58 protein-coding genes and 1 tRNA gene (2 of these 59 only partly in view) are annotated in these 54,444 nt (G+C 71.0%); 31 read left to right on the forward strand and 28 right to left on the reverse strand.

Annotated features, from left to right (window positions below):
- From ACIBN2_RS10640 to ACIBN2_RS10665, 6 genes are all read left to right on the forward strand, one after another.
- On the forward strand, positions 1 to 314 hold the 3' portion of the coding sequence (locus ACIBN2_RS10640) for an ATP-binding protein (protein ID WP_399133871.1). 1,843 nt of this gene lie to the left of the window's left edge; only the last 314 of its 2,157 coding nucleotides appear in the window; its start codon lies off the left edge, out of view; it ends in the stop codon at positions 312 to 314.
- A gap of 62 nt (positions 315 to 376) precedes the next feature.
- Positions 377 to 811: a roadblock/LC7 domain-containing protein gene (locus tag ACIBN2_RS10645; protein ID WP_393868984.1), complete on the forward strand. Its 435-nt coding sequence runs from the start codon at positions 377 to 379 to the stop codon at positions 809 to 811.
- A 2-nt stretch (positions 812 to 813) separates the two neighbouring features.
- Positions 814 to 1,185, forward strand: coding sequence for a DUF742 domain-containing protein (locus ACIBN2_RS10650; protein ID WP_399133872.1), 372 nt, complete (start codon positions 814 to 816; stop codon positions 1,183 to 1,185).
- Positions 1,163 to 1,762 (forward strand): GTP-binding protein, encoded by a 600-nt coding sequence (locus tag ACIBN2_RS10655; protein WP_399133873.1) that lies wholly within the window; start codon positions 1,163 to 1,165, stop codon positions 1,760 to 1,762. The genes ACIBN2_RS10650 and ACIBN2_RS10655 overlap by 23 nt, the downstream gene beginning before the upstream one ends.
- 60 nt (positions 1,763 to 1,822) lie before the next feature.
- Positions 1,823 to 2,404 (forward strand): GAF domain-containing protein, encoded by a 582-nt coding sequence (locus tag ACIBN2_RS10660; RefSeq protein WP_399133874.1) that lies wholly within the window; start codon positions 1,823 to 1,825, stop codon positions 2,402 to 2,404.
- A 91-nt stretch (positions 2,405 to 2,495) separates the two neighbouring features.
- Positions 2,496 to 3,095, forward strand: a complete 600-nt coding sequence (locus tag ACIBN2_RS10665; RefSeq protein ID WP_399133875.1) for a TetR/AcrR family transcriptional regulator — start codon at positions 2,496 to 2,498, stop codon at positions 3,093 to 3,095.
- Positions 3,096 to 3,174: 79 nt separating this feature from the next.
- On the opposite strand, the gene ACIBN2_RS10670 is transcribed toward ACIBN2_RS10665, so the two are convergent.
- Entirely contained in the window at positions 3,175 to 3,378 is a 204-nt protein-coding gene (locus tag ACIBN2_RS10670) for a hypothetical protein (RefSeq protein ID WP_399133876.1), read from the reverse strand.
- Between the two features lie 217 nt (positions 3,379 to 3,595).
- On the opposite strand from ACIBN2_RS10670, the gene ACIBN2_RS10675 reads away from it, so the two are divergent.
- Positions 3,596 to 4,759 (forward strand): metallophosphoesterase family protein, encoded by a 1,164-nt coding sequence (locus ACIBN2_RS10675; RefSeq protein WP_399133877.1) that lies wholly within the window; start codon positions 3,596 to 3,598, stop codon positions 4,757 to 4,759.
- A gap of 21 nt (positions 4,760 to 4,780) precedes the next feature.
- On the opposite strand, the gene ACIBN2_RS10680 is transcribed toward ACIBN2_RS10675, so the two are convergent.
- Genes ACIBN2_RS10680 through ACIBN2_RS10695 form a run of 4 tightly spaced genes read right to left on the reverse strand, consistent with a single transcriptional unit; the run spans position 4,781 to position 7,337 of the window.
- Positions 4,781 to 5,122 carry a DUF1801 domain-containing protein gene (locus ACIBN2_RS10680; RefSeq protein WP_399133878.1) on the reverse strand — a complete coding sequence of 114 codons (342 nt, stop codon included), beginning with the start codon at positions 5,120 to 5,122 and terminating at the stop codon, positions 4,781 to 4,783.
- A gap of 60 nt (positions 5,123 to 5,182) precedes the next feature.
- Positions 5,183 to 5,782 carry a GPP34 family phosphoprotein gene (locus tag ACIBN2_RS10685; RefSeq protein WP_399133879.1) on the reverse strand — a complete coding sequence of 200 codons (600 nt, stop codon included), beginning with the start codon at positions 5,780 to 5,782 and terminating at the stop codon, positions 5,183 to 5,185.
- Between the two features lie 53 nt (positions 5,783 to 5,835).
- The gene (locus tag ACIBN2_RS10690; protein WP_399133880.1) at positions 5,836 to 7,038 is read right to left on the reverse strand and encodes a YbfB/YjiJ family MFS transporter; all 1,203 of its coding nucleotides are present in this window, start codon (positions 7,036 to 7,038) and stop codon (positions 5,836 to 5,838) included.
- Positions 7,035 to 7,337, reverse strand: a complete 303-nt coding sequence (locus tag ACIBN2_RS10695) for a muconolactone Delta-isomerase family protein (protein WP_399133881.1) — start codon at positions 7,335 to 7,337, stop codon at positions 7,035 to 7,037. Before ACIBN2_RS10695 ends, ACIBN2_RS10690 begins: the two co-directional genes overlap by 4 nt.
- A 111-nt stretch (positions 7,338 to 7,448) precedes the next feature.
- Here ACIBN2_RS10695 and ACIBN2_RS10700 point away from each other — a divergent pair, with 111 nt between their 5' ends.
- A complete protein-coding gene (locus ACIBN2_RS10700; RefSeq protein WP_399133882.1) occupies positions 7,449 to 8,390 on the forward strand; it encodes a LysR family transcriptional regulator in 942 nt (313 codons plus the stop codon).
- On the opposite strand, the gene ACIBN2_RS10705 is transcribed toward ACIBN2_RS10700, so the two are convergent.
- Both ACIBN2_RS10705 and ACIBN2_RS10710 read right to left on the reverse strand, forming a co-directional pair.
- On the reverse strand, positions 8,379 to 9,452 hold the full coding sequence (locus ACIBN2_RS10705; RefSeq protein WP_399133883.1) for a sensor histidine kinase: 1,074 nt from the start codon (positions 9,450 to 9,452) through the stop codon (positions 8,379 to 8,381). The genes ACIBN2_RS10700 and ACIBN2_RS10705 overlap by 12 nt on opposite strands.
- Positions 9,445 to 10,140, reverse strand: coding sequence for a response regulator transcription factor (locus tag ACIBN2_RS10710; RefSeq protein WP_399133884.1), 696 nt, complete (start codon positions 10,138 to 10,140; stop codon positions 9,445 to 9,447). The genes ACIBN2_RS10705 and ACIBN2_RS10710 overlap by 8 nt, the downstream gene beginning before the upstream one ends.
- Before the next feature lie 87 nt (positions 10,141 to 10,227).
- Between ACIBN2_RS10710 and ACIBN2_RS10715 the strand changes: the two genes are divergently transcribed.
- The 13 genes from ACIBN2_RS10715 to ACIBN2_RS10775 all read left to right on the forward strand — a co-directional run bounded on the left by ACIBN2_RS10715 (position 10,228) and on the right by ACIBN2_RS10775 (position 21,097).
- Positions 10,228 to 10,899, forward strand: a complete 672-nt coding sequence (locus ACIBN2_RS10715) for a M15 family metallopeptidase (RefSeq protein WP_399133885.1) — start codon at positions 10,228 to 10,230, stop codon at positions 10,897 to 10,899.
- A gap of 86 nt (positions 10,900 to 10,985) precedes the next feature.
- Complete coding sequence (locus ACIBN2_RS10720) at positions 10,986 to 11,972, forward strand: endonuclease/exonuclease/phosphatase family protein (protein WP_399133982.1); 987 nt, start codon at positions 10,986 to 10,988, stop codon at positions 11,970 to 11,972.
- Between the two features lie 173 nt (positions 11,973 to 12,145).
- A complete protein-coding gene (locus ACIBN2_RS10725; RefSeq protein WP_399133886.1) occupies positions 12,146 to 12,859 on the forward strand; it encodes an SDR family NAD(P)-dependent oxidoreductase in 714 nt (237 codons plus the stop codon).
- A gap of 32 nt (positions 12,860 to 12,891) precedes the next feature.
- On the forward strand, positions 12,892 to 13,263 hold the full coding sequence (locus ACIBN2_RS10730) for a YybH family protein (RefSeq protein WP_399133887.1): 372 nt from the start codon (positions 12,892 to 12,894) through the stop codon (positions 13,261 to 13,263).
- 69 nt (positions 13,264 to 13,332) lie between these two features.
- Positions 13,333 to 14,514: a Gfo/Idh/MocA family protein gene (locus ACIBN2_RS10735; RefSeq protein ID WP_399133888.1), complete on the forward strand. Its 1,182-nt coding sequence runs from the start codon at positions 13,333 to 13,335 to the stop codon at positions 14,512 to 14,514.
- Between the two features lie 146 nt (positions 14,515 to 14,660).
- On the forward strand, positions 14,661 to 15,689 hold the full coding sequence (gene tdh, locus ACIBN2_RS10740) for an L-threonine 3-dehydrogenase (protein WP_399133889.1): 1,029 nt from the start codon (positions 14,661 to 14,663) through the stop codon (positions 15,687 to 15,689).
- 36 nt (positions 15,690 to 15,725) lie between these two features.
- Entirely contained in the window at positions 15,726 to 16,919 is a 1,194-nt protein-coding gene (locus ACIBN2_RS10745; protein ID WP_399133890.1) for a glycine C-acetyltransferase, read from the forward strand.
- Positions 16,920 to 16,984: 65 nt separating this feature from the next.
- On the forward strand, positions 16,985 to 17,887 hold the full coding sequence (locus ACIBN2_RS10750) for a LysR family transcriptional regulator (protein ID WP_399133891.1): 903 nt from the start codon (positions 16,985 to 16,987) through the stop codon (positions 17,885 to 17,887).
- A gap of 67 nt (positions 17,888 to 17,954) precedes the next feature.
- A complete protein-coding gene (locus ACIBN2_RS10755) occupies positions 17,955 to 18,539 on the forward strand; it encodes a helix-turn-helix domain-containing protein (protein ID WP_399133892.1) in 585 nt (194 codons plus the stop codon).
- Complete coding sequence (locus tag ACIBN2_RS10760) at positions 18,536 to 19,081, forward strand: GNAT family N-acetyltransferase (RefSeq protein ID WP_399133893.1); 546 nt, start codon at positions 18,536 to 18,538, stop codon at positions 19,079 to 19,081. The genes ACIBN2_RS10755 and ACIBN2_RS10760 overlap by 4 nt, the downstream gene beginning before the upstream one ends.
- Positions 19,082 to 19,111: 30 nt before the next feature.
- The gene (locus ACIBN2_RS10765; RefSeq protein ID WP_399133894.1) at positions 19,112 to 19,468 is read left to right on the forward strand and encodes an MmcQ/YjbR family DNA-binding protein; all 357 of its coding nucleotides are present in this window, start codon (positions 19,112 to 19,114) and stop codon (positions 19,466 to 19,468) included.
- A gap of 138 nt (positions 19,469 to 19,606) precedes the next feature.
- Positions 19,607 to 20,914, forward strand: a complete 1,308-nt coding sequence (locus tag ACIBN2_RS10770; protein WP_399133983.1) for an MFS transporter — start codon at positions 19,607 to 19,609, stop codon at positions 20,912 to 20,914.
- Positions 20,915 to 21,023: 109 nt separating this feature from the next.
- A tRNA-Pro gene (locus ACIBN2_RS10775) sits at positions 21,024 to 21,097 on the forward strand.
- A 46-nt stretch (positions 21,098 to 21,143) separates the two neighbouring features.
- Here ACIBN2_RS10775 and ACIBN2_RS10780 read toward each other — a convergent pair.
- Entirely contained in the window at positions 21,144 to 21,578 is a 435-nt protein-coding gene (locus ACIBN2_RS10780) for an ATP-binding protein (RefSeq protein WP_399133895.1), read from the reverse strand.
- A gap of 143 nt (positions 21,579 to 21,721) precedes the next feature.
- On the opposite strand from ACIBN2_RS10780, the gene ACIBN2_RS10785 reads away from it, so the two are divergent.
- On the forward strand, positions 21,722 to 22,489 hold the full coding sequence (locus ACIBN2_RS10785; protein WP_399133896.1) for an IclR family transcriptional regulator: 768 nt from the start codon (positions 21,722 to 21,724) through the stop codon (positions 22,487 to 22,489).
- Positions 22,490 to 22,538: 49 nt separating this feature from the next.
- Positions 22,539 to 24,053 (forward strand): glycerol kinase GlpK, encoded by a 1,515-nt coding sequence (glpK, locus tag ACIBN2_RS10790; protein WP_399133897.1) that lies wholly within the window; start codon positions 22,539 to 22,541, stop codon positions 24,051 to 24,053.
- 39 nt (positions 24,054 to 24,092) lie between these two features.
- On the opposite strand, the gene ACIBN2_RS10795 is transcribed toward glpK, so the two are convergent.
- Together ACIBN2_RS10795 and ACIBN2_RS10800 are read right to left on the reverse strand one after the other, a co-directional pair.
- Positions 24,093 to 25,658, reverse strand: coding sequence for an MFS transporter (locus ACIBN2_RS10795; RefSeq protein ID WP_399133898.1), 1,566 nt, complete (start codon positions 25,656 to 25,658; stop codon positions 24,093 to 24,095).
- A gap of 43 nt (positions 25,659 to 25,701) precedes the next feature.
- Complete coding sequence (locus tag ACIBN2_RS10800; protein ID WP_399133899.1) at positions 25,702 to 26,022, reverse strand: SDR family NAD(P)-dependent oxidoreductase; 321 nt, start codon at positions 26,020 to 26,022, stop codon at positions 25,702 to 25,704.
- Between the two features lie 150 nt (positions 26,023 to 26,172).
- Between ACIBN2_RS10800 and ACIBN2_RS10805 the strand changes: the two genes are divergently transcribed.
- Both ACIBN2_RS10805 and ACIBN2_RS10810 read left to right on the forward strand, forming a co-directional pair.
- Positions 26,173 to 26,715, forward strand: a complete 543-nt coding sequence (locus ACIBN2_RS10805) for a winged helix-turn-helix transcriptional regulator (RefSeq protein WP_399133900.1) — start codon at positions 26,173 to 26,175, stop codon at positions 26,713 to 26,715.
- 87 nt (positions 26,716 to 26,802) lie between these two features.
- Positions 26,803 to 27,411, forward strand: a complete 609-nt coding sequence (locus tag ACIBN2_RS10810) for a CatB-related O-acetyltransferase (protein WP_399133901.1) — start codon at positions 26,803 to 26,805, stop codon at positions 27,409 to 27,411.
- 22 nt (positions 27,412 to 27,433) lie between these two features.
- Here the strand turns inward: ACIBN2_RS10810 and ACIBN2_RS10815 are convergent, their stop codons facing one another.
- On the reverse strand, positions 27,434 to 29,314 hold the full coding sequence (locus tag ACIBN2_RS10815; protein WP_399133902.1) for a propionyl-CoA synthetase: 1,881 nt from the start codon (positions 29,312 to 29,314) through the stop codon (positions 27,434 to 27,436).
- A gap of 152 nt (positions 29,315 to 29,466) precedes the next feature.
- Entirely contained in the window at positions 29,467 to 30,585 is a 1,119-nt protein-coding gene (locus ACIBN2_RS10820; protein ID WP_399133903.1) for a serine hydrolase domain-containing protein, read from the reverse strand.
- 107 nt (positions 30,586 to 30,692) lie between these two features.
- On the opposite strand from ACIBN2_RS10820, the gene ACIBN2_RS10825 reads away from it, so the two are divergent.
- Positions 30,693 to 31,367 (forward strand): TetR/AcrR family transcriptional regulator, encoded by a 675-nt coding sequence (locus ACIBN2_RS10825; RefSeq protein WP_399133904.1) that lies wholly within the window; start codon positions 30,693 to 30,695, stop codon positions 31,365 to 31,367.
- Between the two features lie 98 nt (positions 31,368 to 31,465).
- Here the strand turns inward: ACIBN2_RS10825 and ACIBN2_RS10830 are convergent, their stop codons facing one another.
- Positions 31,466 to 31,981 carry a MarR family winged helix-turn-helix transcriptional regulator gene (locus ACIBN2_RS10830; RefSeq protein ID WP_399133905.1) on the reverse strand — a complete coding sequence of 172 codons (516 nt, stop codon included), beginning with the start codon at positions 31,979 to 31,981 and terminating at the stop codon, positions 31,466 to 31,468.
- A 154-nt stretch (positions 31,982 to 32,135) separates the two neighbouring features.
- Here ACIBN2_RS10830 and ACIBN2_RS10835 point away from each other — a divergent pair, with 154 nt between their 5' ends.
- Positions 32,136 to 33,167, forward strand: a complete 1,032-nt coding sequence (locus tag ACIBN2_RS10835) for a zinc-binding dehydrogenase (RefSeq protein WP_399133906.1) — start codon at positions 32,136 to 32,138, stop codon at positions 33,165 to 33,167.
- A 129-nt stretch (positions 33,168 to 33,296) separates the two neighbouring features.
- Here ACIBN2_RS10835 and ACIBN2_RS10840 read toward each other — a convergent pair whose 3' ends face one another.
- The 4 genes from ACIBN2_RS10840 to ACIBN2_RS10855 all read right to left on the reverse strand — a co-directional run bounded on the left by ACIBN2_RS10840 (position 33,297) and on the right by ACIBN2_RS10855 (position 38,179).
- The gene (locus ACIBN2_RS10840; RefSeq protein ID WP_399133908.1) at positions 33,297 to 34,736 is read right to left on the reverse strand and encodes a GH1 family beta-glucosidase; all 1,440 of its coding nucleotides are present in this window, start codon (positions 34,734 to 34,736) and stop codon (positions 33,297 to 33,299) included.
- Positions 34,737 to 34,847: 111 nt separating this feature from the next.
- The gene (locus ACIBN2_RS10845) at positions 34,848 to 35,768 is read right to left on the reverse strand and encodes a carbohydrate ABC transporter permease (RefSeq protein ID WP_399133909.1); all 921 of its coding nucleotides are present in this window, start codon (positions 35,766 to 35,768) and stop codon (positions 34,848 to 34,850) included.
- Positions 35,769 to 35,780: 12 nt separating this feature from the next.
- Positions 35,781 to 36,776, reverse strand: coding sequence for a carbohydrate ABC transporter permease (locus ACIBN2_RS10850; RefSeq protein ID WP_399133910.1), 996 nt, complete (start codon positions 36,774 to 36,776; stop codon positions 35,781 to 35,783).
- A gap of 92 nt (positions 36,777 to 36,868) precedes the next feature.
- A complete protein-coding gene (locus ACIBN2_RS10855; protein WP_399133911.1) occupies positions 36,869 to 38,179 on the reverse strand; it encodes an ABC transporter substrate-binding protein in 1,311 nt (436 codons plus the stop codon).
- 312 nt (positions 38,180 to 38,491) lie between these two features.
- Between ACIBN2_RS10855 and ACIBN2_RS10860 the strand changes: the two genes are divergently transcribed.
- Entirely contained in the window at positions 38,492 to 39,502 is a 1,011-nt protein-coding gene (locus ACIBN2_RS10860) for a LacI family DNA-binding transcriptional regulator (protein ID WP_399133912.1), read from the forward strand.
- Between the two features lie 9 nt (positions 39,503 to 39,511).
- On the opposite strand, the gene ACIBN2_RS10865 is transcribed toward ACIBN2_RS10860, so the two are convergent.
- The 10 genes from ACIBN2_RS10865 to ACIBN2_RS10910 form a co-directional block, all read right to left on the reverse strand.
- Positions 39,512 to 40,651 (reverse strand): LacI family DNA-binding transcriptional regulator, encoded by a 1,140-nt coding sequence (locus ACIBN2_RS10865; RefSeq protein WP_399133913.1) that lies wholly within the window; start codon positions 40,649 to 40,651, stop codon positions 39,512 to 39,514.
- A 165-nt stretch (positions 40,652 to 40,816) separates the two neighbouring features.
- Entirely contained in the window at positions 40,817 to 42,238 is a 1,422-nt protein-coding gene (locus tag ACIBN2_RS10870; RefSeq protein ID WP_399133914.1) for a glucoamylase family protein, read from the reverse strand.
- Positions 42,239 to 42,412: 174 nt separating this feature from the next.
- Positions 42,413 to 43,615, reverse strand: a complete 1,203-nt coding sequence (locus tag ACIBN2_RS10875; RefSeq protein WP_399133915.1) for a glycoside hydrolase family 1 protein — start codon at positions 43,613 to 43,615, stop codon at positions 42,413 to 42,415.
- A gap of 93 nt (positions 43,616 to 43,708) precedes the next feature.
- Complete coding sequence (locus tag ACIBN2_RS10880; RefSeq protein ID WP_399133916.1) at positions 43,709 to 44,578, reverse strand: carbohydrate ABC transporter permease; 870 nt, start codon at positions 44,576 to 44,578, stop codon at positions 43,709 to 43,711.
- Positions 44,575 to 45,564, reverse strand: coding sequence for a carbohydrate ABC transporter permease (locus ACIBN2_RS10885; RefSeq protein ID WP_399133917.1), 990 nt, complete (start codon positions 45,562 to 45,564; stop codon positions 44,575 to 44,577). The genes ACIBN2_RS10880 and ACIBN2_RS10885 overlap by 4 nt, the downstream gene beginning before the upstream one ends.
- Positions 45,565 to 45,569: 5 nt before the next feature.
- Positions 45,570 to 46,811, reverse strand: coding sequence for a sugar ABC transporter substrate-binding protein (locus ACIBN2_RS10890; protein ID WP_399133918.1), 1,242 nt, complete (start codon positions 46,809 to 46,811; stop codon positions 45,570 to 45,572).
- 160 nt (positions 46,812 to 46,971) lie between these two features.
- A complete protein-coding gene (locus ACIBN2_RS10895; RefSeq protein ID WP_399133919.1) occupies positions 46,972 to 47,850 on the reverse strand; it encodes an SDR family oxidoreductase in 879 nt (292 codons plus the stop codon).
- 129 nt (positions 47,851 to 47,979) lie between these two features.
- Positions 47,980 to 49,611: a phytoene desaturase family protein gene (locus tag ACIBN2_RS10900; protein ID WP_399133920.1), complete on the reverse strand. Its 1,632-nt coding sequence runs from the start codon at positions 49,609 to 49,611 to the stop codon at positions 47,980 to 47,982.
- A complete protein-coding gene (locus ACIBN2_RS10905) occupies positions 49,604 to 50,107 on the reverse strand; it encodes an SRPBCC family protein (protein WP_399133921.1) in 504 nt (167 codons plus the stop codon). The genes ACIBN2_RS10900 and ACIBN2_RS10905 overlap by 8 nt, the downstream gene beginning before the upstream one ends.
- A 195-nt stretch (positions 50,108 to 50,302) precedes the next feature.
- Positions 50,303 to 51,115, reverse strand: a complete 813-nt coding sequence (locus tag ACIBN2_RS10910) for a thioesterase family protein (protein WP_399133922.1) — start codon at positions 51,113 to 51,115, stop codon at positions 50,303 to 50,305.
- Between the two features lie 211 nt (positions 51,116 to 51,326).
- Between ACIBN2_RS10910 and ACIBN2_RS10915 the strand changes: the two genes are divergently transcribed.
- Together ACIBN2_RS10915 and ACIBN2_RS10920 are read left to right on the forward strand one after the other, a co-directional pair.
- Positions 51,327 to 52,532: an MFS transporter gene (locus ACIBN2_RS10915; RefSeq protein WP_399133923.1), complete on the forward strand. Its 1,206-nt coding sequence runs from the start codon at positions 51,327 to 51,329 to the stop codon at positions 52,530 to 52,532.
- A gap of 110 nt (positions 52,533 to 52,642) precedes the next feature.
- Positions 52,643 to 52,855 carry a TetR/AcrR family transcriptional regulator gene (locus tag ACIBN2_RS10920; RefSeq protein ID WP_399133925.1) on the forward strand — a complete coding sequence of 71 codons (213 nt, stop codon included), beginning with the start codon at positions 52,643 to 52,645 and terminating at the stop codon, positions 52,853 to 52,855.
- A gap of 34 nt (positions 52,856 to 52,889) precedes the next feature.
- Here ACIBN2_RS10920 and ACIBN2_RS10925 read toward each other — a convergent pair whose 3' ends face one another.
- Complete coding sequence (locus ACIBN2_RS10925; RefSeq protein ID WP_399133926.1) at positions 52,890 to 53,519, reverse strand: LUD domain-containing protein; 630 nt, start codon at positions 53,517 to 53,519, stop codon at positions 52,890 to 52,892.
- A 159-nt stretch (positions 53,520 to 53,678) separates the two neighbouring features.
- On the opposite strand from ACIBN2_RS10925, the gene sigJ reads away from it, so the two are divergent.
- Positions 53,679 to 54,444, forward strand: the 5' portion of a protein-coding gene (gene sigJ, locus ACIBN2_RS10930; protein WP_399133927.1) for an RNA polymerase sigma factor SigJ. It continues 209 nt past the right edge of the window; only the first 766 of its 975 coding nucleotides appear in the window; the start codon lies at positions 53,679 to 53,681; its stop codon lies beyond the right edge, outside the window.

Consider the following 54,444-nt stretch of genomic DNA (forward strand, 5'->3'; position numbering starts at 1 on the left):
AGTCCGAGCACACAGGGGCCACCTACATCGTGCCGGAGCACTCGGCGCCGGCGGCGCACCGGGAGCCGGAGCCCGGGGAGCGGACGGCACACGCCGGACTGCACCCCCTCATGGACCCGGCCCACACGGAGTCTCCCTCCACGCTTCCGCACTCGGCCCTCGATGCGCACCACACGGGCGCCACCACTATTCACACGCCGCACCCCATGGACGTAAGCCCCATGGATCCGTCCCACATAGCCGAGGCGCGCCCCGCATCCGCGCGCGGCATCGACCACCCCACCCGGCACGACGGGAGCGCGCCGGCCGGATGACCACCTCAGCCTTCACCCCCACCGCTCCCGCAGACCTTCGTACCTCAAGGAGTCGATCCATCATGGCGAGCGATGTGCCGACCGGCCATGTATCCGATCTCGACTGGCTGATGAGCGGCCTCGTGCAGCGCGTACCCCACACCACCAGTGCGGTGCTCCTGTCCTGCGACGGGCTCGTGAAGTCGGTCCACGGCCTCGACCCGGACAGTGCCGACCACATGGCCGCGCTGGCCTCCGGCCTGTACTCCCTGGGCCGCAGCGCCGGAGTCCGCTTCGGCGACGGCGGCGACGTCCGCCAGGTCGTCGTCGAACTCGACTCGACCCTGCTGTTCGTGACCACCGCCGGCTCCGGGACGTGTCTGGCGGTGCTGGCGGGCCGCGAGGCCGACGCGGCGGTGCTCGGCTACGAGATGGCGATGCTGGTCAAGAGCGTCCGCCCCTACCTGGTCACCGCGCCCCGGCAGCACGCCGTCGAACCGTCGGCGATGAGGCCTTGAGCGTGGCGGCGGTCGGCGACGGGCCCTGGCTCGACGACGCGGCCGGCCGGCTCGTGCGCCCGTTCACGGTCAGCAACGGCCGCACCCGGCCCACCATCGCGTTCGACCTCCTGTCGCACGTGATGGCGACCGGTGCCACCCCGCTGGGCTATCTGGGCCCCGAGCACGCGCTGGCGCTCGACCTGTGCCGCGCGCCCGTCTCGGTCGCCGAGCTGGCCGGCCAACTGAAGCTGCCGGCGGTGGTCACCAAGGTGCTGCTGTCGGACCTCGTCGACTGCGGGGCGCTCACCACCAAGCCCCCCGAGTTCCACCACAACCCGACTGACCGGGCCCTTCTGGAGGCAGTGCTCGATGGACTACGACGACAGCTCTGACCCCTTCCCGACCGCACTGAAGATCCTGGTGGCGGGAGGGTTCGGAGTCGGCAAGACGACCTTAGTGGGAGCGGTCAGCGAGATCGCGCCCCTCAGCACGGAGGAGCTGCTCACCACGGTCAGCGCCGCAACCGACAGTCTCGAAGGGATCGAGAACAAGGTCGAGACGACGGTGGCCATGGACTTCGGCCGCATCACCCTCGATCCGGAGCATGTGCTGTATCTGTTCGGCACACCGGGCCAGGAGCGGTTCTGGTTCATGTGGGACGAACTCTCCGAGGGCGCGCTGGGCGCGGTCATCCTCGCCGACACCCGCCGCCTGGAGGAGTGCTTCGCGGCCGTCGACTTCTTCGAGCAGCGCGGCCTCGGCTTCATCGTCGCGATCAACGAGTTCGACGGCTCCTACCGCTACGACCCCGAGGAGGTCCGCGCCGCCATCGACCTGCCCCCCGAGATCCCGATCGTGCGCTGCGACGCCCGGATCTCCAGTTCCGGGGTGCAGACCCTGCTGACTCTCGTACGGCACCTCATCGCCTACGCCCCGGCGCACGCGCCGAGCCACGGCGCCCACATGTGATCCCCGCACACCGCCACGGAGCCCGTATATGACCCACGTCCACAGTGACGGAGCCCGCCCATGAGGTACGACCCGTCGCGCCCGGCCGGTCGTCTGCTGCTCACCCCGGAGGACAAGGAGGCCCCCGCGCGCGCCCTGCGCCTGGGCAGACTGGGTCTGGGGGAGCGTGCCGACCCGGCCCTCGACGTCTACGCGGACCGCCTCGCCGAGCTGACCGGGACGCCGTACGCCATGGTCAACTTCATCGACGAGCACCGGCAGTTCTTCGCGGGCCTGCATCTGTCGGACGTGCCGTTCCCGGTGGTGAGGCCGGACGGGACCACGCCCGTGCTGGGCCGGGAGCTGGCCCGGGACCACGGCTTCTGCCCGCATGTGGTGGTGCGGCGCAAGGCGCTGGTTCTGGAGGACGTCTGCGACTATCCGCGGTTCGCGGGCAATCCGGTCGTCGACGAGTTCGGCATCCGCTCGTATCTGGGCGCGCCGCTCATCGACAGCACCGGGATGGTGCTGGGCACCGTATGCGTGGTCGACGTGGAGCCCCGGCCGTGGGGGAGGCCCGGTCTGGAGACGATCAAGGCGTCGGCGGCGGAGCTGGTGGCCCGGCTGGAGCGGCGGGAAGCCGACGGGCTGCCGGTGCTGTGACGCGGTCCGCCCGGTGCTGTGACGCGCCCGGTGCTGTGACACCGGCCTCGGCCACTAGCCGACCGGTCTAATAATTGCGTACTCTGGAGCTGTGGGACGCACCAGTGATGCCAGGCAGAAGATCCTCGCCGCCGCCCGTTCGCTGATCGAGGCGCGTGGCTACTCCGCGCTGGGCGTGGCCGAGATCTGTACGGCGGCCGGCGTGCCCAAGGGCAGCTTCTACCACTTCTTCGAGTCCAAGGAGTCCCTCGCGCTCGCCGTCGTGGACGAGCACTGGGCGGCCCAGCAGCGCGACTGGACCCGCGCGCTGAGCGGCGACGCCGAACCCCTGGAGCGGCTGCGGCGGCTGTTCGAGGAGACCGAGGCCGCGCAGCGCGCCGCGCAGCAGGGCTGCGGCACCGTCGCGGGCTGTCTTTTCGGCAATCTCACCCTGGAGTTGAGCAACCGGACCGAGTCCGTGCGCGAGCGGCTTCAGGAAATCTTCGAGGCGCAGGTCGACATGGTCGAGTCGGTCGTCGCCGAGGCACGCGAGCGCGGTGACATCACCGTGACGGACACGGGAGAGGCGGCGCGTGCGGTGGTGGCCCAACTGGAGGGCCAGGTCCTGTTCGCCAAGCTCTACAACAACACCGGCCGGCTGAGTCCGCTGTGGCCCAACTGCCGGGCGCTGCTTGGGGCTACGGCTGCTTGAGAGTGGGGAGGCGGAGGAGGAAACGCGCGGGCCCACGGCCCTCCTCCTCTGCCTACCCCCGGCTCATGCGAGATGGGTCTCACGCACAGATGTTGCCGGTGCCGTTGCAGTCGCCGTCGTCGTCGTCCCAGCCGCCCCAGCCGTCGTGGTCGGCGGCGGTGCTGGACTGGACCGTCGCGTGGCTGTGCAGGGTTGAGGGCGCGGCCACCGCGTATCCGGCCGTGGCCAATCCGGTTGCGAGAGCGAGGCCGAGGGCGGCGCTGATCGCGAATGCACGAGGCATGGATATCTCCCGTCGGGTTTTGTGTGAGTGCTTCATGTGGACCAATCTGCCTGTTCACACGGGAGGTTTCATTTCAGGAGGGGCCATTCGTGTGACGCCTCCGGAACTCCCGCTTCAGCGACCGGAGTTCACCAAACCGTTGGACCATGTTTGTGTTTTTTGATCTACCGACTGCTTAGCGTGCGGTGGCCGTTCACCCCGTGGAAGGACACCGCACATGAGACGCGCCACCAAGATCACCTCCGCAGCCGTCGGGCTGGCCGTCCTCGCGGTCGCCGGAACCGCCGTCGCCGCCGCGAAGCAGGGCGACGGCGACTGGCCCTACGCCCACCACAGCGCGGCGTCCTACACCCTGGCGGCCGTCGGCGACGTCGCCTGCGAGCCGGACGACGACGAGAACGCCGGCACCCCGGCGTCGCTCAAGTGCGGCAGCCCCACGCTGGGTGGCATGAGCGCCGAGTTCGCCACCGCGAAGCAGGCCACGGAGATGCACCCCGACGCGGTGGCGCTGCTGGGTGACGAGCAGTACCAGGTCGGCAAGTTGACCGATTTCGAGAAGTCCTTCGAGCAGGCGTGGGGCGGCCTGAAGATGCTCGAGCGTCCCGCGCCGGGCAACCACGAGTACTACCCGTACACCAAGAAGGGCGACAACGAGGCCGGGCAGAACGGTGCCGGCTACTTCGGCTACTTCAACGGCCACGACCAGTCCGGCACGCCGAACACCGAGGGCCAGGCCGGCGACGACACCGCCGCCACCCAGGGCTGGTACTCCTACGACCTCGGCAACTGGCACATCATCTCGCTCAACGCCGAGTGCGACTCCGACACGTTCGGCCACGACTGCTCCACCACGGACGACGGCCTCCTCGGCCGGGAGACCAAGTGGCTCGCGCAGGACCTGGCCGCCAACAGGCGTCAGTGCACCATCGCTTACTGGCACCAGCCGACCTTCAGCGCCACCACGGCCTCGACCGCCACGGTTCCCGCGTCCGCGCCGGGCGCCGACGGCATCGAGGGCGCGGCGGCCGACACGTGGTGGAAGCTCCTGTACCGGCACCACGCCACGCTCGTCCTCAACGGCCACCAGCACGCGTACGCCCGGCTGCGCGCGATGAACCCGGCCGGCCAGTACGACCCGGCCCACGGCATCCCGGAGTTCATCGTCGGCTCCGGCGGCGAGGCACTCGACACCCTCGCCGGCACACCGGGCGACTACGCCAACCCGAACGTCGTCACCGCCCAGGCCGGCGCCTTCGGCGTCATGAGGCTCACCCTCAAGTCCCACGGCTACGACTGGAGTTACCAGCCCACCCTGCCGGGCCCCGGCTTCGACTCCACGGCGCTGAAGTACCGCGACACGGGCAGCGGCACCTGCAAGTGAGGCCCCTGAGCCGGACGTCTCTCAGGCGTCCAGCGAAGCGTGGACGAGATCGCTCAACTCCACGTCGGAGACGTCCGCCGCCTCCCGGGAGCGCAGCCGGATCGTCCCCTTCCCGCTGAGGAGGTCCGGGTGGCGGGAGACGAAGCCCGCCGCCCGCTCCTTGTCCCATCCGTAGAACGAGACTCCGTGCGCCCACACCCCGACATGCAGCTTCCGGTCTCCGACCCGGTAGGTCGGCATCCCGTAGGAAAGCACGAGGCCCGCTTCGGGGTACGCCCGCAGAATCAGCCCGTGCACGCGGTCGAACAAGGGACGGTGCTCCGCCGCGATCCCGTCGACGTAGGTCTGCACGTCAGCGTCCATACGGCTCCTCGCGATCGAGCGGTCTCCTGGTAGCGGCTGGCAGCCGCGCCACACGTTCTTCTAGTAGCCGCGCCACACGTTGTCGAACGCCGCGTCCTCGATCTGCCGGCGCTGCCGCACCGCCTCCAGTTCCATCACCGAGTCGCCGACGGCGGCGAGCACGATCGTGACGTGGTCGTCGTCGACGCCCGGCTCGGCGGGTTCGTCGCAGAGGCCGGCGGCGGACGCCAGGGCTGTGAGGACGGGTTCGCCCTCCGCCAGGCGTCGGGCGGCCTGCTGGCGCGCCGCCGAGTCGACCAGCTCCGTGCGCCAGGACTTCACCGGCAGCCGGCCGCTGCGCGTGCGGGTCGTCAGGCCCACCCGCTCCAGGTCGTCGACGTAGGCCGAGGCCAGTCCGCGGCCCCGGCGCCACAGCCAGTCCTCGACCGACTCGTACGGCTCCTGTCGTACGAGGGCGCCGGTCGCCTCGTCCAGCAGGCGGTCGCCGGTGGGCGCCTGGGCGTTGGGGCGGATGCGGTCGCCCTCCAGGACGAGGGCCTTGGCCTCGAGGAGGTCGAAGATCTCGGCTCCCGCGAGCGCGAGGGAGAGGTCGCCCTGTTCCGCCGGGCGGTCGGGTGCCGCGTCCAGGGCGACGATCGCAAGGTCCCGTGCGGTGTTCATGAGCGGCTCCACGTCAGTCGGCCGGGTGCGGGGCGGGCGTCGGGGCCGCGGCCCTATGCGGGCCGGGCGTCCTGGGTCGATTCTCGCTGCCGTCGCGGGTCTGTGCGTCGTACTACGACCATGTGGTGCGGGAAGCCGATCCGCAGCACGGCGGCGGCCGCGGCCGCGGCGAGGACCACGAGGGCGGCCAGGAGCAGTGCCTGGTGGTAGCCGTGGTGCAGCAGCGGGGCGACGGCCAGCGGGCCGAGGATCTGGCCGACGGAGTAGCCGGCGGTCAGCAGGGCGACCGAGCGCGGAAAGCGCAGGTGGGCGCCGGTGGCCAGGGCGAGCGTGCTGACGCCGAGGAAGGTGGCGCCGAACAGGAACGCCGAGACGAGTGCGGCGGCCGTCGTCCCGGCCAGGGCGGGCAGGGCGATACCGGCCGCCTGGATCACCAGCGCGGCGAGCAGCAGGCCGGGCCGCGAGAAGCGGTGCCCGAGCCGGGCCCACAGCGCCGAGGACGGTACGGCGGCCAGGCCCACCAGCACCCAGGCGCCGCTGCCGACCCAGCCGGGGGAGCCCTGCCCGATGGCCGCGACCAGGAAGGTGCCGGCGACGATGTAGCCGACGCCCTCCAGGGTGTAGCTGACGAACAGCGCGCCGAACCAGCGGTGGGTGCGGGGCCCGGTGTCGCGCCGGGACGGCTGGACGGCGGGTGCGTCCTCCGGTCGTAGACGCCACGAACCGCAGGCCAGTACCGCCGTGAGCGCGGCCGCCGACCACCAGGCGGCCCGCCAGTCGGCGACGGACCGCAGTGCCAGGACCAGCAGCCCGGACAGGGCGATCCCGGCGCCCACCCCGCCGAACGCCCAGCCGGGCAGGTGCGGCGGGTGCTCGCGCAGGTGGTGCAGGAGGGAGCCGACCGCGACCACGAAGACCAGCGCGCTCGCCACCCCGGCCAGCAGCCGCAGCGCGCCCCACAACACCGCGCTGTGGGTGAGCGGCATCGCGGCGAGCGTGGCGGTCAGTACCAGCAGGGAGCCGCGCAGGACGGTGCGGGAGCGGATCAGCGCGGGGGAGAGGATGCCCGCCAGGGCGCCGACGAGGTAGCCGGCGTAATTGGCGGTGGCCAGGTTCGCGCCGGCGCCTGCGGACAGGCCCGCCTGGGCGTGCATGAGGGGCAGGATCGGGGTGTAGACGAAGCGGCCGACGCCCATGCCCGCCGCGAGCGCGGCCGCCGCCTGGGCGACATGGCGCCAGGGGGAGGGGGTGCTCATCGGGTGCCGTCGACCCGGCCCGGGTCGTTCGGGTGGGACTCGAGCGGGGTGACGGTGAGGGTCATCCACGGGCGCAGCGGCAGCGTGCCGAGCACCTTCTCGTGGAGCTCCTCCTCGTCGTCGGCCCGCCAGACGCCGATGCTGCGCAGCTCGCCCACGGGGCGCCACAGCCGGGCCAGGTGGCCCGTGGCGGCCAGCTCCTTGGCGCGGACGGCCTCGGCGGCGCGCCGCCGGTCGACCTCGTCCTGGCTGGTGCCCTCGGGGACGGTGGTGGTGATCTCGACCAGGAACTCTCGCATGGTCCTTCTCCGATCTTCGCTGTCGTGCCCTCATCGTGCGCCTGTCACCAGCACCGATGCCACGACCGGCTTTCTCGTTGCTGAGAGGCGCAGCCTCTCAGCGCGCGTAGCATGGCGCGCGTGGAACTGCGCCAGCTGCGGTATTTCGTCGCGGTCGCCGAGGAGCTGAACTTCGGCCGGGCCGCGGATCGGCTTCTCATCGCGGGCCCCTCGCTCTCCCAGCAGATCAAGGCCCTCGAACGCGACCTGGGGGTGCGGCTGTTCGACCGGGACCGCCGCTCGGTCTCCCTCACCCCGGCCGGCGCGGCCCTGCTGCCGCACACCCGCGCCCTGCTGGAGGGCGCCGACGACCTGAAGCGGCGGGCCGGCCGGCTGTCAGGCTCCCAGGCGGTACGCCTCGGGTACGTCAACTGGCTTCCGCCGGACCTGAGTTCGCGTACGGCCGCGGTGGCCCGGGTGCACCTCGACGCCTGGGTCGCCCCCTCGCACACGCAGGCCGCCCGGGTCGCCGACGGCAGCCTGGACCTGGCGGTGTGCTGGGTGCGCGGCGACGACCTCGACCGCCTCAAGCTGCGCGCCCACCTGATCGGCGCGGACCGGCTGTACGCCGTCGCCAAGGGCGGCGACAGCGGTGACGTACCGGATGTGGCGGCCCACGACACCGACGTCCTCATCGACGACGACGTCACCTCCTGGGCGTCGTGGAACGTCTACGGCGAGGAGCTGGCGCAGACCACCGGGGCCCGTACGGTCCGCATCTCCGACGGCGCGATCACCGGCCCCGCCTTCTTCGACCACGTCCGCCGCTGCACCCGCCCGGTCGTCAACTGCCCCAAGGGACAGACGAGTCTGCTGCCGTCGGACCTGGTCCGCCGCGAGATCGTCGCGCCGAAGGTCTACTGGACCTGGTCCCTGGTGTGGCGCGAGGGCGAGCAGCGCGACGCGGTCCTCGGCGTCGTCGACGCCCTCTGCGACGGCGTCGGCGATCTCGGCATCCACGCCGCGGACGCCTGGCTCCCGGCGGACGACCCGCACGCCCCTTCAGCTCCCTGACGAGGCGGGCAGTTCCACGGTGATGCGGAGCCCGCCCGTGGAGCGCGGGGTGACGGTGAGGGTTCCGTCGTGTGCCTGGGTGATGGTGTCGACGATCGCCAGGCCGAGGCCGACGCCCACGTGGTCGGTGTGGACGCGCTCGGTCCCGCGCTGAAAGGGCTCGGTGAGTGTCGCGGCCACCTGGGGGGTGACCAGCTCACCGGTGTTCTCGACGGTGAGCACCGCCGTCCTGGCACGGACGCCGGTGGTGACCCACACGGTGCCCTGCTCGGGCAGGTTGTGGACGATCGCGTTGTGCACGAGGTTCATGGTCAGCTGCAGCAGGAGCGCCTGTGATCCGGTGGTGGGGGTGATGTCGCCGGACGTCTCGATCTTGACGCCGCGCTTCTCCGCGAGCGGGAGAAGCGTCTCGGTGGCCTCTTCCGCCATGAGGGACAGGTCTGCGGGCTCCCGGATGAAGGACCGCTGGTTGGCGCGGCTGAGCAGGAGCAGCGCCTCGGTGAGGTCGATCGCGCGGGTGTTGACCGAGCGGAGGCGGTCGATGATCTCGCCGGTGTCGTGGTGCGGATCGGTGCGGGCCACGTCGAGCAGGGTCTTCGAGATCGCGAGCGGGGTGCGCAGTTCGTGAGAGGCGTTGGCCGCGAACCGCTGCTGCTCGGCGACGTGCGCTTCGAGCCGCGCGAGCATCGTGTCGAAGGCGTCGGCGAGCTCACGGAACTCGTCCTCACGGCCGGGCAGCCGGATCCGGTGGGAGAGCGATCCGTTCGTGGCCATGCGGGTGGCGTCCGTGATGCGGGTCAGCGGGGCGAGCATGCGGCCGGCGAGGAGCCAGCCTCCGACGAGGCCGAACACCAGCAGGAACGCCAGCGCGGCGGCCGCGAACGGAGCGAATTCGCGCACGACGGCGAGGCGGTAGTTGGGCACCATGATGAGCCCGACGTGGGGCACGTGATTCAGGAACACCCACCCGGCCGCGAGCAGCAGGACGCCCGCCAGCACGAGGAATCCGGCGTAGCTGAGGGTGAGTTTGAGGCGGACGCTCAACCCGGGCCGCCTATGCACGGTCCCGTCCCTCACACCCGGCCTGTGGTGCCGTGTCGATGCGGTATCCGACTCCGGGCACGGTGGCGATGATCCAGGGTTCGCCGAGGCGCTTGCGCAGTGCCGAGACGGTGATGCGTACGGCGTTGGTGAACGGGTCGGCGTTCGCGTCCCACGCGCGTTCCAGGAGTTCCTCGGCGCTGACGACACCGCCTTCGGCGGCGACGAGGACCTCGAGCACCGCGAACTGCTTCCTGGTCAGTGCGACATAGCGGCCGTCGCGGTGGACCTCGCGGCGGAACGGGTCCAGCCGCAGACCCGCGATCTCCCGTACGGGAGGCCGGTTGTGGGCGCGCCTGCGGTCGAGTGCCCTGAGCCTGAGCACGAGCTCCTGGAGTTCGAAGGGCTTCGTGAGGTAGTCGTCGGCGCCGAGTTCGAACCCGGAGGCCTTGTCGTCGAGGCGGTCGGCCGCGGTGAGCATGAGGATCGGCATGCCGCTGCCGGAGGCCACGATGCGTTTGGCGATCTCGTCGCCGGAGGGTCCGGGGACGTCGCGGTCGAGGACGGCGATGTCGTAGGCGTTGACGCTCAGCAGCCCCAGAGCGGTGTCGCCGTCGCCCGCGATGTCGGCGGCGATCGCTTCCAGGCGCAGGCCGTCACGGATCGCCTCCGCCAGATAGGGCTCGTCCTCGACAATCAGCACACGCATGGTCTCCACGCTACGAGGCGGCGCATATCGCGGGCATATCGAAATCCGCATACGTGCCGGCAACACCGCGCCGCCTTGACTGGCGGCATGACGCGAACCCCGTCCTCAGCCCGAACCGCGCCCTCCCGTACCCCGCGCTCAGCCCGTCCCCCGACCCGCCGCTTCCGGTCGCTCCTCGTCGTCGGCCTGCTGCTCGTCGTCCTGGCGGCGATCACCGCGGCCCTCGGCCACGAGTTACCGAAGGCCCCGTCCATCGGGGCCGCATCACCTTCGAACCTTCATCGCGGTGAGCGCCATGGTGCGCTCGGCGAGGCGGACGGTGCCGTCCCCGACGGCGTGACGGTCTTCGACGGGACGCTCCCGGCCGTGGCCCGCCTCGATCCAGGTCTGCTCAAGGCCCTCCGCCGGGCCGCGACGGACGCCGCCGACGACGGAGTGCGGTTCTACGTCAACAGCGGCTGGCGTTCCCCGGCGTACCAGGACCAGCTTCTTCGCGAGGCGGTCGCCAAGTACGGCTCCGAGGACGAGGCCGCCCGATGGGTGACCACCGCGGCGACGTCTCCGCACGTGTCGGGGGACGCGGTCGACATCGGGCACTCCGACGCGACGGCGTGGCTGTCCGCACACGGTGCCGCCTACGGGCTGTGCCGGATCTACAGGAACGAACCCTGGCACTACGAACTGCGCGCCCACGCCATCGACCGTGGCTGCCCGCCTCCGTATGCCGATCCCACCCAGGACCCGAGGATGCAGCAGTGACCAGCACTTTTGATACGGACACCAGCACCGGCGAGCGTGAGCGCGGGCGGGGAGCCGGCACCTGGCGCGCCGGCATCCGCCGGGCGATCCGCGCCGGCTCCGGCCCGGGGCCCTGGAGGCGCGGCCCGGTGCTCGCGGCGCTCGCGCTGCTGCTCGGCATGCTCATGCTGCTGCACGCGAGCATCCCGAACCGGATCGGGAACCTCGGCAGCCTGGTGGAGACCTTCCTGCCGTGGTTCGGCCTGTTCGTCCCGGTGCTGCTGGCCGGGGCGCTGTGGCGCCGCTCCGCCTCCGCGGTCGTCGCGCTGCTGCTGCCGGTCGTGGTCTGGCTGAACCTCTTCGGCGGGCTGCTCGGCGACAAGTCCCGACCGGGCGGCGACCTCACCGTGGCCGGTCAGAACGTCGACGCCGGCAACCCCGACCCGGCCGCCACCGCCCGCGACCTGGCCGCCTCCGGAGCGGACGTGCTGGCTCTGGTGGAGCTGAGCGAGCGGGCGAAGCCGGTGTACGAGAAGGTGCTGGCGACGGCGTACCCGTATCACGCGGTGCTGGGCACGGTCGGGCTCTGGAGCAAGCTGCCGCTGTCGGACACCCGGCCGGTCGACGACGGCATGGACTACGGGCCGCTGGCGGCCACCAAACCGGCCGACGTCAGGCTGGCCTCGACCCGGGCACTGCGCACCACGGTGGCCACGCGGCAGGGTCCGCTGGCGGTGTACGTGGCCCACCTGGGCTCCGTACGCGTGAATCCCCGGGCGGGCTTCTCGGCGGACCAGCGGGACCGGGGCGCGCAGGCGCTCGGCAAGGCCGTCGCCGCCGAGAAGAACGGGCGGGTGGTGCTGCTCGGCGACCTCAACGGCACCCTGGACGACCGCGCGTTCGGCGTCCTCACCTCGCAGCTGCGCTCGGCTCAGGACGTGGCCGGCGACGGCTTCGGCTTCAGCTGGCCGGCGACGTTCCCGGTGGCGCGGATCGACCAGATCCTCGTCCGCGGCGTCAAGCCGGTCAGGTCGTGGGTGCTGCCGGCCACCGGCAGCGACCACCTGCCGGTGGCCGCCGCGGTCAGCTGGTGAACACCGTCGCCCGGCCCTCCTGATCTGCACTGCGAGCCTGAGCCTCGCAGGCAGGAGGAAACCGGTCCCGCGCAAACCCCTTCCGGCCTTTGACGCTGCGGGTCCGGCGACCTACCTTCCAAATAGTCGACCGGTCGTCTAGTAGATCGGTCCCTCATACGGAGAAGGTCACCATGAGCACGCAGAACCAGAAGGTCGCGATCGTCACCGGCGCCTCGCAGGGCATCGGCGCCGCCATCGTCGAGGGCTACCGCAAGCTCGGCTACGCGGTCGTCGCGACCTCGCGGACCATCGCTCCCGTCGATGACGCGGACGTCCTGACCGTCCAGGGCGACATCGCCGACCCGGCCACCGCCGAGCGCGTGATCGCGGCCGCCGTCGAGCGGTTCGGCCGCATCGACGCCCTGGTCAACAACGCGGGCGTCTTCGTCGCCAAGCCGTTCACGGACTACACGGCCGAGGACTACGCCGCCGTGACCGGCATCAACACCGCCGGTTTCTTCCACATCACCCAGCAGGCCGTGCCGCACCTGCTCGCCCAGGGCGGCGGCCACATCGTCAGCATCACGACCAGCCTGGTCGACAACGCGGACGCCAACGTCCCGTCCGTACTGGCCTCGTTGACCAAGGGCGGTCTGCAGTCCGCGACCAAGTCCCTCGCCATCGAGTACGCCACCCGCGGCCTGCGCGTCAACGCCGTCTCGCCCGGCACCATCAAGACGCCCATGCACCCGGAGGAGACCCACGAGGTCCTCGCCGGCCTGCACCCGGTGGGCCGGATGGGCGAAGTCGGCGACATCGTGGACGCGGTGCTCTTCCTGGAGACCGCGCCGTTCGTCACCGGCGAGATCCTGCATGTCGACGGCGGTATGAGCGCCGGACACTGACAACCCACCAGGCCAGCGAGCAAGGAGCGGACATGACCACCACGACAGGCGACGAGACGATCCTGCACGGAGTCCTCGACCGGTGGAAGGCCGGGGTGGACGCGCATGAACCCGAGCGCGTGGCAGCCACGTTCACCGAGGACGCCATCTTCCAGGGCCTGCACCCCTACAGCGTCGGACGGCCGGGCGTCGCCGCCTACTACGACTCCCAGCCCCTGGGGATGAAGGCGGCGTACCGCGTTCTGGAGACCAGGCGGCCCGCCGACGGCCTCGTGCTCGGCTACCTGGACGTCGAGTTCTCCTTCACGGACCGGCCCGCCCTGTCCGTGAAGCTCTCGGTGCTGGTCACCCGGGTGGGAGACGATTGGCTCATCAGCCACTACCAGGTCTCCCGCCCCGACTAGGGACTCGCGACAGGCCCCAGCCCGGTCCACGCGAGCAGTCCGGGGCGCACGGCCAAGGAAGGGTCCGCCATGACCGACCTGCGCCTCGGAGTCCTCGGCCACGGACTGCGCGGTTCCCTCGCCCGGGTCGCCCACCGGCCCGGCGAGGGCGCCCGCGTCACCGTCGTCGCCGACCACGACCCGGCGTGCCGGAGACAGGCCGCCGAGCGGATCGACGGGGTGCGGACGGTCGTCGACCACCGCGAGGTGATCGAGGACCCGGACGTCGACGCCGTGCTGATCCTCACCCCGGACCACACCCACGCCGACCTCGCCTGCGCGGCCCTGCGCGCAGGCAGGCCCGTCTTCGTGGAGAAGCCCCTCGACATCACCGTGGAGCGTTGCGACCGGATCCTGCGCACCGCCCACGAGACGGGCACGCGCCTCTACGTCGGCCACAACATGCGGCACATGCCGGTGATCCGCCAGATGCGGGAGATCGTCGCGCGCGGCGACATCGGCACCGTCAAGACCGTCTGGGTGCGCCACTTCGTCGGCCACGGCGGCGACTTCTACTTCAAGGACTGGCACGCCGAACGCCGTTACACCACAAGCCTGTTGCTGCAGAAGGGCGCCCACGACCTCGACGTGCTGCACTGGCTGGCCGGCGGCTGGACCCGCCGGGTGCAGGCCTTCGGCGACCTCATGGTCTACGGCGACAACCCGCACCGCCGTGCCCCCGGCGAGCCGAAGAGCGCCGACTGGTACACGGAGGACGGCCACTGGCCGCCGCACACCCAGCGCGCCCTCAACCCGGTGATCGACGTCGAGGATGTGTCGATGGTCAACATGCGCCTGGACAACGGGGTGCTGGCCGCCTACCAGCAGTGCCACTTCACCCCCGACTACTGGCGCAACTACACCGTCATCGGCGACGCGGGCCGTCTGGAGAACTTCGGCGACATACCCGGGGGAGCGGTGCGGGTGTGGAACTCCCGCCGCTCCGGCTACCGCGCCGAGCCCGACGCGGAGTACCGGGTGTCCGAGCCGGTGGACGACGCCGAGCACGGCGGCGCGGACCCGCTGGTCATCGACGAGTTCCTGCGCTTCGTACGGGAGGGCGGGCGCACCGACACCTCACCGGTCGCCGCACGGATGGCGGTCGCGGCGGGATACGGGGCGACCCGTTCGCTGCGCGCGGGAGGCGCCGTGCAGGAGGTACCGCCCCTGGACGACGACCTGGTCGCCTACTTCGAGCGGGGGCAGGTGTGAAGCGGATCTGGGGCGCGGCTTAAGAAATCCTCGATGGACCCGGGGTGGTCCGGTGCGGCAGATTGCTGGGTGATTCCACCCCCCACCCCCGGATGCGGGCCGCTTCGGCATGCCCGCATCCGGACCCTCGAGCACAGGAGCCGTACGTGAAGGCGCTGGTCAAGGAGAAGGCGGAGCCGGGGCTGTGGCTTGCGGACGTTCCGGAGCCCGCGGTCGGACACGGCGACGTACTGATCAAGGTGCTGCGTACCGGTATCTGCGGCACCGACCTGCACATCCGGGCCTGGGACGGCTGGGCGCAGCAGGCGATCAGCACGCCGCTGGTGATCGGGCACGAGTTCGTCGGCGAGGTCGTGGAGACCGGCCGGGACGTCACGGACATCGCCGCCGGCGACCGGGTGAGCGGTGAGGGTCATCTGGTGTGCGGCAAGTGCCGCAACTGCCTGGCCGGGCGGCGCCATCTGTGCCGGTCCACGATCGGGCTCGGCGTCGGCCGGGACGGCGCCTTCGCGGAGTACGTCGTCCTGCCCGCGTCGAACGTGTGGGTGCATCGCGTGCCCGTCGACCTCGACGTGGCGGCGATCTTCGACCCGTTCGGCAACGCCGTGCACACCGCGCTGTCCTTCCCGCTGGTCGGCGAGGACGTGCTGATCACCGGTGCCGGGCCGATCGGCCTGATGGCCGCCGCGGTGGCCCGCCACGCGGGTGCCCGCAACGTCGTCGTCACCGACGTCAGCGAGGAGCGCCTGGAGCTGGCCCGCAAGATCGGCGTGAGCCTCGCCCTGAACGTGTCGCAGGCCGAAATCGCCGACGGGCAGAAGGAGTTGGGGCTGCGCGAGGGCTTCGACATCGGCCTGGAGATGTCCGGACGGGCCGAGGCCATGCGCGACATGATCGCCAACATGACGCACGGCGGCCGGATCGCCATGCTCGGCCTGCCCGCCGCGGAGTTCCCGGTCGACTGGGCCCGGATCGTCACCTCGATGATCACGATCAAGGGCATCTACGGCCGTGAGATGTTCGAGACCTGGTACGCGATGTCGGTGCTGCTGGAAGGCGGCCTCGACCTGTCGCCCGTGATCACCGGGCGGTACGGCCACCGCGACTTCGAGGCGGCGTTCGCCGACGCGGCGAGCGGCCGCGGCGGCAAGGTCATCCTCGACTGGACCGCGTAACTCCCCTTCGGCGACGGCTTTTTAGGAGCTTCCCCCATGTTCGACTCCGTGCGCGACGACCTGCGCGCCACCCTCGACGAGATCCGCGCCGCCGGTCTGCACAAGCCCGAGCGCGTGATCGGCACCCCGCAGTCCGCGACCGTGAACGTCACCGCGGGCGGCCGCCCAGGCGAGGTCCTCAACTTCTGCGCCAACAACTACCTCGGCCTGGCCGACCACCCCGAGGTCGTCGCCGCCGCGCACGAGGCGCTGGACCGCTGGGGCTACGGCATGGCCTCGGTCCGCTTCATCTGCGGCACCCAGGAGGTGCACAAGGAGCTGGAGGCGCGGCTGTCCGCGTTCCTCGGCCAGGAGGACACGATCCTGTACTCCTCCTGCTTCGACGCCAACGGCGGCGTCTTCGAGACGCTGCTCGGCCCCGAGGACGCCGTCATCTCCGACGCCCTCAACCACGCGTCGATCATCGACGGCATCCGCCTGTCCAAGGCCCGCCGCTTCCGCTACGCGAACCGTGATCTGGCGGACCTGGAGAAGCAGTTGAAGGACGCGGCCGACGCCAGGCGCCGGCTGATCGTCACCGACGGCGTCTTCTCCATGGACGGCTACGTGGCCCCGCTCGCGGAGATCTGCGACCTCGCCGACCGCTACGACGCCATGGTCATGGTCGACGACTCGCACGCCGTCGGCTTCGTCGGCCCCGGCGGCCGCGGCACTCCCGAGCTGCACGGTGTCATGGACCGCGTCGACATCATCACCGGCACCCTCGGCAAGGCGCTCGGCGGCGCCTCCGGCGGCTACGTCGCCGCCCGCGCCGAGATCGTCGCCCTGCTGCGCCAGCGCTCGCGGCCGTACCTCTTCTCCAACACGCTGGCCCCGGTGATCGCCGCGGCGTCCCTGAAGGTCCTCGACCTGCTGGAGTCGGCGGACGACCTGCGGGTCCGGCTGGCCGAGAACACGGCGCTCTTCCGCCGCCGGATGGTGGAGGAGGGTTTCGAGATCCTCCCCGGTGACCACGCCATCGCCCCCGTGATGATCGGCGACGCGTCGGTGGCCGGGCGCATGGCCGAGCTGCTGCTGGAGCGCGGCGTGTACGTGATCGGCTTCTCCTACCCGGTGGTCCCGCAGGGACAGGCCCGCATCCGCGTGCAGCTGTCGGCGGCGCACTCGACGGACGACGTGAACCGCGCGGTGGACGCGTTCGTCGCGGCGCGGGCGGAGCTGGAGGGCTGAGCGCCGGCTGAGGTCCGTGCCACGGGAGGGCCGAGTTCCTCGCGCGGCTTGCGATAATCGGTCCCATGATCGAAGCGCGGCGGCTGCACATCCTCCGTGCGGTGGCCGACCACCGCACGGTGACGGCGGCTGCCGCCGCGCTGTACCTCACGCCCTCCGCCGTCTCCCAGCAGCTGACCGCGCTGGAGCAGGAGACCGGCCACCGCCTGGTCGAGCGCGGCGCCAAGGGCGTACGGCTGACCCCGGCCGGCGAGATCCTGCTCAGCCACACCAACGCGGTCCTCGCCCAGCTGGAACGGGCCGAGGCGGAGCTCGCCGCGTACGGCTCGGGCGCGGCCGGCACGGTCACCGTCGCCTCCTTCGCGACCGGCATCGCACAGGTCGTCGCCCCCGCGGTGGCCCGCCTTGCCCAGTCGGCGCCCGGCATCCACATCCGCGTCCAGGACGCCGAGGGCGACGCCAGCCTGCCCATGGTCCTGGACCGGCAGGTCGACGTCGCGGTCGCCGTCGAGTACCGGGGCGCGCCGCCGGCCGACGACCCGCGCCTGACCCACGTCCCGCTGTACGCCGAACCCTTCGACGCCGTCGTCCCGCTCGCCCACCGCCTGGCCGACGCCGCCGAGGTGCCGCTCGCCGAGCTGGCCAAGGACCCGTGGATCGGCCCCTACCCCGGCAACCCCTGCCACGAGGTGGTGGTGCTGGCCTGCGAGGCGGCCGGTTTCCAGCCCCGTCTGGAGCACTCCTCGGACGACTTCCGCGCGGTGGTGGCGCTGGCCTCGGCGGATGCGGGCGTGGCGCTGGTCCCGCGCTCGGCGCTGCGGGGAATGGACCTGTCGGCAGTGGTCGTACGGCCCGTCGACGGGGTCGCGCCGACGCGCCGGGTCTTCGCGGCCGTACGGCGGGGAGCGGAGGAGCACCCGCTGATCCGGCCGGTGCTGGAGGCGCTGGGGGCGGCGGCGCGGGGGTAGGGGCCCGTGACTGAAGCCGTACGGAAGCCTCAGACGCCCGTCTCTGATGTGGGATAGCATCCCGAATATGAAACAGGACGTTGCCGAGGCCGGGCCGGATCCCGTCGACGCCCGGCTCGGCGCCCGCCTGGCCGAGCTGCGGGCCGAACGGGGCTGGTCCCTGGGCGAGTTGGCGGAGCGCAGCGGCGTCAGCCGCTCGACCCTCTCCCGCGCCGAGCGCGCCGAGATCAGCCCGACCGCGTCCCTCCTGAACCGCCTGTGCGGCGTCTACGGACGCACCATGTCCCAGCTGCTCAGCGAGGTCGAGGCGGAGCCCGCCCAGCTCGTGCGGTCCGCGGAACAGCAGGTCTGGCAGGACAGGTCCTCCGGTTTCGTACGACGGTCCGTTTCGCCGCCGCACGCCGGACTGCGCGGTGAACTCGTGGAGGGACGGCTGTCCGTGGGGGCGGACATCGCCTACGACCGGCCGCCCGTACCCGGCCTGGAACAACACGTCTGGGTCCTGGAAGGAGCACTTGAGGTGACCGCACAGGACGTGGAACACCACCTCGACGCCGGGGACTGCCTGCGGCTGCGGGTGTGGGGGCCGACGCGGTTCCGGTGCGCGGGAGCCGAGGGCGTGCGGTACGTGCTGGCGGTGGTGCTGCCGTGACCACGGACGTCATCGTGACCCACGTGGACGCCGACGAACTCCACGCGCGCGTGGAGCAGTTGGCGGACCTCCTCGTCGACACCGTGGACGGCGGCGCCTCGATCGGCTTCCTCGCCCCTCTCGACCGGGCCGAGGCCCGCGCCTGGTGGAAGGAGCGCGCGACGGGCGTCGCCGCCGGGCAGCTCGCCGTGTGGGCGGCACACGCCGGGGGCCGGGTGCTGGGCACCGTCACCCTGGCCTTCCCGGACAAGCCCAACAGCCGCCACCGCGCCGAACTGGTCAAGCTGATGGTGCACCGGGACGCCCGGGGCCGAGGTCTCGGCCGCCGGCTCCTGACCACCGCCGAGGAGGCGGCGGCCACGGCCGGCATCACGCTCCTGCACCTGGACACGGAGACCGACAGCCCCGCCGAGCGCCTCTACGACGCGGCGGGCTGGACCCGGATCGGCGCGATACCGGACTACGCGGCCGCCCCGGACGGCGTTCTGCGCCCGACGTCGATCTACTTCAAGAAACTGATCCCCGCCGCTCCCACCAGGTGATTGTCAGTGGCTGCCGCTACGGTGCTGGGCATGCCGGACGCCGAAGACGTACGCCGTATCTGCCTCTCCCTGCCGGACACGACGGAGAAGATCGCCTGGAGCATGCCCACGTTCCGGGTCGCGGGCAAGATGTTCGCCACGCTGCCCGAGGACGAGACCTCCATCGCCGTGCGCTGCCCCAAGGAGGAGCGCGACGAACTGGTGCTGGCCGAGCCGGGCAAGTTCTGGATCGCCGACCATGAGGCGATGTTCGCCTGGGTGCGAGCCCGCCTCTCCGCGATCGAGGACGAGCCCGAACTGCGCGACATCCTCGCCGACTCCTGGCGCCAGGCGGCACCGTCCCGACTGCTCGACGCCTACCCGGAGTTGGGGCTTCCGCGGGAATGAAATCGCGTCGAGCGTTGTCGGTGCAGCGTGGCATGCTGCGGGACAGAAGCGTGAGCCGGGGCGGAGGGGTCCCTCGGGCATCCGGCAGGGAGCGGGGAGGGGACGTACGGGGTGGGCGCAGGTCAGGACAGCCGTGACATCGTTGCCGAACTGAAGGCGGGGCAGCTGACGAGGGAACGACCGGTGTGGTCCCGCGACTTCGGCCTGTTCTTCGCCGCCCGCGCCGTCGCCCGGCTCGGCGACACGATGCTCCCCGTCGCCCTCGCCGCGGGCCTGCTCCAGCACGGATACGGGGCGGGCGCGGTCGGCCTCGCGATGGCCGCCACGGCTGCCGCCTTCGCCGGACTGGTCGTCTTCGGCGGCGTCATCGCCGACCGCTTCAGCACCCGCAAACTGATGATCGGCGCCGACCTGGTGCGCCTCGTCACCCAGTCCCTCGCCGCGGCGCTGTTCTACTCCGGCCACGTCGTGCTCTGGCAGATCTGCGCGATCGGCTTCGCCAACGGCGTCGCGGGCGCCGTCTTCCAGCCCGGCGTCGCCAGCACGGTGCCCCGGCTCGCCTCCGACGTCCAGGGCGCGAACGGCGCCATACGCATCGCCGAATCCGCCGCCCAGCTCGCCGGCCCCGCCGCCGCGGGCCTCCTGGTCGGCTTCGCCTCACCGGGCGGCGTCTTCGCAGCCCACGCCGCCACCTACGCGATGAGCGCGCTGTGCCTCCTGCTGCTCCGGCTGCCCCCGCCGGCCCCGGGCACCGGCCCGGCGTCCCACGGCGGCTCCGGTGCCTTCCGTGCCGACCTGATCGAAGGCTGGCGCGAATTCCGCTCCCGCACCTGGCTCTGGGGCGTCATAGCCGTCTGGTGCGTGTACATGATCGCCGTATGGGGGCCCACCGTCCCGCTCGTGGCCACCGAGGTGGTCCAGCAGCACGGACCCCGCGCCTACGGCCTGGTCAACTCGGCCCTCGGCGCCGGCACGGTGGTCGGTGGCCTCCTCGCCCTGCGCCTGCGCCCCCGCCGTATGCTCCGCGCCGGCGCGATGTCCCTCTTCGCCTTCGCGGGCTTCCCTGCGACGGTCGGAGCCGGCCTGGGCGTCCCGCTCATGGCGGCCGGAGCTGCCGCCGCCGGAGCGGGCATGTCCTTCTGGGGCGTCATGTGGGCCACCAGCGTCCAGACCCAGGTCCAGCCCGACGTCCTCAACCGCATCCACGCCTACGACGTCGCCGGCTCCCTGGCGATGATGCCGGTCGGCCAGGCTCTGGCGGGCCCCGCCGCCACCGCCCTGGGTGCCGGCCACGTCCTGCTCGTCTCCGGAGCGATGAGCCTCGCGATCCCCGTCGCCCTGCTCGCGGTCCCGGCGATCCGCAACCTGATCCGCGTCGACACCCCGAAGGCGATCTCGGCACCGGGCCCGCTGCGCGAGCGGCCCTGCGCGGAGCCGACGGCCTGACCGGCCGGCGACCGCCTCGCCGCCCAAAAGCCATTCACGACCACCGACCCGAGTGCGGTATGGTTTCTGTGCACGTCCGGCCCGGGGAAACCCCAGGTCAGACAGGCACCGGGACGTGGCGCAGCTTGGTAGCGCACTTGACTGGGGGTCAAGGGGTCGCAGGTTCAAATCCTGTCGTCCCGACGGTGCGAAGGGTCTTCGCAGGCGAAAGCCTGGGAGGACCCTTTTCTCATCCCCGGCCGACCCGCAGCTCTGCCCATCGGTTGGTCTCGCCGGCCTGCACGTCCACGCCGCAGCGGGCCGCCAGCGCGGTCACGATGTCGAGCCCTCGGCCGTGCTCGTCCGGATCGAGGGCGCAAGGTGACAGGCCGGCCGGGGTCACGGGTCCCCTGTCGGTCACTTCGACGCGGATGGCTCCGCACCCGTCCAGTTCGGTGCGCGACAGTCTGAGCGTCGCCGGGGGCAGGGCGTGGACGATCGCGTTGGTGAGCAGCTCCGAGACCACGAGCAGTACGTCTTCCGTACCGTCCGCGTCCAGGTGCCAGTCGGTGAGGACCATACGTATGCGACGGCGCACGGCCGAGACGGCCCCCGGGTCGTGCGGAAGTCCGAAAACGTGTTCGGCTTCCCCGCGAGGCGCGGCGGTGAGCTGCGCTGTCGTCATGTGTCCTCCTCGGGGAAGCGCTACGGGCCGTAGGCGGGGCGTGATGGCACGCTAGGGAGGAAATGCCCGACCGGTCAACGAACCTCGGTCGGCATTACCGAACGGCAGTCCCTCATCGGGAAAACCCGGACTACCATCGCGTCATGGCCGGACCGGTCCAGTCCATCGAACGAGCCGCGGCGATCCTGCGCCTGCTCGCGGGCGGATCCCGTCGGATGGGGCTGGGCGAGGTGGCCTCGTCGCTCGGCCTGGCCAAGGGCACCGCGCACGGAATTCTGCGCACCCTGCAGCACGTGGACTTCGTGGAGCAGGACCCGGAGACCGGGAAGTACCAGCTCGGGGCGGCTCTGCTGCACCTCGGCACCAGCTATCTCGACGTGAACGAACTGCGTTCGCGCTCCATCAACTGGGCCGACGCACTGGCCGCCCGCAGCGGGGAGGCCGTGCGCCTGGGCACCCCTCTGGAGGGCAAGGTGCTCGTCATCCACCACGTCTTCCGGCCGGACGACACCCTGCAGACCCTCGACGTGGGCGCGCTGCTGCCGTTGCACGCCTCCTCGCTCGGCAAGGTGCTTCTGGCCTACGGGGTCACGCCCGTGGACGCCGTGCTGGAGGCCGAACCGGAGTCGTACACCCGGCACACCCTGGTCCACCCGGGGGCGCTCAACCGGGCGCTGGCCGAGATACGGGATCTCGGCTGGGGCGCCGAGGTGCAGGAGATGAGCATGGGCGAGGCCGGCATCGCGGCGCCGATCCGAGGGCAGGGCGGTCTGGTGGTGGGCGCGCTCGGAGTGTCCGGCGCCGTGGAGCGGATCTGCGACACCAAAGGCCGGCCGGTGCCGGCCCTGATCACCGTGCTCCGGGAGGCGGCACGCGCGATCTCCAGAGACCTGGGTGCGGCCCGCTGGTAGGCCCCCAGCCCCCAGCACCTCCGCGACCCATCGGAAGGCAGGGCCGATCATGGTTGAGCGGTATGTGATGTCCATCGATCAGGGCACCACCTCCACGCGATGCATCCTGTTCGACCACGGCGGGCGGATGGTGTCGGTCGCCCAGCGGGAGCACCAGCAGTACTTCCCCCGGCCGGGCTGGGTCGAGCACGACGCCGTCGAGATCTGGCGCAACCTCCAGCGCGTCGTGCCCGAGGCACTGTCGAACGCCCAGATCGACGCGTCACAGATCTCGGCCATCGGGATCGCCAACCAGCGCGAGACGACCGTGCTCTGGGACCGGCGCACAGGAGTCCCGCTGGTCAAGGCGATCGTCTGGCAGGACACCCGCACCGCCCCCCTCGTCGACGAACTACTCGAACACCCCGGAGACGAGTACTTCCTCGAACGGTGCTGCCTGCCCCCTTCGACCTACTTCTCAGCGCCCCGTATCCGCTGGCTGTTCGACCATGTCGACGGGCTGGAGCAGCGTGCCCGGGACGGCGAGGTGCTGTTCGGCACCATCGAGAGCTGGCTGATCTGGAACCTCACCGGGGGCCCGGACGGCGGCGTGCACATCACCGACGCCACCAACGCCAGCCGCACCATGCTCATGGACATCCGCACGCTGACCTGGGACGAAGAGCTGCTGGACTTCTTCGGCGTACCGCGCTCGATGCTCCCGGAGATCCGCTCCTCGGCGGAGCGGTACGGCGAGGCCAGTGCGCTTCTCCCGGGCGTGCCCATCACGGCCGCCCTCGGTGACCAGCAGGCGGCCCTGTTCGGGCAGACCTGCTTCTCGCCGGGCGAGGCGAAGTGCACGTACGGGACCGGCAGTTTCCTGATGATGAACACCGGCACCGACCTCGTGCGCTCCCAGCACGGGCTCCTCACCACGGTCGCCTACAAGATCGCGGACCAGCCCACGGTCTACGCGCTGGAAGGCCCGATGGCCGTCACCGGTTCGCTGGTCCAGTGGTTCCGCGACCGGCTCGGCCTGATCCACAGCGCACCCGAGATCGAGACGCTCGCGCGCACGGTCGAGGACAACGGCGGCTGCTACATCGTCCCCGCCTTCTCCGGACTGTTCGCACCCCACTGGCGCAGCGACGCCCGCGGCGTCATCGTCGGCCTGACGTCGTACATCACCAAGGGGCACTTGGCCCGAGCCGTGCTGGAGGCCACCGGCTGGCAGACCCGGGAGGTCGTCGACGCCATGAACGCCGACGCCGGACTCGCCCTGAAGCAGCTCAAGGTCGACGGCGGCATGACCTCCGACCACCTGCTCATGCAGATCCTCGCCGACGTGCTCGACGTTCCCGTCGTACGGCCCCTGGTCGCCGAGACGGTGTCCCTGGGCGCCGCGTACGCGGCCGGACTGGCGGCCGGCTACTGGCCCGACCTGGAGGTCCTGCGCCGCAACTGGCACCGCGCCGCCCAGTGGCTGCCGGACATGGAACCCGAACGACGGGAGTGGGAGTACGAGAGCTGGAAGCTCGCCGTCGAGCGGTCGCTGGGGTGGGTGCGGCAGCCCAAGCACTCATGACGTGCCGGCCATGACGTGCCGGCCCCACCCCGGCGGCGGTCATCGCTGGCCGGACGGCCCGTTCCGGTGGCGTACGAAGAGGGCCGTGGGAACCGCCGTGGCGAGCAACGCGATGCCGCCGATCAGCAGCCCGAGGTGGACGGCGTCGGTGAAGGCGCGGGCCGCGGAGTCCGCGACGGTGTGCGCGAGGGGCGAGTGGGTCGGCCCGCCGCCGTGGGTCGCGGCTTCCGTGATGTGCGCGGCCGTCGGGGCGGGGACGCCCGCGGAGGTCAGGCGGTCCTCCAGATGGCGGGGGAAGCGGGTGGTGACGATGGTGCCGAGCACGCTGGGGCCGAGGACCGCGCCGAGTTGGCGGAACATGTTGACCGAGGAACTGGCCATGCCCGCCTGCTGCCGGGGGACGCTGTTGACGGCGGCGGCCGTGGACGGAGCCGTCAGCAGCGCCGATCCGACTCCCGCGACGAACAGGCCGGGCCACACCGCGCCGTAGCCGGTGAAGGGGCCGGTGGCCAGCAGCGCGAGCGCTCCGGCGCCCATGACGACGAGGCCCGCCGTCAGGGTGAGCGTGAAGCCGACCTTCTTGACGAGCGGCCCGGCGAACGCGCTGACCACGATGTAGGTCGCGAACATCGCGAGCAGCCGCAGGCCGGTGGCCAGCGCGGACAGGTGCTGCACGCGCTGCATGTACAGCACGGTGATCAGGGCCGTGCCGACGAAGCCGAACATGGTCGCCGTCGCGACGCCCATCACCGTGGAGTACGACCGGTTGCGGAAGAGCCGCAGGTCGAGCATGGGGTCGTGATGGCGCGCCTCTGCCACCAGGAACAGCACAAGGGTCACGGCGAAGACGACGTAGGCCGCGATGATCCGGCCGGAGGTGTAACCGGAGGAGCCTCCCTCGATGATCGCGTAGGTCGCCGATGCGATCGCCACGGTGCACAACGGGACGCCGAGCAGGTCGAGTTGACGGGTCGTATGCCTGGACTCGGTCACCAGCAGGGGTGTCAGGAGTACGGCTGTGCCGCCGATGACGACGTTGAGCAGATAGACCGTGTGCCAGGAGAAGCTTCCCAGGAGCAGGCCGGCGCCGATCGGTCCGACGGCCAGGCCGAGCCCGGAACAGCTGGCCCATACGCTGATCGCCCGGGTGCGTTCGTGCGGATCGGTGAACGAGTGGCTGACGATCGACAGGCTGGACGGGAGCACCGCGGCGCCGCCGATGCCCATCACCGCCTGCGCCGTGATCAGCAGGCCCGCGCTGTCGGAGGTGAAGGCCAGCACGCTGCCGGCCGTGAACACCAGGGCTCCGCCGAGAAAGACGGCGCGACGGCCGACCAGGTCGGCGAGCGTTCCGGCGGACATCACCAGGCTGACGACGACCAGGGAGTACGCGCTCGTCACCCAGACCAGGGTGCTTGTCGTCGGGCGTAGATCCTGCTGGATGGCGGCGAGTGCGGAGATCGTGGAAGAGACGTTGACGAACGCCATCATCACGCCGAGACAGACGGTGAGGACGCCGGGCCAGGGGCGGGAGGGAGTGTCCGGGGGTGCGGGTGAGCGTTGCGTGGTGACGGTGGGGTGCGGAGCGCCGGGGCGGCCTGTCATGACGCCTGCGCTGAGGGGCTGACTGTTTTCGGGCATGGCTGGGCTACCAACTGATCTCGGTCGTCAGGAAAGGCTCGTTCTCCGGAGCCTCTTTACGGGCCTGCAGGGCCCGTTCGGCGGGTGCGCCGACCGGTACCCGCAGTGCGGGCTCGGGCTGCTCGACCGCGTCGTCGGCGCCTTTGACGGGCTGGTCGACGGTTTCCTGATCGGTGACGTCGAGGCGCAGGCCTTGGTCGACGGGGAGGTCGGCGAGGGTTTCGGGGCGGCGGGCGGTGGCGATGACCCGGTGGCCCCGGTTCGACAGTTCGAGGGCCATGGCTCGGCCGATGCCTTTGGATGCTCCGGTGATGAGTACTGACGACATGGTGGACCTCGTCGCTCGTGGGTGGGTGTGTACGCGTCGGCCCTGCTCCGGCCGGGAGGTCGACGGTCAGTTCAGTGACTGAACTGCCACTGGTGAGGACCGTAGCACAGTCAGTTCAATGACTGAACTGGAGTGGGTAGAATTGAGCGCATGACACTCCCCAGCACCTACGCGGACCGCAACTGCTCGCTGGCGCGCACGCTGGAAGTGGTGGGGGAGCGATGGACGCTCCTGATCGTCCGCGACGCGTTCTTCGGGGTACGCCGGTTCGGGGACTTCGCCACTCGGCTCAAGATCCCGCGCGCCGTCCTGACCAGCCGGCTCAAGACCCTCGTACAGGAAGGCGTGTTCAGCCGTGACGGCGAGGCGAGCGGCGGGGTCGAGTACCGGCTGACCGCCAAGGGGATCGAGCTGTGGCCCGTCGTGCGTGCCCTGATGAACTGGGGAGACGCGCACTACTCCCCGACCGGTGCGAAGCGTGCCTTCCGTCACGAGCGGGACGGAGGTCCTCTCGATCACGAGGGGCGCTGCGAGGACTGCGGCCTGGTGGTTCCGGTCCCGGAGATCCTGCACGAACCCGGACCCGGGTTCGAACCGGCGCCGGGCTCCGGGCGTCATCCTGTGGTGGAGGCGATCAGTGCACCGCGACGGCTCCTCGAGCCGATCGTGACGTCGCCTGCGCGCAGTCGATGAAGTCCGTAGATCGGGCAGGTCAATGGGAGTGATGCCGGCGTGATCCCCGAGGTGCCAGAGGTCCCCGATCGGTCAGTGGTCCATCCCATGCCGGACCAGCCGCGTGTGGTGCTGCTCAAGCCGCTGGTGACGTCCCCGCTGATCGAGGTGGGGGAGTACTCCTACTACGACGACCCGGATGACCCGACAGCCTTCCAGGAACGCAACGTGCTGTACCACTACGGCCCCGAGAAGCTGATCATCGGGAAGTTCTGCGCCCTGGCCACCGGCGTGCGGTTCATCATGAACGGGGCGAACCACCGCATGGACGGCCCCTCGACCTTTCCGTTCCCCATCATGGGTGGCGCCTGGGCCGAGCACTTCGACCTGATCACCGGTCTCCCGGGCCGCGGGGACACCGTCGTCGGCCACGACGTGTGGTTCGGCCACGGGGTCATGGTCATGCCCGGCGTCCGCATCGGGCACGGCGCGATCATCGCCTCGGGCGCCGTCGTCACCGACGATGTCCCCGACTACGGCATCGTCGGCGGCAATCCGGCACGGCTGATCCGCACCCGCCACCCGGAGGCCGACATCGCCCGCCTGCTCGCGCTCGCCTGGTGGGACTGGCCCCTCGAACACCTCACCCGCCACGTGCGCACCATCATGTCCGGCAGCGTGGACGAGCTCGAGGCGGTCCGGCCGACGGACACCTGACGGCGCCGTGGAGCGTGGTAAGTCAGGGCCGGTCCCGCAGGATGGGTGTCAGGGCGTCGAGTACCGAGGCGTCCTCGATCGTCGGCGGTACGGCTTCGGTTCGGCCGTTGGCGATTCCCCTCATCGTCCTGCGCAGGATCTTGCCCGAGCGGGTCTTCGGCAGGGCCGGCACGATCGCGACGTCGCGGAAGGCCGCCACCGGGCCGACGTCGCGCCGTACGGCCGCGACGAGTTCGGCGCGCAGTTCGTCCTGGTCCGGTGCGGCACCGGCCTTGAGGACGACCAGGCCGAAGGGGACATGGCCCTTCAAGGGGTCGGGGATGCCGATCACCGCGCACTCCGCGACCGCGGGATGGGTGGCGAGGGCCGCCTCGATCGCGCCGGTGGACAGGCGGTGTCCGGCCACGTTGATCACGTCGTCGGTGCGCCCCATGACGAACAGGTAGCCGTCGTCGTCGATGTATCCGGAGTCGCCGGTGTGGTAGTAGCCGGGATAACGGCTGAGGTAGGACTCCACGAACCGGTCGTCGTCGCCCCACAGCGTCGTCAACGCGCCTGGAGGAAGGGGCAGTTTGATGACGATCTCACCCTCGCGCCCGGTCTCCCGCTCCCGGCCTTCGCCGTCGACCACGCGTACGTCCCATCCCGGGACGGGCACCGTGGCCGAGCCCGGCTTGACCGGCATCGGCTCCAGTCCGCGCGGGTTCGCCGCGATCGGCCAGCCCGTCTCGGTCTGCCACCAGTGGTCGGTGACCGGCACGCCCAGCGCGTCCGAGGCCCACTGGAGGGTCTCCGGGTCCAGCCGCTCGCCCGCGAGGAACAGCGCGGCCAGTGACGTGATGTCGTACGCGGCGACCTCGGCGGCCTTCGGGTCGACCTTCTTGATCGCCCGGATCGCGGTCGGCGCCGTGAAGATCGTCCTGACCCCGTACTCCTGGACGATCCGCCAGAACGCGCCCGCGTCCGGGGTGCCGACGGGTTTGCCCTCGTAGACGACCGTGGTGGCGCCGACCAGCAGCGGGGCGTACACGATGTAGCTGTGGCCGACGACCCAGCCGACATCGGAGATCGTCCAGAAGACGTCACCGGCGTGCACGTCGTAGATCGCACCCATCGACCAGGCCAGCGCGACGGCGTGGCCGCCGGTGTCCCGCAGGACCCCCTTGGGCTTTCCGGTCGTACCGGAGGTGTAGAGGATGTAGAGCGGGTCGGTGGCCGCGACCGATACCGGCTCCGCCGGGGCGGCGGTCGGAACCACGTCGTCCCAGTCGAGGTATCCGGGTCCCAACTCCGCCCGCTGCGCGTCGCGTTGCAGCATCAGTGTGTGGTCCGGGCGGTGGTCGCTCATCGCCAGCGCCTCGTCGAGGATCGGCTGGTACGCCACGACGCGCGTGGGCTCGATCCCGCACGACGCCGCTACGACGACCTTGGGGCGGGCGTCCTGGATGCGTGCCGCCAGCTCCTTCGGCGCGAACCCGCCGAACACCACCGAGTGCACGGCGCCGATGCGGGCACAGGCGAGCATCGTCATCACGGCCTCGGGAACCATCGGCATGTAGACGATGACTCGATCGCCCTTGTCCACCCCCAGCGCCCGCAACGCGCCCGCCACGCGGGCCACTTCGTCGCGCAGCTCGCGGTAGGTGAACGACCTCTTCGCGGGCACCATCGCCGAGTCCCAGATCAGTGCCGTGCGTTCGCCGAATCCGCGGTCGACGTGCCGGTCGAGCGCGTTGGCGCAGGTGTTCAGCCGCCCGTCGGGGAACCACTTGTAGAAGGGGGCCTTTGTCTCGTCGAGCGCGCGGGACGGCTTGACGTCCCAGTCGATCAGCTCGGCGGTCCGGAGCCAGTAGCCGTCCGGATCCACCAGGCTGCGCTCGTGGTTCCTCGCATGTTCTCCCACGGTGAGATCCTTTCCACGACTCCGGACGCCCGCCGCCACGAACCGCCCACTGCAACAGTGTCGGACGTCGACGCGATCACGAACAGTGTGCCGCGGCCGGCCGGGACGACGCTGGTGCGGGAGCGTGTTGGCCGGAGTGTGCTCCGGGCCGGTCAGCCGTACATCGCCACCCGATACAGCGTCGCGAGCGCGTCGTCGATGGGATGGGGCTGCGGCCTGCCCGAGGCGTCCAGACTGTTCCATCGCTGCAGGTTCACCGCGACGGCCAGCTGCCGCTTGCCGTCGGCGCGGATCATGGCCAGGGCTCCACCGCCCCAGACCGTGCCGCCGTGGCCCCAGAAGGTGTCCTGGCCGGGAGCCTGCGTCGGGTGCAGGCCGAGGCCGTAGTCGATCACCTGTCCTTCCTGGGAGACGACCGGGACGGTGCGCCGCATCTGCGCCAGCGACGACGGGCCGACGATCTCGCCGCCCAGGAGCTTGCCGTAGAAGCGGTTGAGGTCCGTGACGGTCGAGATCAGGGAGGCCGAGGGACCCACCCATGACATGTCGTAGACGCTGTAGTCGCGCGGCGGGTCGATCATGCCGAACCATGCCTCGTAGAGCCGCGAGTGCGGTCCGTCGACGTGCGGGGTGGTGGGGAATCCGGTGTGCCGGAGGCCTGCGCGTTCGATGACGTTGCGGGTGATGTACCGCTCGGCCGTGGTGCCGGTGACCTGTTCCAGGAGCGCGCCCAGAAGCAGGTAGTTGGTGTTGGAGTACAGCCCCGGAGTGCCGCCCGGGGCGCCGGCGGCCGGTGCGGTGACCCCCAGCTCGATCAGTTTCGTGGGGTCGAACCGGGTCAGCCGCTGGTCGTCCAGGCTCTCCGGTCCGGTCTTCGCGAGGGCGGGGAACGCCTTGAGGGACGGGTAGGCGTGGGGGAGGTACTCGGCGAGGCCGCTGGTGTGGTTGAGCAGCATGCGGACCGTGATGGTGTCACCGCGTCCGCCGGGGACCAGCTGCGGGAGATACCGGCCGATCGGTGCGTCGATGCCGATCTCACCGCTTTCGACCTGCTGCAGGACGGCGGCGGCGGTGAAGGTCTTGGTGATGCTGCCGACGCGGTGCCGCATGTCGGCGGTGACGGGGCGACCGGTGGTGACGTCGGCGGCCCCGGCGGCCCCGCGCCACACCTCGTCGCCGTCACGCACCTCGGCGAACAGACCCGGCATCCCGGCGCGGTGGACGTTTTCGATGGCGGCGTCCAGCTCCGCGGTATCCAGTGAGTTCTTCACGACGCGCATCCCTTCGTATCTCCGGAGGTGCTCTTGTCCTCATTATGCACGCGGTGCGTGCAACACCAAGTGCATAAGCTAGGCTGAGAACCGGTGGAAGGAGAGAGATGGCAGGTCGCAGGCGCTGGACGACCGAGGAGATCCTGGATGCGGCGGCCGAGTTGCTGCGTACGAGCGACGCCGAGTCGTTCAGCGTGCGCAAGCTCGCCGCGGTCCTCGGGACCGACTCCTCCAGCCTCTACCGGCATTTCCGCAGCAAGACGGAGCTGATGCGTGCCGTCGCCGACCGGATCCTCGCCGCCGCCATGGACGGCTACCGCCCCGAGGGTGACTGGAAGCAGCGGCTCATCGCCCTCGCCCTGCGCGTGCGGGAGGCATTCGGCCGGCAACCCCAACTCGCCGCCGTCTGGGGGCGTTACGCGTCAGGCGGTGCCGGTTCCCGGCTGGTCATGGAAGAGGTGCTGCAGGCCCTGCGCGCGTCGGGACTGCCCGATGAGGAGATCCCGGTGCGCTACCACCGGCTCGCCGTCCTCATCGCCGCACTGATCGCCTCCGAGGCCGGGGTCAGCACGATCACGCCGCAGGAGTACGAGCAGGGCATGGAGCACTTCCGCGTCGCGGTACTCGGCGCCGACCCGGAACGCTTCCCCGCCCTGGCCCACTTCGCCCGCGAGGTGCGACCCCTCGGGGCGGACCGCCGCGCCGCGTTCGAGGAGATCCTCGCCGCCCAACTCGCCCAGATCGAGGCGGAGATCGGCACGAGCCGGCCGACCGGCCCCTGACCTGCTCCGGCCGGCTCGGCGAGCGGACGGCTCGGCAATCGGACGGCTCGGCAATCGGACGGCTCGGCAATCGGACGGCTCGGCGATCGGCTGAATGGTCAACGTGCTCCGGTCGCTCCCGTCGCTCCCGTCGCTCCCGTCGCTCCGGTCGATCCCGTCGCCCGGCCGGCCCGCAGTGCCACCGCTTCGCCCGCGCTCTGCCCGGCGACCAGCGTGCGCAGGAAGCCGAGCACGGCGTCGAGGTCCTGGCCGGTGGCCGCCGCGGCGATCCGGCTGTGGAGTTCCGCCTCGACCGCGGCCACCGAACGTGCCGTCTCGTGCCCCGCGGGGGTGAGGGACAGCTCCACGTGGCGTCGGTCCCGGCTGCTCTCCTCGCGGCGTACGAGTCCCGCTGTGACCAGGCGGTCCACCAGCCGGCTGGGGTTGGCGCCGCTCTCGCAGACGAGCAGGGTGCCGAGCCCGGACATGCTCAGCGGCTGACGTTCGGCGAGCAGCCGCAGCACCTCGCCCTGGGCGGGGGTGACGCCCAACGGGCGTAGTTCCTGGGCGAGTTGGCGGTTTCCTTCGCGCTGGGCGGCCAGGATGAGGAAGCGGACTTCTTCGGCCGGATCCATCGCGTTGCGCTCCCTGGTGTCGGCGGACGAGAGAACTACGTTACACGACACCTATTGCCTCCGTCCCTGCTCCCCGGGCTGGCCGGATCAATGAGTGTCGTATAACTTAATGACACGACACACAAAATGCAGGGTGCAGAACGAGGTGAAGGTCATGAGCGAGATCACGTACCGGAAGATCGTCGTGGAGCGGTTCGGCGGCGCCGAGGCCATGCGGCCCGTCGAGGCCACCCTGGGGGAGCCCCCGCCAGGCCATGCCCGCATCAGGGTGCTGGCCGCGGGAGTGGGCTTCACCGATCTGATGGCACGGTCGGGCGACTACCTGCTGCAACGCAAGGTGCCCTTCACGCCCGGCTACGAACTCGTGGGCGAGATCGTCGACTTCGACTCCGGCACGCCTCGGCCGCCGGCCTGGCTCGCGCCGGGTGCGCGGGTCGCGGTCGCCCTGACGCACATGGCCGCGTACGCCGAGTACATCTGCCTGCCCCTGTGGCAGCTCGTCCCGCTGCCCGACGGTCTCGACCCGCGTCTCGCCGCCACCGTCCCGCTCGACTACCTGACCGCACTGAGCGTCCTGGAGACCCACGGCCGGGTCGAGGCCGGGAACACGGTGCTCATCCAGGGTGCGAGCGGTGGCGTCGGCCAGGCGCTCAGCCGACTCGGTGCCCTGCGCGGACTGCGCATGTACGGCACGGCCTCGGCGCCGGGCGGCGAGGAACTGCTCGCCCGGCATGGCGTGACCTTCATCGACTACCGCAGGCAGGACTTCGAGACCGTCCTGCGCGAGCGCGAACCCGGCGGCGTGCACGCGGTGTTCGACCACATCGGCGGCGCCGGACTGCGCAAGGCGTACCGGGTCCTGGCGCCCGGGGGAGTCCTGGTCAGCTACGCCTTCGCGGGCCGCCCCGGACGCATGGTCGCCGACACCGTACGGGGTGCCGCGCGCGTCAAGCTGATGAATCTACGGCCCGGCCGGCGCACCGCGCTGAGCATGGTGCCGTCCGAGATCAAAAAGGATCGGGGCTGGTATCGAGCGGGACTGGAGCGGCTGCTCGACATGACCGCGCGCGGGGAGATCACCCCGCGGATCGGCTCCGTCCATCCGCTGATGCGGGCCACGGAGGTCCACGCCGCCCTCGAACGCCGGGAGATCACCGGGAAGGCCGTTCTCGTCACGGACATGTGATGCCCAATGGCCCAGTGCGTACGGCGAGTTGAGCCCGCCCCCGGCCCGCAGAACAGCAGGACGCGGGGGCAGGCTCCGCGGTGGCGGCACCGTGCGGGGCGGGCAGGATGGTGCCGCCACCGGGTCCGGTCAGGCGCCGGGCAGGACGCCGGTGCGGGCGACCTCGGAGTACCAGCGGGCGCTGGCCTTCGGGATGCGGGTGCCCGTCGGGTAGTCGACGTAGACGGCGCCGAAGCGCTTGCTGTAGCCGTAGCCCCACTCGAAGTTGTCCAGCAGCGACCACAGGAAGTAGCCGCGTACGTCCGCGCCGTCGGTGATGGCCTGGTGCACGGCGGCGAGGTGACCGCGTACGTAGGCGATCCGGTCGGGGTCCTTGACCTGGCCGGAGGGGTCGGCGTAGTCGTCGAAGGCCGCTCCGTTCTCCGTGATGACCAGCGGCAGGGCCGGGAAGTCCGAGGCCAGACGGCGCAGGAGGTCGTACAGGCCGGTGGGGTCGACGGCCCAGCCCATGGCCGTGGTGTCACCGGGGGGCTGGTGGAAGGCGACCAGGTCCGCGCCGGGCCAGGGGCTGTGGGTGCTCCTGCCGTGTCCGTCCGAGTTGTGGGTGCCGCTGCCGTCGGCCTCGGAAACCAGCGTCGGCGTGTAGTAGTTGATGCCGAGGAAGTCCAGCGGCTGGTGGATCTGCTCCAGGTCGCCGTCGCGTACGAAGGACCAGTCGGTCAGTGCCGCCGTGTCCTTGAGCAGGTCCTCCGGGTATGCGCCCTGCAGCATCGGGCCGGTGAAGACCCGGTTGGCGAGGGCGTCGATCCGGCGGGCGGCGTCGGTGTCGGCGTCGCTGCCGGTGAGCGGGCGGACCTCGTGGAAGTTGAGCGTGACCGAGCACTGGGCGTCCGCGGGCAGCGCGTCGCGCAGTGCCTGGACGGCCAGCCCGTGCCCCAGGTTGAGGTGGTGGGCGGCGCGCAGGGCGGCGACCGGGTCGGTGCGGCCGGGGGCGTGGACACCGGAGCCGTAGCCGAGGAAGGCGCTGCACCAGGGCTCGTTGAGCGTGGTCCAGGTCTTCACGCGGTCGCCGAGCGCGTCCGCGGCGATGGCCGCGTACTCGGCGAACCGCTCGGCCGTGACGCGCTCGGGCCAGCCTCCCGCGTCCTCCAACTCCTGCGGCAGGTCCCAGTGGTAGAGCGTGGCGACGGGAGTGATGCCCTTGGCCAGCAGGTCGTCGACGAGACGCCGGTAGAAGTCCAGGCCCTTCTGGACGGCCGGGCCGCGGCCGGTGGGCTGGATGCGGGGCCAGGCGAGCGAGAACCGGTAGGCGCCGAGGCCGAGTTCGGCCAGGAGCGCGACGTCCTCACGCCAGCGGTGGTAGTGATCGGTGGCGATGTCTCCGGTGTCGCCGTTGCGGACGCGGCCGGGGGTGCGGGCGTAGGTGTCCCAGATGGAGGGGGTGCGGCCGTCTTCGGCGGTGGCGCCCTCGATCTGGTACGAGGCGGTCGCAGAGCCCCAAAGAAAGCCGTCGGGGAAGGTGCGTGCCGCGTCCGGGGCAGGTCCGCCTTGTCGTGCTGCGGTGACCACGTAGATCCTCTCAAGGGGTGTGTCGCGCGGGTGTGTCGCGGTGGTGCGTTGGAAAACGGACAGAGGGAGGCCGGTGGCTGGGCGGCCTGGGCGCCTGGGCGGCGCGGAAGGTCAGCCCTTGACCGCGCCGGCCATGATCCCGCTGACGATCTGGCGGCCGAAGACGATGAACATCGCCAGCAGCGGCAGGGTTCCGAGCAGTGCGCCCGCCATGATCAGTGACTGGTCGCGGACGTAGCCGGCGCTGAGCTGGGTGAGGGCGACGGGGACAGTCGGGTTCGTCATGTCGAGCACCACGAAGGGCCAGAAGAAGTCGTTCCACGCGTGCACGAACGTGATCATGAACAGGACGGCCATCGGGGGCCGCGCGACCGGGAGCACGATGCTCCAGAAGATCCGCAGCGAGTGCGCTCCGTCCACGCGGGCGGCCTCGACGAGCTCGTCCGGCAGGGCCTCGGCGAGGTACTGCCGCATGAAGAACACCCCGACCGCACTCACCAGCGTGGGGAAGATGACGGCGGGCAGCTGCTGTGCCCAGCCGAGCTCGGACATCATCATGAACAGCGGTACGACGCCGAGTTGGGGCGGCACCATCATCGTGCCGATCACCAGCGTGAGCAGGATGTTGCGTCCTCTGAACCGCAGTTTGGCGAAGGCGAAGCCCGCCAGCGTCGCGAACAGCACCGTGGACAGGGCGATGACCCCGGCCACGATCAGGCTGTTGACCATGGCCTTGCCCATGGCCGCCTCGCTCCACGCGCGGGAGAGGTTGTGGAGCAGGTTGGGGCCGGGCAGGAACGGCGGCGGCGTCTGGCTGACACGGGTGTTGTCCGTGGAGGCCGCCACCATCGTCCAGTACAGCGGGAAGATCGACACGATCGCCATGACGGCGAGCAGGACGTAGGCGAGCGGGCCGGCGTGGTGCTGGCGGCCGGCGCGCACGCGCAGCAGCCGGCGGCCGCCGCGGGAGGCTTTCGGGGCGGGGGTCCGGACCGGGGTGTCCGTGCGGACCGGAAGGGAGTTGACGGTCATGACGGCTCCTGGTCAGGGCGTGCGGGAGCGCAGCCGGCTGATCAGGCGCTGCGCCACGAAGACGAGGATGAGCAGCAGGAACATCGCCCAGGCGACGGTCGCCGCGCGGCCCATCTGGTAGTTCTTCCAGCCCTCCTCGTACAGCAGCAGACCCAGCGTCTGGTACTGGTTGTCCGCGCCGCCGGTGACCCCGTTGGGCCCCTGGCCGAAGATCAGCGGCTCACCGAAGAGCTGGGTGGCGCCGATGGTGGAGAGCACGATGGTGAAGACGATCGTGGAGCGGATGCCGGGCACGGTGACATGGGTGAACTGCTTCCACCGCGAGGCACCGTCGATGGACGCCGCCTCGTACCGCTCGGCCGGGATGGCCTGCATGGCCGCCAGGTACAGCAGCGCGTTGTAGCCGGTCCAGCGCCAGATCACCATGGTCGAAATGGCCACCTGGGCGGGCCACTTGTCGGCCTCCCAGTCCAGCGGGTGCACACCGAACCAGCTGAGCACCCAGTTGATCATGCCGAAGTCGCGTTCGAAGAGCATGGTGAACACGAGAGCCGCCGCACCGACCGAGGTGGCGTACGGCACCAGCGACGCGACGCGGAAGAACAGCGAGGCGCGCATGCGGTAGTTGAGCAGGTGCGCCATGCCGAGCGCCATCAGCAGCTGCGGCACCGTGGAGATGACGCCGATGGTGATGGTGTTCTGCAGCGCGTTCCAGAACCGCGAGTCCTTGAACAGGTTGACGTAGTTGTCGAACCCCACCCACTGCATGGAGTTGAGGGTGGCCAGCTCCACGTGGTGCAGGGAGATCCAGGCCGTGTAGATCAGGGGGTAGAAGCTGAACGCGGCGAAGACCACGAAGAACGGGGCGACGAACGCGTACGGTGCGCCCTTGAGGTCCAGCCGGTGCAGCAGCGCACTGCGCCGCCCGCCGGTGCCCCCGCCGGAGGACTTGGCGGGCGGACCCGAACGCTCCTCGCCGGCCAGGGCGTTGGTGGTGGAGGTGGCCACCGGAATTCCTTCCTGAGAGCGGATGTCTGAGCCGGGCCCCGGGCGCGCCGGCAGGGAGCGGCGCGCCCGGGGATGCCGAAAGGCCCGAGGGGTCAGTCGACCGCCTTCTGGATGCGCTCCGTGGTGGTGTTCCACGCCTTGTCCCGCGACTGGCCCTGCTCGACCAGGGCCAGGCCCTGGGAGAAGGTGTCCTTGATCGTGCCGTCCTTACGGCCGAGGACCTGCTTGTCGGGGATGTCCTGCGCGGCGGCACCGAAGATCTGACCGATCGGCGCGTCGCTGAAGTACGGGGAGGTGACGTTCTTGACGTCGGCCCGCTCCAGCGCCTGGCGGGAGGAGGGGAAGTTGCCGAGCTTCTTGAAGATGTACGCCTGCTGCTCCGGCGCGGTCAGCCAGGCGACGAGCTTCTGCGCCTCGGCCTTCACCGGGCTCTTCTCCGTCACGCCGAGGAAGGAGCCGCCCCAGTTGGCGCCCTTGGGGGCCTTGGCGACGTCCCACTTGCCCTTGTTCCGCTCACCGGCCTTCTCGCTGATGTGGCTCAGCATCCAGGCCGGGCAGACCGCGGTGGCGAAGGTGCCGTTGGCCAGGCCCGGGTCCCAACCGGGCTGGAACTGGCGCAGCTTCGCGCTCAGCCCGTCGTCGGCGGCGTCCGCGGCAAGGTTCCAGGCCTGCTTGACGACCGGGTTCTTGTCGTAGATCAGGTCGCCGTTGGCGTTGTAGTACTGCTGGGGGTAGCCGTAGACCATGGCGTTGAACAGGCCGCTGGAGGAGTCCATGTACGACACGTGGCCGCCCTTGAAGCCCTTCTTGAAGGTACGGCCGACCTCGACGTACTTCTTCCAGTCGCCCGCCCACAGCTTGCTGACCTGCTCGCGGTCGGTGGGCAGGCCGGCCTTCGCGAAGTAGTCCTTGCGGTAGCACACGGCCATCGGGCCGGCGTCGGTCCCGAGGCCCAGCACCTTGCCGTCCTTGGTGGTGATCTGGGACTGCTTCCAGGGCAGGAAGTGGTCGGTGCCCGGCGTCTTGGAGAAGTCGGCGAAGTTGGCGGCCTGCGTCTCGGTGATCTCCTTGGCGCGGCCGATCTCAATGCCCTGGATGTCCTTCAGGCCGTTGCCAGCGGCGAGATGGGTCTGCAGCGCGGTGTAGTAGGTCTGCTCGTCGCCGGCTATCTCGGCCTTGATCTGGACGTCGGGGTGCTCCTGCTCGTACTTCTCGAGCAGGCCCGACTCCTTGAAGCCCATCACCCCGAACATGCCCATGGTGATGACGGTCTTGCCGTCCTTCTTGCCGCCGCCCGTGGCCGAGCCGTCGTTGCTGCCGCAGCCGGCGACGAGTGCCAGCGCGCCTACGGCTGCGAGCGCTGACACCAGCCTCTTTCTGCCGAACGAAACGGGACTGCTCATGGGACTCCTCCTAGGCGGCGACGCAGACATGCCGTAATGACATGTTTTGCGACGACTAGTGCGGCTCTGGTGAGTAGTGGGAACGTGCCCATTGGTGCCCAAAAGAAAGGTGGGCACGTTCCCACCGATGCATGGCAGACTCACGGCATCGAGCCGATCTGTCAATGACTTGAAAGCAACGAAGGAGGATTGGCCCGCCCTCGCGTTCATTTTTCTTGGACGGTGCGGGGCCCGGCCGACAGCGGCGTCTGCAAGAATCGGTGCTGGTCACCCGTGCGGCGGACACCGCCGCGGCTGCCGGGAGGGGAGTGCATGGCTGGGAATCGCCGTCCGACGATCAAGACGGTCGCCGCCCGCGCGGGAGTGGGCAGGACGACGGTGTCCCGGGTCGTCAACGGATCGGATCTGGTCAGCGCCGACGCGCGGGCCAGGGTCCTGGCGGCGATCAAGGAGCTCAACTACGTACCCAACACCGTCGCCCGCGGTCTCGTCACCAGCCGCACCAACGCGGTGGCCCTGGTCATCCCGGAATCCGCGAGCCGGCTCGGCTCGGAACCGTTCTTCGCCGCACTGATCCGAGGCGTCAGCGAGGCCCTCGCCGACAACCGGACGCAGCTCCAGCTGATGCTCGTCCGCGACCAGGCCGAGCGCGAGCAGCTCACCGAGTCGGTGGCGGCCCGCCGGGTGGACGGCGTCCTGCTGGTCTCCGTCCACGCCGACGACCCGCTGCCCGCGATGCTGGAGGACATGGGCCTGCCCACCGTGCTGGCCGGCCGCCGCGACGTCGGCGAACGGCTGAGCTACGTGCATGCCGACAACACCGGCGGCGCGACGGAGGCCGTCCGGCACCTGCTCGGCAGCGGACGCACCAAGATCGCCACGATCGCCGGCCCCCTGGACATGGACGTCGGTCGCAGCCGCCTCGAAGGCTGGCGCACCGCCCACCACGAAGCGGGCATCCCCGCAAGCCAACTGCTGGTCGAGACAGGCGACTTCAGCTGGGAAAGCGGCCGTCAGGCGATGCATTCGCTTCTTGAACGCGTCCCCGACCTGGACGCCGTCTTCGCCGCCTCCGACCTCATGGCACTCGGCGCCCTGGAGGAACTCCGCCGCCGGCAACGGCAGGTGCCCGACGACGTGGCCGTCATCGGCTTCGAGGACTCGCTCGCCCGCTACGCCCACCCGCCCCTGACGACGGTGCGCCAGCCGGTGGAGGAGCTGGGGCGGGCGATGGTCCGGATCCTCAGCGAGATCACGGAACAGGGGGCGGGACGACAGCAGTTGATGCTGGCCACGGAGCTGGTGGTGCGGGAGTCGGCCTAGGGGTGCCGGTCAGGACCGGTCCCGCTCCTCATTCTCGCCGCACCCGCAGCTGCCCCGGCGCGCCACGGTCACGGGAAGCATCAGTGAGACGGGCTCGGCGTCGCGTGCCCCGCTCAGGCGCTTGACCAGGAGTTCGACCGCTTCCTCTCCCATGCGCAGCATCGGCTGGCGCACGGTGGTCAGGGCCGGGCGCACCAGCCGGCTGAGCGGGATGCCGTCGAAGCCCGTCACCACCATGTCCTCCGGCACGCGGAGACCTCGCTGCTGCAGGGCGTGCAGGGCGCCGACGGCCATCTGGTCGTTGGCGAACACGAGGGCCTCGGGGGGCTCGCCCGCGCCGGCCAGCAGGGCGGCCACGGCGCGTTCTCCCTCGGCCTGTGTCATCAGCGCCGCCCGCAGATCGGGTTCGTCGCCCGCGTCCACTCCGCGGGCGCGGCACGCGGCGAGGTGCCCGCGGAAGCGGGCCTCCACGTCCGGCGACTCCTCCACGGAGCCGATGTAGGCGAGGCGGCGCAGGCCGTGGTCCTCGATGAGGTGGCGGGTCAGCTCGTGCTGGCCGTCGAAGTTGGCGACCTCGATGTGGTCCAGATGGTCCAGCTGGTCGTTCTCGCGAGGTCCGGCCAGCATCACCACCGGCTGACGGCGGGAGATGACCTCCAGCTCCTGCGTGGGCACGGTCCGGGCGAGCACGGCGAAGCCGTCGACCCGCCCGGCGACCTTGGCCACCAGGCTCTCCGGCCCGCCCTCCAGCGAGGCGGCGATCAGCAGTGCGTAGCCGTGGCGGCGCGCAGCCCGTTCCATACCGCGGATGATCTGGTCGGAGTAGAGCGTCGCCGCGTCCTCGTCCTCCGCCTCGGTCGCTTCCGCGTCCGGGTCGGCGTAGTCGGGGAAGCAGAGACCGAGGACGCCGGTGGAGCGGCTGGCGAGCCCGCGGGCGTTGCCGCTGGGCACGTAGCCGAGTTCGCGGGCGGCCGCCAGGACGCGTTCACGCGTCTCGGCGCGGACGGAGTCGGGGTTGCGGTACACCCGGGACACGGTGGCGATGGAGACCCCGGACCGTTCGGCGACGTCGTACACCGTGGGGGCAGTGCTCACGTGAAGGGACTCCGGAAGGGACGGGTATGCGCGGGCATACGACTGTAAGCGCATTCATTTTAGGTCCCGCCCGTCGGCCGGGCAAGGGACGCGGGGCGTGGGCGGCGCCGAGTCGCGCACCGACGGGACGAGTTGGCCAGGCCGGGCCCGGCCCGGGAACGCGTCGGTCGATCCGCGCCCGGGCCGGGCCGTTCGTGGGGTGCGCAGGCGGCGGGGTGCTCAGATGCTGAAGCACTCCCTGCCCAGCACCGGCCGCACCCGGGAGCGGAAGCCGCCGGTGCGGAAGGGGCGTTGGAGCAGGCCGGGGCGCAGGTGCTGGGCCAGGGCCGCGGTGATCATTCCCTGGTCCAGGGCCAGGACGACGTCGCTGACGCGGCCCGTCGTGACGTCGACGGAGTCGCGGAAGCCGTAATGCTCGTCGTAGGCACCGAAGTCGCGGGCGAGCGCCTGGAGGTTGGCGACGGCCTCGTCGGCCGCCTGGGGCAGGGCCAGGAAGGAGGCGTGGGGAGTGACCACGCCCAGGCTGTTGTAACCGTCCTCCTGCATGCCGATGGCGTCGACGCCGTATTCGCGATATCCGCCCTGGGGAATGCTGGCGGGCGAGAAGCCCCAGTATCCGTAGCCCTCCTCGATCAGGCCGTGCTCGATCTGGCTGCGCACGTAGCGCCGGTGCGTGGTGCCCCACGAGTGCGGTGACCACTCCGTCTCGGGCACGAACAGGGGCACCATCAGCGCCTCGAACATCGAACCGCCCCAGGTGGGTACGAGCTTGCGGCTGCGGTAGGTGTAGTGCCCCTGCCAGACGCGCACGCCGTCCACGGTGACGTAACCGCCCTCGGGCTCCTGCTCCTGCCCCATGCCGGGCAGCAGGGTGCGGAAGAGGTGCCAGTAGTGCTCGGTCGGCAGGGAGCCGTCGGCCATGCCGTGGTAACTCGCCATGCGCGGTTCGGTGTTCAGTGCGCCGTAGTGGAAGCCGGTGGGTTCGCCCATGCCGGGCTTGTCGGGCCAGTAGCCGCCGAGCAGTTGGCCGGGGCCGGCGACCGGGTCGGCGGCGTCGTAGGGCGTGTAGAAGTACGACCAGTCCGCGTCGGCGAGGAGCCGGGCGATGCGTGGGCGCAGCGCGGGGTCGGCTTCGGCCGCGATCTTCAGGCCGGTGATCAGCCAGGAGTTGTCGACCGTGGACAGGAACGGCCGGACCGGATCTCCGCTCTCCGGCCACGTCGTCAGGACCGAGCCGTCGTGCGCGTCGTACCAGTTGAACCAGAAGCCGTGCGCGCGCTCCAGCCGCTCGACGGCCGTCACCGTGCGGGCGAGGCGGTCGTGCATGAGGGAGGGGGAGATGACGCCGAGGCCGGCCGCGGCGACGGTGGACCACATGCCGCAGCCGATGTTGGTCGGCGAGGTCTGCGGCGAGGGGACGGGCGTGCCGGTGCCGCTGACGTCGATCTTGTCGGCGGTCAGGCCGAAATCGGTGGTCATGGCCGTGATCGAGCGGTACGTCGCCTCGAACCAGGTGTGCAGCGGCGCGGTGCCGGTCGCGGTGCGGGCGCGGGAGGCGGAGTCGGCGAAGGCGGAGGGTCCGGTGGCGCAGACGGCCGCTGCCGATGCGGTGGCGGTCGTGAGGAACCGGCGACGGTTCATGCGGGATCAACTCCTCGAAGGGGCGGTGGGGCGGGAGCCGGTGGGTGTCAGGGGCCCACCGGCTCCCGGGTACAGGGCGGGTGATCGTCGGCCGGGCCGGCGATCGTCGGGCCCGGCGATCGTGGGGGGAAGCGGTCCGGTCCGCCTGGGTGTGCCGCCGGCGCGGCGGCCCAATCAGGCGGCGGTGCGCGGCAGTTCGCGGGTGCGGCCGAGACCGCCGAGCCATGCGGCGGACGGCCTGGGGGTGCGCTCGAAGGTGACCGGGTCGACGGCGATGAGGCCGAACGTGGGCGCGTAGGAGCCCCACTCGTAGTTGTCCAGAGCGCTCCAGGCCAGGTAGCCCTGGACGTCGAGGCCGTCCTCGAGGGCGGCGGCGACCGCGGCGAGCGCGCCGGTGTAGTAGTCGATACGGCGGGAGTCGTCGCCGGTGGCGATGCCGTTCTCGGTGACGATCAGCGGCATGCCGGGGCCGGCGACGTCGGCGGTGTGGCGCAGGGCGTGGCCCACGGCGGCCGGGTAGTACTCCCACTGCGTCAGGGTGCGTTCGGCGTCCTCCGGCGCGGGGACGGGGCCGTCGGGGCCGATCCTGGTGCGGGTGTAGGACTGGACGCCGATGAAGTCGTCGCCACGTGCCGCCTCGATGAAGACGTCCTCGCGGGGGTGCCGGTAGGCGGCGGTGACCTCCTCGGCGCCGGGCAGCGCCTGGTAGACCTGGTTGGCGACGGTCCAGCCGACCTGGATGCCGGCGCCGACGGCCCGGACCGCCTTCACCGCGGCATGGTGCGCGGCGATCACCGCGTGGGTCGTCTCCTCGTCAGGGAAGGGCAGTCCGGCGGGCGGGAAGCCCTGCTCGCCCCGCTTGGCCAGGCCCGCCATCACGGCGATCATGTTGGGTTCGTTGATGGTGCACACATGGCGCACCCCGTCGGCGATGATCGGCGCGCAGTGCTCGACGTACCGGGCGAACAGCTCCACGGCGCCGTCGGCGGTCCAGCCTCCGAGGTCCTCGAACCACTGCGGCACGGTGAAGTGATGCAAGGTCACCATCGGGCGCAGCCCCCGGGCCAGGGCGCCTTCGACCATACGGCGGTAGTGCGCGATCTCGGCCCGGGAGAAGGCGCCGGGGGCCGGCTCGATGCGGGCCCACTCGACGCTGAAGCGATAGTCGGTGAAGCCGAGTTGAGCGAGCAGGTCCATGTCCTGCTCCCAGCGGTGGTAGCTGTCGCAGGCGTCCAGACTCGGTTCGCCGATGCCCGCCGCCGGGTCGTGCTCCTTGCGCCACCAGTCGCTGTTGACGTTGTTGCCCTCGATCTGGTGGGCGGCGGTGGAGGCGCCCCAGAGGAAGCCGTCGGGGAAGCGGAGGGAGGTGTGCGTCATCGTCCGTTTCTGTCTGTGTGATCGGGATCGGGCGGTCGTACGGGTGCGCGGGCGGGGCACGGCCGGCCGGAGTGCGTGCGGGGGCCGCGGCGGCTATTTCAGGCCGGCGGTCGCGATGCCCTGGGTGAAGTGGCGCTGCAGGACGGCGAAGACGGCAAGGACGGGCAGCACCACCAGCAGCGAGCCGGCCATGAGCATGCCGTTGCCGCCGGCGACGGTGCGGTTGGGGTCGTTGGCGAAGGTCGCGAGCGCCACCGGCAGGGTGTACTTGCCGGGGTCGTTGGTGGCGACCAGCGGCCAGACGAAGTTGTTCCACGAGCCGAGGAACGTGAAGATCGCCAGTGTGGCCAGGGCGGGCTTGACCAGCGGCAGCACGATGCGCCAGAAGATGTACCACTCTCCGGCGCCGTCGATCCTGGCCGCCTCCAGCAGCTCGTCCGGCACCGACTGCATGAACTGCCGCATCAGGAACACCCCGAAGGCGCTCGCGGCGAAGGGCAGGACGAGCCCGGCGTAGGTGTCGATGAGGTTCAGCCCGCTCATCAGCACGTACAGCGGCAGGATCAGCAGGTTGCCCGGCACCATCAGCGCGGCGAGCACCACGGCGAAGACCTTGGTGCGGCCCGTGAAGTCGAGTTTCGCCAGCGCGTAGCCGAGCATCGAGCAGAACAGCAGATTGCAGACCGTCACCAGGACGGCCACGACCAGCGAGTTCACGAAGTAGCGCGGCATGTCCAACTGGGCAAGCAGCGCATGGAAGTTGCCCAGCGTCCACCGCGTCGGAATCCACACCGGGGGACTGGCCGTCAGGTCCTGCCTGGTCTTGAAGGAGGACACCGCCATCCACAGGAACGGCGCCGCCATCACCAGCAGGCCCAGCGAGGCGAGCAGGTACAGCACGGGCCGGCGGACGCGGCCCTCGCGGCGCCGGGCGCGCGGAGCGGAGGCGGTCGGGGCGCTCATCGGGTGTTGTCCTTCAGCAGTCGGAGCTGGAGCACCGTGATGCCCATGATCACCACGAACAGGACGTACGCCATGGCGCTCGCATAGCCCATGTGGAAGAAGTTGAAGCCCTCCCGGTACATGTCCAGCGACACGGTCAGGGTGGCGTTGTCGGGCCCGCCCTGGGTCATCACGAAGGGCTCCTCGAAGACGTTCAGGTAGCCGATCGTGGTGATGACGGTGGCGTAGAGCAGGGTCGGCCGCAGCAACGGCACCGTGATGCGCCGCAGTTCGTGCCAGGCGCCCGCGCCGTCCAGCCGCGCGGCCTCCCGCACCTCGGTGGGGATCGCCTGCAGTCCGGCGATGAACAGCACCATGACGGTGCCCAGGTTCCGCCAGACGGCCAGCAGGATCAGCGACGGCATCGCCCAGGTCTGCGAACCGAGGAAGTCCGGTGTACTCGTGCCCAGTTCGGCGGCGAGACCGGCGACCAGGCCGTCGGAGGGATCGAGTACGAAGCGCCAGACGACGGCGACCGCGACGATGGAGGTGACGACCGGAGCGTAGAAGCCCACCCGGAAGAACGTACGGGCCCGGTCGATGCCGTTGTTCAGCAGCAGGGCGACCAGCAGGCCGAGCACGATGGTCAGGGGTACGCCGACGACGACGAAGTAGGCGGTGTTGAACAGGGCCGTACGGAACGTGTCGTCGCCGAACAGCTTCGTGTAGTTGTCCAGGCCGACGAAGCGCGCCTCCAGCGGTTGCCTGACGTCGCGTACGCCGAAGTCGGTGAAGCTCATCCAGAGCGTCGCCACGATCGGGAACAGCATGAAGACGCCGAACAGCGTCAGGAACGGCGTGGAGAACAGCCAGCCGTGCAGACTACGACGGGCCAGCGAGCGACTCCGCTCGCGCCGTGACCCCGCGGGCGGCGGTTGCGCGCCGCCGGCCCGGCGGGTCTTCGTCACGGCGGCGTCGTCCGCGGCCGATCCGGTCACAACAGACATCCCGGCTAACCCACCAGGCTCTTGATGGCGGACTGCGCCTTGTCCAGGGCCGCCTTCGCGGAGGACCTGCCCTGGGTGACCGCCCCGATCGCGTCGTCGACCTTGGAGGTGATCTCCGTCAGCTTGGGCTGGGCGGGCAGCGCCTTGGCGGTCTCCATCTGCTGCCGGAACACCTTCATGTCCGCGTCGCCGGCGAGCTCACCCGTCTGCCACGCCCGGGTGTTGGCCGGCAGGTCCTTGGTGCGCTCGTACCAGTCGGCCTGTCCCTTGGCTCCGGTGAGGTAGGTGATGAAGTCCTTGGCCGCGGCCTTGTGCGAACTGTCGGCGGAGATCGCGAGGCTGGATCCGCCGGCCATCGACGACGACGTCTTGTCCGCCGGTACGGGGGCCACGGCCCACTTGCCCTTGAGGCCGGGGTAGTTGTCGTTGAGCAGGCCCACCACCCACGGCCCGCTGAAGAACATGGGAACGGCTCCGGTGTTGAAGTCCTTCGTGACGTCGTAACCCGGCCGGAAGGTCTTGTCGCTCAGGCCCTTGCTGTAGTAACTGCCGTAGTTCTCGAGGGCCTTGACGGCGGCGGCGCTGTTGACGACCGGTTTGCCCCGGTCGTTGAGGATCGCGCCGCCGGCCGAGTAGAGGAAGGGGTAGAAGCTCTGCACGGCGTCCAGTCCGCTCGGCTGGATGGAAAGGGCCCACTTGGTGCCGGCCTTGTCGCGGTACGCCGTGGCCGCCTTCTGCAGGTCCGCCATGGTGGCCGGGGCATCCTTGAGACCGGCCTTCTTCGCCAGGTCGGTGCGGTAGTACAGGACGCGGGTGTCGATGTACCAGGGAACGCCGTAGGACTTGCCGTCGTAGACGCCCTGGTCCCAGGCGGAGGAGAAGAAGCCGCCCTGCTGGAAGGTCTTGGTGTCGACCGGCTCCAGAGCGCCCATGTCGGCGAACTCGCCCAGGTAGCTCGAGCCCATCTGCATCACGTCGGGGAGCTTGCCCGCCGCGGCCGCGGCGACCAGCTTCTGGTGCGCCACGTCCCAGCCGACCGGGGTCACCTTGACGGTGATGTTGGGGTGCGCCTTCTCGTACGTCTTGGCGACGTCGCCGAGCTTCTCCCCCTCCGTTCCCATGGCCCACACGGTCAGGGTCTGTTTCGCGTCGGCGCCCACGTCTGCGCCCGATCCGCCACATGCGGTCAGGGTGAGCGCGGACGCCGCCACGAGGGCGAGCGAGGCGGTTCTGGCGGCGCGGTGCATGGGGTGCTCCTCCTTGAGCCTGGCTGATGTATGCGCTGCCTGTAAGCGCATACATCACTGTGTGGGAAGCCTTGGAAGGCTGGCAAGTGGGTCGTCGGTCACGCTCTGGTAACGCCTGTGGCGGGTGATGAGGCCGCGCCGAACTCCGCTGTACGCGCCGTCACGGAGGCGGGGCGGCGGCCCGGTCTGCGTGGCCGCCGGCGCCCAGCAGGCCCGTGGGGTGCAACGACTCCGCCGCTTCCAGGCCGGGCAGTACGTGGCGAGTGCGCCGGAGTACGACGGGAGGGATCGCGGCTCGGCCCACCTGGGCCAGGCGCAGCCATGCGGGGGTGTGGACAGCGGTGCGCCGCCGCTCCACTGCGTGCACCAGGCGGGCGGCGACGGCATCTGCCGGGTGGACGCGCCGGGCGGGAGGCGGCATGTGGGCGCGTAGCTCTCGCAGGGCCGTGTTGCGGTCGGCATCGCGGATCATGTCGGTGTCGGTCCAGCTGAGGTAGGCGATGCCGACGGCCACACCGTGGTGTGCCAACTCGGCCCGCAGAGTGTGCGTGAAGGCTTCGACACCGGATTTGGAGGCGCAGTAGGCGCTCATCATGGGGGCGGCACCGATCGATGCCAGGGAAGCGATCTGCAGGTGGTAGCCGGCGGTCCGGATCAGGTCCGGCAGGAACGTCCGGGCCGTGTGGGCGCTGCCGATCAGGTTCACCTCGATCACGCGGCGCCATGTCGCGGGGTCCGACAGGGCGAAGGGGCCGACCTCGGCGACTGCGGCGTCGGCCACGACGACCGACGGCGGGCCCAGGCGCCGGCGGATCTCCTCACCGGCCTCGTCAAGAGCCGTAGCGTCGGTGATGTCCACCTGGAGGGCCAGCGCCGCGCCCGGCATGGTGGCGGCCACCGCCCGAAGTGCCGGTTCGTCGTGGTCGAGCAGGGCCGGTCGCGCGCCTCGATCGGCCAGCGCCTTCGCGAGGGCCGCTCCTGTGCCGCGTGCTGCTCCTGTCACCACGACGGTGCGGCCCTTGAGGGGGCTGTCGCTCACCGCTCGTCCCTTCTGCTCTTCCCGTCCTCCCGGCGAATCTGCTCTTCACGGCTTCCCGGCGACGGTCCGCCAGGGTGGGGTGCTGTCGTCGTCCGGTGGTGTCGTCGTCCGGGGTGCGGGACGGCGGCCTCAGCGGGGGAGTGATCGCTTGCGCCCCAGGCGGTCCCGGTGGGTCAGGACGCGTTGAGCGCGGCTGAGGCCGGTGAGCCGGTGCGAGCGCAGGGCCGCGCGGGCGGCATTGGCCCCCGGGGCCCCGTGCACCCCTCCGCCCGGGTGGGCGGAGGCGGAGGCGAGATACAGACCGCGTACGGGTGTCTCGGGACGCCCGGTGCCGGGCACGGGGCGGAAGACGAGCTGCTGGTGGAGCGCCGAGGTGCCGCCGTTGATGGCGCCGTCGTGCAGGTTGCCGTCGAGCGACTGGAGCGTGGGCGGGGCCAGGATGCGACGGGCCCGGACGAGGGAGCGGAAGCCGGGCGCGAACCGTTCGACATGGCGCTCGATCCGGTCCGCCATGATCTCCTGTTCCTTCGCGCTCCAGGTGCCCGTCAGACCCTCGTCGCCCGCGTCGGACCTGACGACGTGCGGCACGTGGGTGTACGCCCAGGCGGCCTCGGTGCCCTTGGGAGAGCGCGAGGGGTCGGCGGTCGTCATCTGTCCGAACAGGACGAAGGGGCGGTCGGGCACCTGGCCCATGGCGATCTGGGCCGCGAACCGGGTGAGTTCGTCCATGCCGTCGGCCAGATGAACGGTTCCGGCTTGCGCCGCCGCCTCGGCCTGCCAGGGCACGGGACCGTCGCACGCCCAGTCGACCTTGAACGTGGCGAAGTCCCACTCGAAGCGCTTCAGGTCGGTCATCACCTGGACCGGGAGATGTTCCTCCCCGACGAGTTCGCCGTACAGGGACGGTGCGGAGACGTCGGCCAGGACGGCGCGCCGTGCGGGCACCTTCTCGCCGTCGGCGGTGAGCACGCCGACGGCCCGTCCGCCGTGCACGAGGACGCGGCGCACCCGCCGCCCGCAGCGGAGCACGCCGCCCCGCGTCCGCAGCCGGCGGACGAGAGCCTCCGTGAGGGCGCCGGAGCCGCCGACCGGCACGGGGAAGCCGTAGGTCTGCCCGAGCATGGACATCAGCCAGCCGAAGCCGCCACTGCCCGCGGCTTCCGGCGCGAGATCGGCATGCAGCGCGTTCCCGGCGAGCAGCAGTTTGCCGCCCTCCTCCCGGAACTCCTCGTCCCCCAGCCGGCGCACCGGCGTGATCAGGGTGCGGGCCATCCGCAGGCCGCCGGCCGCCCTCAGCCGTACGGCGAGACGGGCCGTGGCGCTCAGCGGGGGGAAGGGGGTGAACAGGGCGCGCAGGATGTCGGGGCCAAGACGTGTCCACATGCCGTGCAGGCGCCGCCAGGCTTCCCCGTCGCCCGGGTGGAAGGCGTCGAGGGAGTCGGCGGTGACGTCGATGCTGCGGGCGAGGACCGCACACCTGCCGTCGGTGAGCGGATGGGCCAGCACCCGGGGCGCGTGGCTCCACCGCAGACCGTGGTTCTCGAGGCCGAGGCGCGAGATGACCGGTGACGCGGCGGCAAGGGGATAGAAGGAGCTGAAGAGGTCGCTGATGAAGTCGGGGTCGACATCCCTGTTGTGGCGCACCGCCCCACCGGGCTCCGGCTGTTCCTCCAGTACCTCTACGCTCCATCCCTCGTCGGCCAGCAGGTTGGCCGCCACGAGCCCGTTGGGGCCGGCTCCGATCACCACGGCGTCAGGCACGACCGCTGCCCATGTCGTGAGCCGCCCGGCGCCGTACCTGCCCGCTCTCCGGCCGCTCGGCCCGGGCCTCCTCCTCGCAGACGCGGGCGAGACGGGCCAGCATCGCGCGATGCCGTATCTGGATCAGCGCCTCCATGCCCACGTTGTGCAGCAGCCCTCCCGCCCCCTGCAGCGGGTGCTCGTCCACGACGACCAGGCAGTGCTCTCCCCAGGGGCGGAGCTCGATCGCGATCCGGGCCGTTCCCAGCGCACCTGCCTGCGCCTCCAGTCCCAGCTCGGAGCCCTCTTCGCAGTACCGGACGACCGTCTCGTTGGTCAGCCGCAGCGGGCCGAGAGGAACGCTGAACCCGATCGCCGAGCCCACCTGCGGCCACTGGCCGCGCACCGGCTCTGAGCCCGACGTTCCCACCACCCACTCCGCATACCGGCTGCCGTCCGCGAGTACGGACCACACGGTCTGCGGACTCACCTTGATCAAGCGATGCCGTACGGCCACACCACACCTCCAGGCAGTCCTGTGTCGGTTCATGGCCAAGTGCCCAGTACTCCGCGGCCGAACCGGGGCGAAACGGGAGCCCGGCGGAGAAACCGGCACCCGCCTTGTGTGCCGCCCTCCCGGGCGGCCATCACGTCGGCGCCCGTAGTGGTGCGCACCGGGCTGCGGGAGCGCGGCCGGCGTGGCCGGGGGGCCTCAGGCCCCCGGCTGCGGCCGGACCGTCAGGATCTGCTCGGCCGTGCCGACCGGGCCGTGGACGTCGTGCAGGATCGTGCTGGTCAGGCCCTGGCCGGTGGGGCCGAAGCTGACGGTGGTGTCCAGACCCGTCCAGGGGCCGCGGGGCTGGCGGTGGAGGTGGACGGTGAGGTCGACGTTGGGGAACATCCACGCGGTGGGCGACTGGCGCACGGCGATGCCGTTGGCGGTGTCGACCAGCGCGAGGTAGGACGCGAGCGGGCTGACCTCGGCGCCCGCGACCAGGTCCAGGGGCGTGGAGACCCAGGCGGTCGTGCGGCCCGGCTGGGGCCGGCCGACCGGGCGGACGTCCACGGAGGCGATGTAGCCGCCGGGCCAGGCGTCGGACATGCGCCAGCGGGTGAGCGATTCCGGCGGGGCGAGACGGTCGTCGGGGCCACCCGCGACCGCGGCCGTGTCCAGGGCGGCGAGGTACCAGGCGCGGGCCCGGACGACCGGACGTCCGGCGATCCGTACGACCGCTTCGAGGAGCTCGATGGTGCGGCCGGGGCGGACGGTCTCCACCTCGATCTCGCACTCGTCGAGGGCGAGGCGGCCGAGGATGTCGTAGCTGATGCGGGAGAGCAGCAGCCCGTTGTCCGGGCCCGCGGCCCGATCGCGGTCCAGGGCGTGGACGATCAGTCCGCCCAGCGGGCTGAAGTGCTGCTCGTCCGGGTCCCAGGCACCGCTCGCGTGGGCCGTCGGCTTGTAGCGGTGATCGTCTATGGCCTCGAAGTAGCTGCCCTCGGGTGAGGGCGAGGTCGAGAGGGACACGGGCCGTTTCTCCTTGCGGGCACCGGCTTGCGCGGGGCAGCCGGAGCCGTCGTCATGTCAGCTGGTCGGCACGTTACCGGCTCCGGGACGGCCCGTGCCCGTGAGAAAGTGCACAGTGCACGCACATTGTCGGCCCGTCGCCGGACAGGCGCGTCTGCCGGGCCCCGCAGCCCCGATGGCCGCTCCCCGGCGGACGATCTAGCGTCGAAGCATGTACTCGTCCCGCGCCGAGCCGGTCGTCGACACGGTGCCCGGCCTGTCCGCAGGACCGATCGCGCTGGCCTGGCTGACGCAGTTCATGGTGGGGACCGACCTCTTCGTGGTGGCGCCGCTGCTGCCGCACATCGCCGCGTCCTTCGACGTGTCCGCGACCAGCACCGGCCTGCTGATCACGGCCTTCTCCATCGCGTACGTGGTGGCCTCGCCCTTCGCCGGGTGGATCTCCGACCGGTGGGACAGGGCCACGGTTCTGGTGGTGGCCCTGGTGCTGTTCTCCGCGGCCAATGTGGGGACGGCTCTCGCGCCGGGGTTCGGTGTGCTGCTGGTGGCGCGTGTGGTCGCCGGTATCGCTGCCGCCGCGACCGGGCCGACCGTGTATGCCCTGGTCAGTACCCGTGCGCGGCCTCAGGCTCGGGCACAGGTGCTGGCCGTGGTGGGGTCGGGCCTGCTGACCGCGCTGTGGGTGGGGGCGCCCGCCGGCTCCCTGCTGGGGCGGTACGTGGGGTGGCAGGCCGCCTTCGTCATCCTGGCCGGGGGCACGCTGCTGCTGGCGTTCCCGCACGCGTTCGTCTGGCGCGCGCGACCGGTGCCGGCGGCCGTCTCTCCGGCGCGGGCGCCGCACCACGTCGGACGGCCCGGCGCCGCGGTGGCCGCCGTCGCGGTGACGACACTGTGGGCCTTCTCCGTCTACAGCCTCTACACGTTCCTGGCCGTCGCACTCCACGCCGACGGCAGATCCGCCACCGTGACGTGGCTGCTCGTCGTCTACGGCATCGGTGCCGTCGTCGGCGGGCAGGTGGGCGGCCGGTTCGCGGACCGGATCGAGGCCACGCGGGTCACCGGAGCGGCACTGGCGCTGACGGCGGTACTGGAAGCCGCCGTGGCCCTGGTCTTCTCCGTGACCTGGGCACTGGCCTGCGCGCTGGGGCTGTTCGCCTTCGCCGCCTACGCCTTCTTCCCCGCCCAGCAGCGCCATCTGGTCGATCTCTTTCCCGAGCGGGCGACCGCCGTGCTGTCGTGGAACAACAGCGCGCTCTTCGTGGGGCTGTCCCTGGCCGGTGCCGTCGGTGGGCAGGTCGTGCGTGCGCTGGACTACCCGGCGCTGCTGTACGTCGGCGCGGCCGTGGTGGTACCGGCGTGCTTTGTCGCCGCCGGTGGCCGGCCGGGGCGGACTCGCGCGGGGGTGGAACGGCCGTGACGGACACGCCGGCGCTCGCATCGCAGGTGCCGGCCGCGGCCGTCGCCGGCACGATCCAGGGGGCTCCGGGATGTCGTACGACTACTCCTTCGTCGACTGGCTCTACGAACATGGCGACTGTCCGGGGTCAGCGCGGTCGGGCCTCGTACCTCGAGCTGTTCAGGACGAAGGGGTACGCCGCCACCAAGGTCGACGACATCGCGACCGCGGCGGGCGCCACCCGCGTGACCTTCTACGCCTCCTTCCACTTCCCCTCTCGCGCCGACTTGATGAAAGCGCTGATCGACGAACTCGGGGCCAGCTGGGCGCAGTTGCTGACCTGAGTCCCCGGGCCCCGGCCTGACGGCCCCCGACGCTTCAGAATCCGATCGCTTCGCGCAGCAGCAGGACCGTGCCGCGTCCAGGCCGGTGTTCCGCGTTGAGGACGAGCAGACGGTTGACGGCGCTGGGCCACCCGTGGGCCTCCTGGGTGCGGGCGCTTTCCAGCGGGAGGCAATGCTCCTCGACGCGCCGCAGAGCCGTGGCCAGATCGGGTACGACCTTCTGCGCCCCGACGATCCAGATCGCCCGGCCGGCACCTCCGGCGTAGCCGGGCAGTTGGCTTCCACTGCCGGACGCTATGACGAGGGAGCCGGTCTCCGTGAGTGCGGCGACGCTGCCCACGATGACGTCGGGACTGGCGAGCAGCCGCCGCATGTCGTCGGCGCAGGCGACGCGGTCCATGGCCAGGACGCGTGGCCTGATGGCCCGGTACCGTCCGCCGGTGTTGATGTCCTCCTCGATGCCGGACAGGCGGAGGGTCTCGCTGGCCCCGGTGAAGACGCCGGCGCCCTCCGGTATCAGATCCCTGATGCGCGCACGCGCGGCGGCCGCGTCGGCGAGGATCTCCACGGTGAAACCGTGTGCGGTCAGCGCGGCGGCCGCCCGCTCCAGGCGCTGCGGGGGCGCCGGTTCGACGAACGGCGTTTCCGGTATTTGAGTAGTCATGACGTGTCTGAGCTTCCTGTTCGCTGGACGGCGTGTTCGCCTCAGAAGTCCGACAGCACAGGCACCCGGAATGTGAGGCGACGCACCGGCCTCACATTCGGGTGCCCTGTCCTGTCGAAACTGGCGAGGGCACACGCGACCGAAGGAGCCATCGGTGCCATGACCACCCGATCCGGACCGGAGCCAGGACGCGGGCGCGCACACGACGGGCCCGATCCGGGCCTGGACGCGATCATGAGCGAGCGCCGTCACCTGATCAACATCGCCTACCGGCTCCTGGGCTCACTGGCCGAGGCCGAGGACGCCGTCCAGGAGGCGTACGCCCGCTGGTATGCCATGTCTTCGGAGCGACGGGACGCCGTCGATTCGCCTGGCGCCTGGCTGACCACGGTCACCAGTCGCGTCTGCCTCAACCTGCTCGGCTCCGCCCGGGTCCGACGCGAGACCTACGTGGGCGAATGGATTCCCGAGCCGTTGCCCGAACGTACGGAGTGGAGCACCGCGCGGCCGGACGGGGGCGCCGTCGACCCGGCCGACCGGGTCACCCTCGACGAGTCGGTCAACCTGGCCTTCCTGGTCGTCCTCGAATCGATGACCCCGGCCGAACGCGTCGCGTTCATCCTCCACGACGTCTTCTGCCACTCCTTCGCCGAAGTGGGCGAGATCGTCGGCCGCACCCCGGCGGCCTGCCGCCAGCTGGCCTCCTCGGCCCGCCGCCGCATCCGGGCCGCGCGGCCTTCCCCGGCCCCGGCAGCCCAACACGCCGACATCGTCAGGGACTTCAAGCAGGCGTGGGAGGCCAAGGACATCGACGCCCTCATCGGACTGCTCGACCCCGATGCCACGGCGGTCGCCGACGGCGGCGGCCTCGCCACGACCTTCCTGCACCCCATCGAAGGCGGCGAGCAGATCGCGCACGCCTGGG

Origin of the sequence: Streptomyces sp. NPDC050534 (assembly GCF_044457745.1) — a bacterium.
Lineage (GTDB): Bacteria > Actinomycetota > Actinomycetes > Streptomycetales > Streptomycetaceae > Streptomyces.

Excerpts from the sequence above, each read along its gene's own strand:
- ACIBN2_RS10645 (WP_393868984.1), top strand. The coding sequence starts at position 377 with ATGGCGAGCGATGTGCCGACCGGCCATGTATCCGATCTCGACTGGCTG.
- ACIBN2_RS10655 (WP_399133873.1), top strand. The coding sequence starts at position 1,163 with ATGGACTACGACGACAGCTCTGACCCCTTCCCGACCGCACTGAAGATC.
- ACIBN2_RS10660 (WP_399133874.1), top strand. The coding sequence starts at position 1,823 with ATGAGGTACGACCCGTCGCGCCCGGCCGGTCGTCTGCTGCTCACCCCG.
- ACIBN2_RS10670 (WP_399133876.1), bottom strand. The coding sequence starts at position 3,378 with ATGCCTCGTGCATTCGCGATCAGCGCCGCCCTCGGCCTCGCTCTCGCA.
- ACIBN2_RS10675 (WP_399133877.1), top strand. The coding sequence starts at position 3,596 with ATGAGACGCGCCACCAAGATCACCTCCGCAGCCGTCGGGCTGGCCGTC.
- ACIBN2_RS10680 (WP_399133878.1), bottom strand. The coding sequence starts at position 5,122 with ATGGACGCTGACGTGCAGACCTACGTCGACGGGATCGCGGCGGAGCAC.
- ACIBN2_RS10685 (WP_399133879.1), bottom strand. The coding sequence starts at position 5,782 with ATGAACACCGCACGGGACCTTGCGATCGTCGCCCTGGACGCGGCACCC.
- ACIBN2_RS10690 (WP_399133880.1), bottom strand. The coding sequence starts at position 7,038 with ATGAGCACCCCCTCCCCCTGGCGCCATGTCGCCCAGGCGGCGGCCGCG.
- ACIBN2_RS10695 (WP_399133881.1), bottom strand. The coding sequence starts at position 7,337 with ATGCGAGAGTTCCTGGTCGAGATCACCACCACCGTCCCCGAGGGCACC.
- ACIBN2_RS10700 (WP_399133882.1), top strand. The coding sequence starts at position 7,449 with ATGGCGCGCGTGGAACTGCGCCAGCTGCGGTATTTCGTCGCGGTCGCC.
- ACIBN2_RS10710 (WP_399133884.1), bottom strand. The coding sequence starts at position 10,140 with ATGCGTGTGCTGATTGTCGAGGACGAGCCCTATCTGGCGGAGGCGATC.
- ACIBN2_RS10715 (WP_399133885.1), top strand. The coding sequence starts at position 10,228 with ATGACGCGAACCCCGTCCTCAGCCCGAACCGCGCCCTCCCGTACCCCG.
- ACIBN2_RS10725 (WP_399133886.1), top strand. The coding sequence starts at position 12,146 with ATGAGCACGCAGAACCAGAAGGTCGCGATCGTCACCGGCGCCTCGCAG.
- ACIBN2_RS10730 (WP_399133887.1), top strand. The coding sequence starts at position 12,892 with ATGACCACCACGACAGGCGACGAGACGATCCTGCACGGAGTCCTCGAC.
- ACIBN2_RS10735 (WP_399133888.1), top strand. The coding sequence starts at position 13,333 with ATGACCGACCTGCGCCTCGGAGTCCTCGGCCACGGACTGCGCGGTTCC.
- ACIBN2_RS10745 (WP_399133890.1), top strand. The coding sequence starts at position 15,726 with ATGTTCGACTCCGTGCGCGACGACCTGCGCGCCACCCTCGACGAGATC.
- ACIBN2_RS10750 (WP_399133891.1), top strand. The coding sequence starts at position 16,985 with ATGATCGAAGCGCGGCGGCTGCACATCCTCCGTGCGGTGGCCGACCAC.
- ACIBN2_RS10755 (WP_399133892.1), top strand. The coding sequence starts at position 17,955 with ATGAAACAGGACGTTGCCGAGGCCGGGCCGGATCCCGTCGACGCCCGG.
- ACIBN2_RS10765 (WP_399133894.1), top strand. The coding sequence starts at position 19,112 with ATGCCGGACGCCGAAGACGTACGCCGTATCTGCCTCTCCCTGCCGGAC.
- ACIBN2_RS10780 (WP_399133895.1), bottom strand. The coding sequence starts at position 21,578 with ATGACGACAGCGCAGCTCACCGCCGCGCCTCGCGGGGAAGCCGAACAC.
- ACIBN2_RS10785 (WP_399133896.1), top strand. The coding sequence starts at position 21,722 with ATGGCCGGACCGGTCCAGTCCATCGAACGAGCCGCGGCGATCCTGCGC.
- glpK (WP_399133897.1), top strand. The coding sequence starts at position 22,539 with ATGGTTGAGCGGTATGTGATGTCCATCGATCAGGGCACCACCTCCACG.
- ACIBN2_RS10795 (WP_399133898.1), bottom strand. The coding sequence starts at position 25,658 with ATGACAGGCCGCCCCGGCGCTCCGCACCCCACCGTCACCACGCAACGC.
- ACIBN2_RS10800 (WP_399133899.1), bottom strand. The coding sequence starts at position 26,022 with ATGTCGTCAGTACTCATCACCGGAGCATCCAAAGGCATCGGCCGAGCC.
- ACIBN2_RS10805 (WP_399133900.1), top strand. The coding sequence starts at position 26,173 with ATGACACTCCCCAGCACCTACGCGGACCGCAACTGCTCGCTGGCGCGC.
- ACIBN2_RS10810 (WP_399133901.1), top strand. The coding sequence starts at position 26,803 with ATGCCGGACCAGCCGCGTGTGGTGCTGCTCAAGCCGCTGGTGACGTCC.
- ACIBN2_RS10825 (WP_399133904.1), top strand. The coding sequence starts at position 30,693 with ATGGCAGGTCGCAGGCGCTGGACGACCGAGGAGATCCTGGATGCGGCG.
- ACIBN2_RS10830 (WP_399133905.1), bottom strand. The coding sequence starts at position 31,981 with ATGGATCCGGCCGAAGAAGTCCGCTTCCTCATCCTGGCCGCCCAGCGC.
- ACIBN2_RS10835 (WP_399133906.1), top strand. The coding sequence starts at position 32,136 with ATGAGCGAGATCACGTACCGGAAGATCGTCGTGGAGCGGTTCGGCGGC.
- ACIBN2_RS10845 (WP_399133909.1), bottom strand. The coding sequence starts at position 35,768 with ATGACCGTCAACTCCCTTCCGGTCCGCACGGACACCCCGGTCCGGACC.
- ACIBN2_RS10855 (WP_399133911.1), bottom strand. The coding sequence starts at position 38,179 with ATGAGCAGTCCCGTTTCGTTCGGCAGAAAGAGGCTGGTGTCAGCGCTC.
- ACIBN2_RS10860 (WP_399133912.1), top strand. The coding sequence starts at position 38,492 with ATGGCTGGGAATCGCCGTCCGACGATCAAGACGGTCGCCGCCCGCGCG.
- ACIBN2_RS10865 (WP_399133913.1), bottom strand. The coding sequence starts at position 40,651 with ATGCGCTTACAGTCGTATGCCCGCGCATACCCGTCCCTTCCGGAGTCC.
- ACIBN2_RS10870 (WP_399133914.1), bottom strand. The coding sequence starts at position 42,238 with ATGAACCGTCGCCGGTTCCTCACGACCGCCACCGCATCGGCAGCGGCC.
- ACIBN2_RS10875 (WP_399133915.1), bottom strand. The coding sequence starts at position 43,615 with ATGACGCACACCTCCCTCCGCTTCCCCGACGGCTTCCTCTGGGGCGCC.
- ACIBN2_RS10880 (WP_399133916.1), bottom strand. The coding sequence starts at position 44,578 with ATGAGCGCCCCGACCGCCTCCGCTCCGCGCGCCCGGCGCCGCGAGGGC.
- ACIBN2_RS10885 (WP_399133917.1), bottom strand. The coding sequence starts at position 45,564 with ATGTCTGTTGTGACCGGATCGGCCGCGGACGACGCCGCCGTGACGAAG.
- ACIBN2_RS10890 (WP_399133918.1), bottom strand. The coding sequence starts at position 46,811 with ATGCACCGCGCCGCCAGAACCGCCTCGCTCGCCCTCGTGGCGGCGTCC.
- ACIBN2_RS10915 (WP_399133923.1), top strand. The coding sequence starts at position 51,327 with ATGTACTCGTCCCGCGCCGAGCCGGTCGTCGACACGGTGCCCGGCCTG.
- ACIBN2_RS10920 (WP_399133925.1), top strand. The coding sequence starts at position 52,643 with ATGGCGACTGTCCGGGGTCAGCGCGGTCGGGCCTCGTACCTCGAGCTG.
- ACIBN2_RS10925 (WP_399133926.1), bottom strand. The coding sequence starts at position 53,519 with ATGACTACTCAAATACCGGAAACGCCGTTCGTCGAACCGGCGCCCCCG.